We start from the raw sequence: 57671 nt of genomic DNA, 5'->3' as shown, positions 1-57671 counted from the left end.
TTCGGGGATAATGACATCTTCGGCCCCGCCGGCAACGCCAGACCACAATGCGATGTCACCTGCTTCACGTCCCATAACCTCAATGACAAAGGTCCGTTCATGGGATGCAGCCGTATCCCGCAACCGATCCACCGCTTCAACCACGGTATTAACCGCCGTATCAAATCCGATCGTGAAATCAGTGTACGGAATATCATTATCAATCGTGCCGGGTAAGCCGATTGTATTGAAACCGTGACGGGTTAGTGCCAATGCACCGTGGTATGAACCATCGCCGCCAATAACAACCAGTGCTTCAATGCCGAACTTGTTAAGCTGTTCAACCCCGCGCAATTGGCCTTCTTCTTGAGCAAACTGCGGATAACGGGCGGAGTACAGCATGGTACCGCCACGTTGGATCTTGTCACCAACCGTTGACTCGCTCATTTTAAAAATGTCACCGGCCACTAAACCGGCAAAGCCATAATTGATGCCGTATACTTCAAGGCCTTCATGCATCGCCTTGCGAGCAACGGCTCGAACCGCGGCGTTCATGCCCGGAGCATCACCGCCACTGGTCAAAATACCAATGCGTTTCATTATTTCACCTCATGCATATTCTTTTGCGATATGTCCTACCACAAATACTCATTGAGTTTACCACTTTTCTGAAACAAAGTCCCTGAAAATGAGAACATTTTACAATTTTCTCTAGGTTTCCTGCCGTTTTCTTAACACAACATTGTTCGCGCCAAACTGTGTCTTTAACGCATCGATCAGTTCCGTCTGCGCCTTGACCCAGTAACGTTTATCCAGCAAAATGCTTTCGCGGGTGGCAGTATCAACCGTAATGACGGGGGTTGTCCCGTGAGCAGCTTGCAGTTTTTTCAGTAAATCGGTTCGCATCGCCGTATCCTTGGCATCCATGCGAATGAACAATTCCGCGGTCGGCAAGTTGGCTAACAATGGCTGGGCATCCTGAATCCGATTGACCACCAATTGCAAATCATCATTGCGCTTCTCGACCCGGCCATTGACTAATACAACCATGTCTTCCGAAAGATTCTCGATCGTTGGATACAAATTGGGAAAGATTGTTAATGACACGTTACCGGTCGCATCCTGACCATCGATAAATGCCATGGGTTTACCGGTTTTGGTTCGAATCCGCTTGATATGCCGTACTAATAGCAAGATGTCAACGGCTCGTCCTTCTTCAAGATCGCTAACATTAATAAGGCGATACTGGGTCTTTAGCGGGGCATACTTATCAACCGGATGCCCGGAGAGATAAACCCCGAGCACTTCTGCTTCTGCCTCTAAGCGCTCGCTCGCCGGCATCTCGGGAACCTCAATGGTCTTTGGCGCTAACATTGAAAATAACCCGACATCATTACCGGCTAACTTAACGGAATTAATCAGCTCATCCAAATTAGCCAGCGTCTGCGCACGGTTATTGCTGAATTGGTCAAAAGCGCCGGCAAGCGTTGGTGCTTTGTAGTAGTCGGTTTTCAACCACTTAGGATCAAGCCGTTGTAATAAATCACGAAGGTCCTTGAACGGTCCATTTTTGCGGGCGGCAAAAATGGCTTCGACAAAATCCCGCCGCATGCCTTTAATTGATAGTAACCCAAAGCGGATCTTTCCTTGGCTCAATTTAAAGCCGCCATTGCTTTGATTGATATCCGGACCAAGTAACCCCACTTTGCGCGCTTTAGCTTCCTGTACATACGTCCGTAGCTTTGGCAGGTTGTTCATGCTGGCGTTCATCAATGCCGCGAAAAAGGCGGCAGGATAGTGAACTTTGAGATAAGCCAGCCAAAACGCCACTTTACTGTAAGCCACCGCGTGTGACCGATTGAACCCGTAATTAGCAAACCGATCAATGTAAGCATACACGGTTTTCGCGGTTGCTTCCGGGAAGCCTTGCTTAAGGGCACCTTCAATAAATTTATCCTGTTCCGCAGCTAGAACGGAAGATTTCTTCTTACTCATCGCCCGCCGAAGCAAATCCGCTTCACCAAGACTGAAACCACCCATGACGTTGGCAACCTGCATGACTTGTTCCTGATAAACCAAGACGCCATAAGTCGGCCTTAGGATTTTGGCCAGCGCTGGGTCCGGATAGGCAATTGGCTCCTGACCGTTTTTGCGCGCAATGAAGGTATCAATGTTCTCCATCGGCCCGGGACGATACAAGGCATTGACCGCTACAACATCTTCAAAAGCAGTTGGTCGTAGTTTGCGTAAAACGTTTTTGATGCCGGATGACTCAAATTGGAAGACCCCATTTGTGTCGCCACGCGCAAATAACGCCAGCGTGGGTTGATCATCAAGCGGGATTGCTTTGGGGTCAAACGGCTTGCCTGTATCGCGGGTGACGAAATGACTTGCTGCTGCCAAGATGTTGAGGTTTTTTAAACCTAAAAAGTCCATCTTCAACAATCCGAGTGCTTCTACATCGTCTTTGGGAACCTGAGTCTGTTCGAGTCCATCGCCACTAGGCTGGAGCGCGACGGTATCAGTCAATGGTTCTTCTGACAAAACAATGCCAGCCGCATGGGTTGAATAATGCCGCGGCAACCCTTCCAAAGCCAAAGCTGTTTGAAAAAGCATCCGATTTTTTGGCGAATCGGCAACCAGATTTTTCAATGGCTGACTTTGTTCGTACGCGGTTTTCAAATCAATATGAAATAAGTTAGGAATAGCTTTACTCCAGGTATTGCTTTCAAATTGACTCAGGCCAAAAACCCGGGCGACATCGCGAATTGCCTGCTTGGCCCCAAAAGTCCCGAATGTAATGATCTGAGCCATATGATTCTTGCCATATTTGTCGTGAACATACTGAATCAACTCACCGCGCCGATTGTCAGGAATATCCAAGTCAATATCCGGCATTTGCGCTCGGGCAGGATTGAGAAATCGTTCAAATAACAGATTATATTCAATTGGATCGACTTCAGTAATGGCCAATGCATAGCTCACCAGAGAACCTGCTGCAGAACCACGGCCGGCGCCTGGCATAATGTTGACCTTGTGCGCATAATTCATCACGTCCCAGACAACCAAAAAATAGTCCGCGAAACCCATTTCAATAATGACCCGCAGCTCATACTGCAACCGATCTTGATAAGCCGGCGGAATCGACTGCCCATGAAAGCGCTTGGCCAAACCCGATTCAGCCAACTTGGTCAAATAATCTTTTGAAGGCGTTTGATCAGGCGTCTGATAGTGCGGTAACTGGGGCTGTTTAAAGTCAATCGTCACATCGGCACGCGCAGCAATTGCTTCAGTCTGTGTCACCGCCGCTTGCAAGCCGGCTTGCACAAACGGCTTGGCCGCATCGGTTGGCGGTTTTAACCACGCTGGCCCGGCATCCGTTAGAACCGGATCGCGAAAGTTTAACTGACTTCCTGTTTCAATCGCCACCATCACCTTTTGCGTAAAGGCGTCGGTGGGGTCGCGGTACAAAACATTCCCCAAAGCAAGTAACGGTAACTTTACGGTGTCCGCAAACGCAGGCAATGTTCCTTCAAGATGTTCCTCATCCACACCAATGTACAAGGAGCTTGGTTGCTTAGCTTTTAACGTTGTCAGAAAAGTCTGTGCCTGATCTTCGTGACGCTCAGAAACTGCCACGCCAAAAGGTGAATCGGGCAATGTTACGGCTGCCAGCCCATTCAGCGGCAGCAAATCAGCAAATGCAAGCGGCTGTTGGGCAAGCATAATTTGGGTTGAGAGTTTCAACAATTGATGATAACCGGTATTATTTTCGGCAATCACAAGCAACTTGGCATCGGCAATTTCGATTTGCATCCCTAATAACGGCTTTAACCCCGCCGCTTTTGCCTGCCGATAAAACTCTACCAGGCCATAAACAACATTGGTGTCAGTTAATGCCACGGCCGAATAACCCCGATTTTTTGCGGCCTGAATCAAATCAGGCAGTGCCAAAGGGCTGTGTAATAAGGTATAATTGCTGTGAACCTGTAATTGGGTAAACGTCATCTTGCCACCTCATTTCCATTATACTGGAAAATAATTTAATTTCAGTTGAATTCCTCGATAGTCGTGGTAAGATGACGACAGAAAAGAGGGATTTCATGCGGTATTTACCTACCATCGTCTGGGGCGTGATCCTCGGCCAAGTTGTTGGCTTCCTGATTGGCGCCTTGAGCGGCAGCAGTTACGATCCAAAGACAAGTGCCATTGTCAGTGTGATCTTTGTTGTCATTTTATTTTTCTTCCCACCGATTATGCAACATTTTGCTAAGTCAGCGGAAAAACCAGAACATTAAGCAAAGTGCGCCGAACATGTGAATCAAGCGAAGCGGCGCCAAAAAAGCACTCAAGAGATGGCAGACATTTCTCGAGTGCTTTTTTAATGGTATCGTCAACCGCTTAAACTTGGCTACTTGGTTACATAAAGATACAAGTCGGTGGTTGAATAACCCACATCAAACTTAACATTGTTACTCTTAATTGTCTTGATCGTTGTCGAGTTGTTCTTCGATTTGGCATCTTTTGTCAGTTTCTTGAAGTGCGAGAAGACAGTCTTAGCATTAGCTCCGACTGCTGTACTCAACAAGCCAAAACCAGTCGCGAATTGTTGCATCTTTTTGCTGTCTTTAAGCACGGACAAAGGCACAATGACAGCAAAGCCCATCGCCTTACCATTGACAATACTGGCACGATAATTGACGCCAGCCGTTTTTAAAATCGACTGGATGCCGGTTTTAGCGGTGGTTGGCAACTGCTTGCCCCGGGTATTGGCAGTTGCTTGTGCCATCAATGTTTTTAGCGTCTGTGCCTGTTGTGCCGCCGTCAATTTTTCTGCAGGCGTCATCGTTGCCGCACTTTTCTGAAGCTCAGCCGCTGCTGCCTGTCCTTGTTTTAGTTTTGCCTGATCTGCTTTGGAGAGACTCGAAACGGCCAACATTTGATTAAATTTGGTCGCAATAGCAGTGTACTGCCCCAGTGATGTACCGGCCTTAACGTTGACTTCACGTTTAAGCGATCCCGCTGTTAGTTTGATCTGTTGGGTTGTATCCGTCACCGGTACATTGACCACAAACGTTCCGCTTTTCACCGGCACGCTGCCATTACCGGCTTGGCTTGTATATTTAACCCGATCAACCCCGCTTGCACTGCCTTTGATCGTCGCAACCAAACCATTGCGTCCGTAAGTTGCCTTTGTCGTACTTAATTGTTGGCCGCAGCCTACTAGCAGCAGTGCTAATAAACCAATCAAACCATATTTCCAAAACTTCATGCGGAACATTCCTTTCACTTAACCTAATGATGACGCTCATCAGCATAAGCGTTCACCCGCCACTTGACAAGCAGAATATGACTCAGTGTCACATTGACGATACCACGGTAAAGTTATGGTCGGCCTCGGCTTTTAAAACCGGATGAGCTTTCAAATAATCAGCAATCAGTTCAGTCATGTCCTTTTGGTTTTCGCGGATAACCTTTTCCGGGCCGAACATGGCAAAATTGCCTCCGCCTGCAGCTCGATATTGGTTCATCACCACGTCATAAGTTTGCGTGCTGACCACGGGCTTGCCATGATAAGTTAGTTTCGTGACGCGCTGTTTAACCGGTTTGGAAATATCCAAAGTATAATCAATGCCTTGGTACATATCGTAATTGTAGTGTTGCGGTTTAGGCCGTTCAAATCGCGGCGTGACCATCAATTGACCCTGAGCATTTAGGGAAAAATAAGTAGCACACTGCTCTAACGCGGCCTTCAGTTCAGCACCAGTCAGCCGCAGCACCGCCAAAGTGTTGGGATAAATATAATTAGTGACAACATCGCGCATCGTGATGGTTGAGCCAAAGCCACACCCTTCATTGTTGAACAAGGCGGTCCCGGAAATATCCGCACCGGTACTTGCCATTTGCACCCGCTGAATGAATTCAATATAAGGTACTTCTTTAACCCGCGCCGCAAATGGATCGTGAATCCGCATATCGCCTTCAACCCGTGCTAATGGTTGATCGAGCCACGTTTCAACGACTTGATTTAACGGTTCTGCTACTTGCTCAATAACTGCGCTGGGATTAACCGTGCCGGCTTTAACCAAAACTGCCTGCTGATCTGTCACTTGATAACCGGTCGTTGTCTGCGCAAGCGTCAGCGTTATCTTTCCAACTGCTTCACCACGATAACCCGGTTGCGTCACCGGCACACCATTGACGATCGCCGCCAACTGTCGATGCTGATGACCGGTGATCAGTGCATCGATTCCCGGTATTTGCGTCAATGCGTAGCCAACATTCTCTCCTGTCAAGCGTTCAGTCGGTTCGCCGGTTTTTAAATTGCGTTCAAACCCGCCATGGTAAGCAACGATCACCACATCTGCTTCTTTGCGCAACCGCGGCACGTAATCGTTCGCAGTGGCAATGACATCCTCAAATTGGAGGTCGGCAATATGTTTGGGTGCCTCCCAATGCGGAATATACGCGGTGGTTAAGCCGAGAACAGCTATTTTGATCCCTGACCGTTCAAAAATCTTATATGGCTCGCCAAATGCCGGTTGACCGGCTTTCGTGATATTGGCATTTAACGTTGGGTAATTGAGTGTCGCCAACGCTTGACGTAAATAATCGGAACCATAGTTAAATTCATGATTACCGATAATTCCCGCATCATACCCAACCGCATTGTAGATTTGTGTCAACTGTTCAGGCTTCCGATTCATCTTGGCGGCATAATAGGCTAACGGCGAGCCTTGCAACCAGTCACCGTTTTCGATGGTCAGCACAGGCCCTTCTGCCATCGCTTTTTGGGCATCCAAAACCGTTTTGGCCTTGGCCAATGAAAACGGCAGATTCTGGTCGCGTTTAACATAATTCGTTGGCAAAACAAAGCCATGGGTATCACTCGTCGATAAAATGGTCAGCTTCATGCCTTTTTTCCTTTCTCATTAGCAGGGACTTGGGTGAGCGTCAGCAGCTTTTCAACCATCAGTTTTTGCAAAACCGCATTGATGGCTAACGAAACCACGGCATGTTGCGTGGCAGCGGTGCTTGGCTGAACGGTTCGATTAATGGCAACGGTGTCGTTGAAGTCGGAGTTTGCCTGCTCAATGGCACTGATAAAAGTCAAAATGAATGTATCGTAAGCTTGAGCTACCGGGGGCGGCCTTCTTTAGCAAACTGAATCCCCTTGGCAATGGCATCCAAAGCAAAAACCGGTTTTAACATGGCAATGACCAGTATGTTGGCTAATTGTTCGGGGCGATACTTTTTCTTGACGGGTGCTTGGATGACGCCTTTTTTGACGTAATTATTGACCATAGTCGATGTAATTTCGCCAAAACCAAGTGGCGTCACAATATCATTGACATACTGAATGACCTGATCCATGTAAAGATCAAATTGCGGTAAGTCAGCCCACCGCGGAAATTGGGCTTTTTGAAGCTGGGCTAAGTAATCCGAAAATTGTTTGTTATCAGCCATTGATCGCACCTCTTTTAGTCGTATTATATCATGAGATGTGGTTTTGAAAACTAGATAACCCTCAGTTTCGTCATGAAAGAAATGTTGAACGCCACGTACTGCTGACGTCTAGTGCCGCCATCATTTGGCGCCAACAAAAAAGCCAACACCCGAGATGTTGGCTTTTTGTTATGCATTTGCGTTGTCGTCAGACTTCTTAACCACTTGTGCACCCTTGTAATAACCCTTAGGTGAAACATGGTGGGAAACACGGTATTCGCCGGTTGCTGCATCGAATTGCAAGTTAGGCACATTCAACTTAATGTGACCGCGGCGCATACGCTTCTTGGTCTTTGACGTTCTGCGTGCTGGAACTGCCATGAGCGGAAAACCCCTTTTTTAGTAAGATTTCTAAACTACTTTATACGGTCGATGATCAAAATGCAAGTCCAATCATCGTCACGCGTGGACAGAAACATGTTCTGTCACAGCAACGCTAATCATACATGAAAAGCGGCGTCAAGGCAAGGGTCTTTACAGAATAATTCAGCTATTACAGGCTTATGACTTCGCTGCTACTTGTTTTGCTTTGAATTGCAGCTGATCATCCGCAACGGTTATGACCACTTCCTGACCGGGCTGAATCGTTCCGCGAATGAGCTCTTTGGCTAACGGCGTTTCAACGGCACTGGTAATTAGACGCTGCAACGGACGCGCACCAAATGCCGGGTCATAGCCCTTATCCGCCAACCAGGTCTGAGCTTCTGGCGTGATGTCCAAACTAATTTGCTGGTCTGCCAAGCGTGTTCCCAGCTCATGCAGATCCTTAACGGCAATCTTCTTAACATCATCTAGTGAAAGTGGATGGAACATGATGATATCGTCAATGCGATTGAGAAATTCCGGTTTAAAAGCTTTACCGATCAACTGACGAACCTGATCCTTAGCTTGCTGACTGACAGTTCCGTCTTTTTGCACGCCATCCAGCAAATATTCAGAGCCGAGGTTAGAGGTCATAATGATGATCGTGTTCTTAAAGTCAACGGTGCGTCCTTGCCCGTCCGTTAACCGCCCATCGTCTAACACTTGCAAAAGAATGTTGAAGACATCCGGATTGGCTTTTTCGATTTCGTCTAATAGGACAATCGTATACGGATTGCGGCGAACTGCTTCGGTTAATTGACCGCCTTGTTCATAACCGACATAACCCGGAGCCGCACCGACCAACCGTGAAACACTCGCCTTCTCCATATATTCGGACATATCAATTCGAACCATGTGTTTTTCAGAATCAAACAGATCCTCGGCCAGCGCTTTTGCGAGTTCGGTCTTCCCCACCCCGGTCGGACCAAGGAAAAGAAAACTCCCTAATGGTCGGCTTGGGTCTTGCAGTCCGGCGCGCGAACGCAATACCGCATCTGAAACTGCCGTGACGGCTTCATCCTGACCAATGACACGCTGATGCAGATTATCGGCAAGATGCAGCAATTTTTGACGATCGCCTTCAACCAGTTTTGCCACGGGAATACCGGTTTCTCGTGAAATAACAGCAGCAATCTCATTAGCCGTGACACTTTCTTGAACGAGCCAAGACTGCGGCCGATCACTGTGCTCCATTGCCTGCAATTCTTTTTCAAGTTGTGGAATCGTTCCGTGTTGCAAGCGCGCAGCCGTTTCCAAATCATACCGACTTTGGGCATCTTCCAGTTCATGCTTAGCTTTGTCAATCGCCGACTTCTTTTCGTTAAGTTGGCGAATATCCTTCTTCTCGGCTTCCCACTGTGCTTTGAGTTTATTGGTTTTTTCTTTTAAATTGGCTAATTCGGCGTTTGCATTTTCCAGGCGCTTTTTACTTGCGGGATCACTTTCATTCTTTAACGCCTGCTGCTCGATTTCAAGCTGCATCTGCTTACGCTCCGCCACGTCCAGTTCAGTTGGGCGCGAGTTCATTTCAACATTAATCGTGGCACAGGCTTCATCGACTAAATCAATCGCCTTATCCGGTAAAAACCGATCCGTAATATAACGATTGGATAATGTCGCGGCTGCTACCAAAGCCGAATCATGAATGCGCACTTTGTGAAAAATTTCAAACCGTTCCTTCAAACCCCGTAAAATACTGATCGTATCTTCCACAGTTGGCTCTTGTACCAGCACCCGTTGGAATCGGCGCTCTAATGCTTTATCTTTTTCAATATTTTCGCGATATTCGTCCAGCGTCGTCGCACCGATTAAATGTAACTCGCCACGTGCCAGCATCGGTTTAAGCAAATTGCCGGCATCCATTGATCCCTCAGCTTTGCCAGCACCGACAATGTTATGAATTTCGTCAATGAACAGAATGATTTGACCTTCACTCTTTTTGACTTCTTTCAAAACGGCTTTCAGACGCTCTTCAAATTCACCGCGATACTTGGCACCGGCAACCAAACTGCCCATGTCGAGGGAAATAATCGTTTTATTCTTTAGATTGTCTGGCACGTCATTTTTAACGATACGCTGCGCCAAGCCCTCCACAATCGCTGTTTTACCAACACCCGGTTCTCCGATCAGAACTGGGTTATTCTTGGTTTTGCGACTTAAAATCCGAATCACATCGCGGATTTCTTCATCGCGACCGATAATGGGATCCATCTTGCCGCTGCGTGCTTCTTTAACCAGATCAGTCCCGTATTTTTCAAGACTCTTATAATTAGCCTCAGCGTTTTTACTGGTAACTTTCTCGCCGCCGCGAATCTTGGTAATGACTGCCCGCAGCTTTTTGGCGTCAACTTTGGCATCATCCAATAAATAGCGGGTAATCGTGTTGTAACGCTGCTCATAGAGTGCCAGTAACAGTGCCTCGGTAGAAACATACGTGTCACCAAACTCATCTTTGATCGTATCGGCATCACTTAACATCTGCGCCAGATTCTGCGACATGTTTTGGCCGTATGCGCTTGCGCCTTCAATTACCGGCTCTGCGTCAATCGCAGCGTCAATCGCGGCATTTAACCCGTGAATGTTGACGCCGGCTTCACGATAAATCTGCTCAGCTAATTGATTGGGCTGCACCAGACTTTTCATGACGTGGGGAATATCGATTTCTTGATGGTGGCGGACTTGGGCAATTTGTTGGGCAGCACCCAAGGCTTCAGCCACCGCTTGCGTAAAATTATCTGGATTCATCCATCATGCCTCCATAACTGTTCATTGTTTTCAAATTCACTTTACGATATTGGTCAGTTAAGGTCAAACTATTTTAAATAAAAAACGCGAACAAAATATCCGCGTCGTTTCGTTTAGTTTTTGGATGTATCAGAAGGCGTTTCTTTTGGTGCCTGAACCGGTTTCGGCGCCGGTTTTTCGTTTTTGTTTGTCTTGGTCAATTCCGTTACGCGCTGTTGAAGTTCTTTGATCTGCTTCTTAGCGCTCGCAACGGCACTGGTGGAGATTAACCAGGTTACCACCGCGCCGATCAGTACGGATACTGCGATAATCACAATCAGCGGCCACTCTAACTGAATGCCGAAGAAGTTAACGGACACCCCTTGGCCGTTCAGTAAAGCAAAAATAATCAAGATTAAGGCAAGAACCAGTCCGATAATAAAACGTTGCTGACTTTTCATGTGAGCCACCCCTTTACTTTTTATTAAGCATACCACCGGCTAGCCAATCACCGATACCTGGAAATAATGTATATAGTTTAGCCCCAAGACTCATCACGCGCGGTGCATTGATTTCCCGCACCGGATGGTCAAATGTCCCAACGATTCGGCGCGCAAGTTGATCCGGATCCAATGCCAGCCAGGAAACGGTTGCGAGATAATCCAAAGCACCGGCTGCCTTGAAAAAATCCGTCGCAATCGGACCGGGATTAACCGTCGTGACATGAACGCCAAATGGTTTAAGTTCGAGCCGCAATCCGTTGCTATAGCCGATCACTGCAAATTTTGTTGCTGAATAAATGGCTGATTTTGGGGTAGCCATTTTACCAGCCATTGAGGCAACATTAATAATCTGTCCCTGACCGCGTATTGCCATATCACGACCCAACAGTTTGGTCAGATACATAACACCTAAAACATTAACCCGAAACATCCGTTCGACTAACCGCATATCCGTGTCAAAGGCATTTTCAAAGTGACCAAAACCGGCTGCATTAACCAAAACATCAACCGGTCCAACCGTTTCGTGAATTTGATCAACCGCCGCTTCAATTGCCACCGGATCACCCACATCTACTGGAAAAGCATAAGCCGGATGTCCGGAAAGCGCCGTTGCTTCAGCCTGAGCCTGACGTAATTTATCCCGGCGCCGCGCCAAAAATACAACCGTCGCACCATTTTTCGCCGCCTCGAGTCCGATCGCCTTTCCCAAGCCAGCCGATCCGCCAGAAATGACAACGGTCAGATGTTTTTTCACCATAAAGTTCCCTCCTGAGCACGTGTGAGTGTGAACTGGTACCGATAATCGTCAAAAAGTAAGGAGTCGTGACGCGTCCCTATACTTCTGCGCCAGTTTTCGCATTTCAACTCGGTGTATTGCCTAAATTTCCCGTAATCTTCAACAACGCTTGCCTGATGTCTCATCAAACCGGAATCGTCATTTAGCGGAAACAGTCGGTTGCAGTTGCGGACTTGCAAATGGAATGTTAATTTCCTCCAAATCTCTGACAACATGCGTTTGCGGGAAAATATGCCGTGCACTTTTTTCTAACATTGCCACACTAGGGCCAAGATAGCGTGCTGAAATATGATTTAACAACAGCCGACCAACGCCAGCTCGTTTCGCCAACTCGGCTGCCTGAAGATTCGTACTGTGATAATACTGCTTGGCCAGTTGACTTTCATCCGGACCAAACGTACTTTCATGAACCAAGACATCTGCCCCGGCTGCTAATGGTAAGGCCCGACGACACATACGCGTATCGCCAAAAATGGCCACTGTCCGACCCGGTTGTGCTGATCCGATGAAGTCATGACCATCAAAAGTCCGACCATCCGGCAATGTGACGGTTTTGCCTGCTTTCAACGAAGCATAAACCGGTCCAGCCGGAATCTTGGCGGCACGGACCTTATCAATCAGTAACTCGCCCGGGTGTGGTTTTTCTTCAACCCGAAATCCAAAACTGGTAATCCGATGATCAAGTCGATCAAAACTGACTTTGAAGGTCTGATCGTCAAAAATCACGCCTGGATGTCGTAACAACACAAATTTAATTGCATAACTCAAATGACTCTGAGAAACCTTCAAACTTGTCTTAACAAAGTCCTCAATCCCCGGAGGTCCATAAATCGTTAACGGTTCAGTGCCGCCTTGATTTGCCCGACTAGCTAAAAAGCCCGGTAAGCCAAAAATATGATCACCATGCAAATGGGTAATAAATACTTTGGCAATTTTCCTCGGTTTGATCGTGGTCTGTAAGATTTGATGCTGAGTTCCTTCGCCCACATCAAACAACCAAACCTCATTGCGCTCATCAAGCAGCTTGAGCGCCAAACTGCTAACATTGCGGACTTTGGAAGGTGAACCTGCGCCTGTCCCCAAAAATTGAATTTCCATACCATACTTCCTATTCTGTCAAACTTCACTTTGTAGTCTACCACAAGTTCTCTGCGATTATCCCGGAATCATTGCTGTCATAGACTTTCACGCCGTCTATTTTTTCTAAACCGAGTCGCCAATATTATAAAAAATCGAGCTTAGAGAATGGCATGACCTCTAGGCTCGATTTAACTGAACAATGACCGTTCACTAAAGAACGTCATAAAAACGGCTATTCATCAATCTTTTCCAAAATAGTTTTGGCAACAAACGCCGCATACTCAGGATTGCCGGTTGGATTCATATGCACCATATCATTGTAGAACCAGTCAGGATGACCATCGGATTTATGGAACCAGTCAATAACCGTCAGATTTTTGTACTGCTTTTGGGCAGCATCTAATTTGCTATTGACATCATTTTGCCATGCGCGGGTCGGTACGCGAACATTAATCCAGAAAACCTGACGATCAGGTCCGATGGCTTGCATCATTTGGGCTAATTGATCGTCCGAAAACGGTCCATTGGTACCAAGACCGATCACAACAATATTCGCCAACACACCTTTTTCAGCATAACTGCGCACCAAGTCAATGCTATTAATCATTTGTCGGGAAACCGCGGCATCAATCACCGCTTTTGGGAAAAGCTGTTGAAGTCCCGGCTCACCGTCAAGCATAACTGAGTCACCGACTGCCGTGAAGGTAACATCCTGAGCTTGCTGAAGTTGAATTTGGGTTAGCCCATAACGTTCATAGTCCTGATTCACCGGCTTTGTTTTGGCCTGCGAAGCGTATCTGGATTGTTGCGCGCGCGAACTTGACGACTCATCGGCCTTATTTTTATCCGCTTTTTTCTGCTCTGACAGACTGGAGCGCATTGCTTCCAGACGTTTAGCCTTTTCTTTAGCCGACTCACTGTGTCGCTTCAACTGCTTTGCCAGAGGTGAATTATCACCCACCGCCTTGGCTGAAGGTGCCTTAGCGAGGCCAACGCTCCCAATTGCCAAAATAATAACAGCGGCATAACTGATCCAACGGGCCATACCCATTCGTTTTTTGGGGTCAACCAGTGCCTTAAGAAAGTCCCAGGTTTTATGATAATCAAAATGCGCGGCCGGCTGCTCAATCAACCGATAAGAAATCTCTGTAATCAGAACAATCAAAATCACTTCAATCACAGGATATAAAACCGGATGATCGGCAATGTTGCGGAAACGATTCTCCCAGAAGATCATGACCGGAAATTGATAGAGATAAAGGCCATAACTGCGACTGCCGATATAGCTAAACAGCGGGTTCGTCAACAAGCGATCAAAATGCGCGGCCGGATGCGCAACCACTGCAACCAAAATCGTTGTCAAAATGGAGAAAAGGACCATGCCCCCTTCATAAAGAAAACTACTCTGGGCATCGACCGTGAAAACCATCGTCAGTAACCCAACAAGGCTCACCGTTCCGATTAGATCGAGGCTGAAAACCCATTTGCGCGGTAAATGCGTCGATAACCGACTGCTCGGCCAAATAAAAGCCAGTGCCGCACCGAACAGAATGGAAAACGCACGGGTATCCGTCCCGTAGTAAAGCCGACTTGGGTCAAAGGCCGCTGGCGACGTGTGGGCAACCGTCATCATGTATAAGATCGCCATCCACGCGCCGCTAACAGCTGCCAGGATCAGAACAATATTGGCAATTTGATGCCGATTTTTAACCAACAATAGTAAGCCCAGAACCAAAAACGGCCAAATAAGATAATACTGACCTTCAATTGACAGCGTCCACAAGTGCGTAAACGGCGATTCTCCATTCGCATAGCGGGCGAAATAGGATTGCCCATTTAAAATCTGCCACCAGTTATAAACATATAACAGGTTTGTCAAAACCATCATATGCAGGTTATGCAATAGATTCTGCGAGAAAAGCGTAATATAGGCCGCCGTACCAAACAAAACGGTGATAAGCGCCGGATAAAGTCGCTTAAATCGGCGAATAAAAAAACTTTTAAAGTCAATGTGCCGATAGCGGTCAAATTCTATCAGGAGGCCATCCGTAATTAAATAACCGGAAACTACCATGAAAATTGGGACGCCCAGATATCCGCCCCTAAAAAGTTCAGGACGTAAATGATATAAAATAACACCAATAACACCAATTGTCCGTAACCCGTCGAATCCATGGATATACCGACGCTTTCGTTTGCGCGTCTGTTTCACTTGAGGCCCCACCATTCTTTATAAAATTAATTCTTTACAACATGCTGCTCGAAGATTATTCAACAAACTCAAAAGTAAAATCATCAATAGCGACTAAATCGCCGCTTTGTGCACCGGCCTCACGCAAGGCATCGTCAACGCCCATGCTCCGTAATTGGCGTGCAAACCGCATGACTCCGTCTTCATGATCAAGATTGGCCATTTTAAATGCCCGCTCCACCTTCTCGCCGGTTAGAACAAAGGTACCGTCACTATCACGCGTCACTTTCAATGCTGGTTCCGGCGTGTACTTGTACTCGGTCGATTGAACCGGTTCCTGTTTTGGCTCGAATTGCGGTGCCGTCTTCAAGACTGTTGCGGTTTTATGCATCAAAGGCATGACGCCGCGGTGGGTCAGGCTTGAAATTTCAAAAATATTAGCCGGATCAATACCGCGGTCAACTAAAGCTGCCTTAAAGCTGGCAAACCGTTCCGCTGCACCCGGCAAATCCATCTTGGTGGCAACAATCAGTTCTGGACGCTTTAAGATATTTTCGTCATAAGCGCCTAATTCTTTACGGATTTGATCATAATCTTCCAGCGGCTCACGGCCATTTTCCGGATCCATCTCAACTAGGTGCAATAAGACCCTAGTCCGTTCAACATGGCGCAAAAATTGGATGCCTAAGCCAACACCCTGTGAAGCGCCCTCAATCAAACCCGGCAAATCAGCCATTACAAAATCGGTGCCATCATCCAACTGCACCATCCCCAAATTGGGAACGAGCGTCGTAAACTGATAGGCAGCAATTTTAGGCTTAGCCTGGGTCACCACTGACAACAAGGTGGACTTACCGACAGACGGAAAGCCAACCAAACCGACGTCAGCCAACACTTTCAATTCCAGCTTAATAAACCGGTGCTGGCCGGGCTCACCGTTTTCCGCAATTTCCGGAGCGGTATTTTTAGGCGAGACAAAGTGAATGTTGCCGCGTCCACCGCGACCGCCTTTTGCCACGACCAACTCTTGTCCCGGTGCAGTAAGATCGCCGAGGACTTCACCAGTATCAGCGTCCGTGACCGTTGTCCCAGCTGGTACGGCAATTCGGCGATCTTCAGCAGCGCGACCATACATCGACTTACCTTGGCCGTTACCCCCGGCTGGCGCTTTAAAGTGCCGTTGATAGCGAAAATCCATTAAGGTTCGTAAGCCTTCATCAACATATAAAATAATGCTGCCACCGCGGCCGCCGTCACCACCGGCTGGTCCGCCAAACGGCACGAACTTCTCGCGCCGAAACGCGACCATGCCGTCACCGCCTTTGCCCGCCTGAACTTCTACTTGTACCTGATCGACAAACATTGGCGATCCCCTTTCTGAAAAAACATAATTTTTAATTATACGCGTTATCGCGCTGTTCGCATAGTAAATCAGATGCCTTTTTCATTTTAACACGTCCAAGACAAGGACTCACACTTCAAGCGCAACAATATCGTAAAAATGTAAGGCAAAATGAAAAGGTTCGAATTGTGACAGCAGTGAATGTTTTTAACGGTTTTAGGTTGATTTTGAACGTTTCATCAGTATAATGAAGGACGAGGTGAAACGAAAGTGCTTACAGAAGAACGGCGACAATACATCCTTGCTCAATTGCAACAACATACCGTCATTAAGTCTAAAGCGTTAATGGCCGCGTTGGATGCATCGGAATCAACCATTCGTCGCGATCTGGATGAACTTGAAGCAGCCGGCGAACTTAAACGGATCCATGGCGGGGCCAAGCGTGTCAACGGTCTTGGCGATGAACCGGACGTGGCAAGTAAGTCAACGCAAAATTTACGGGCAAAACAAACCATTGCTCATGCCGCTGCTCGCCAAGTTGAACAAGACGATCTGGTCTTTTTGGATGCCGGGACCACCACGGCCCAGTTGATTCCTTTTTTGGCCGATCTTGGGGTCACGGTTATTACGACCGGGGTTGATAATGCCTCATTGTTAGCCGATTATCAAATTCCGACCTTAATGCTTGGCGGTATGGTCAAGTCAGCAACCAAGGCGCTGATTGGCGCAACGACTGCGGAAGCACTTCATCATTATCGTTTCGATATCGCCTTTATCGGTACAAATGGTATTCACCCTGAATTTGGGAACACCACACCAGATCCGGAAGAAGCCGTGATCAAGCGCTTGGCCATTCACCAAGCGCGTCAACCGATCATTCTCGCAGATCCCAGTAAGTTCGAACAGGTCAGTTTCGTCAAATTCGCCGATATTGGCGATGCAACCATCCTGACCAGTTCACTACAAGGGCTTCCAGCGAGCTATCAAAGGTATCAAAATATTAAGGAGGTTCATTCTTGATCTACTCAGTTACGCTCAACCCTTCGATTGATTATGTCATTGAGTTGCCTCGGCTTAACCTTGGCGCTGTCAATCGTTTGGCCCACGACGTTAAATTGCCAGGTGGAAAAGGCATCAATGTGAGTCGTATATTACAAACACTCGGCTTGCCCACAACTGCCTGGGGATTTCTTGGCGGATTCACCGGGACGTTTATTCAAGATAAGTTAGACGAGCTTGCCATGCCTTGCGATTTTACAAAAATCAAAGGTGATACCCGGATAAACGTCAAGCTCAAAGCAGAATCGGAAACCGAACTCAACGCCAGCGGCCCTGCTATTAGCGAGACCGAAATTGCCGACTTTAAAGCTAAGCTGACCAACCTAAAATCAGGCGATGTCGTTATTATGTCCGGAAGTTTGCCTAAAGGATTACCAAGCACATTTTATCGGGACCTCATCCCCTTAATTCATGCGCATGACGCAGACTTCGTGATTGACACCACCGGCCAGGCACTACTGGATACCCTTTCCGATCATCCCCTAGTTGTGAAACCAAATCACCATGAATTAGCTGCTCTGTTCAATGACGCACCATATACCAGTCATGAGGCAATTATCAAAGCCGGTCGCCGCATACTTGATTTAGGCGCACAACATGTTTTGATCTCGATGGCAGGCGGTGGTGCCCTCATGATTGAGCAAGATCATGCCTGGTTCGGTAACGTACCAAAGCAACCTGCTGTGAACTCAGTCGGTGCAGGCGACAGTATGTTAGCGGGTTTCACCGGAACTTTTGCGCAAACACATGATGTTCTGGAAAGCTTTAAGGTTGGAATCGCATGCGGTTCTGCAACCGCTTTTTCTGAGGATCTTGCCACTGCCGACAAAATTGCTGCCGTTAAGCAGACGATTACGATTAATGAAGTTTAGGAGGACAAAATGGACATTCGTGACTTACTATTAAAAAATGTCATGATCATGGATCTCAAAGGCACCACTAAAGAGGCTGTGATCGATGAAATGGTTGCCAAATACCACGCGGAAGGCATTGTGACTGACGCTGACGAATATCGCAATGACATTTTAAAGCGTGAATCAGAATCAACTACCGGCATTGGTGAAGGTATTGCGATGCCACATGCCAAAGACAGCGCGGTTACCCGGGCTACGGTTCTATTTGCCAAAAGCACTAAAGGCGTTGACTTTAATGCATTAGACGGCCAGCCCGTGCACTTGTTCTTCATGATTGCTGCTCCCGAAGGCGCCAACAACGAACACTTAGCTGCTCTAGCTGCCTTGTCTTCACTTTTGATCAATCCAAAACTGGTCGCTGACTTAAAGCAGGCTAAAACCCCTGATGAAGTCATTGATCTTTTTGGAAAAGCACAAGCGGAAAAAGCAGCCAAGGATAAAGCTGAAGAAGAAGCGGAAAAAGCCCAAGAAGCCAAGGACAAAGCCGCTAAGCAAGCTGAATTTAAAGACGAAAAGCGCAAAGAACGGCCATTTATCGTTGCCGTTACTGCTTGCCCAACCGGGATTGCCCATACGTACATGGCCGAAGCAGCCTTGAAAGAAACTGCCGAGAAAATGGGCGTTGATATTAAGGTCGAAACCAACGGCTCTGAAGGCATCAAGCACAAGCTAACCGATGCTGACATCAACCGTGCGGCCGGTGTCATCGTTGCCGCAGACAAAAAAGTTGCGATGGACCGGTTTAATGGCAAGAAATTATTGAACCGCCCTGTCATTGACGGCATTAAGAAACCGCAAGAACTGATCGAAGAAACCCTTAAAGGTCAAGGCCAAGTCTTTCACGCTGCTGGTGAAGCCAACACCGAAGCCAGTGAAAGTGAGGAGACTTCCGGCGGCACCGTTTGGAATCGCATTTATAAAGACCTCATGAATGGTGTCTCCAACATGTTACCATTCGTTGTTGGCGGCGGGATTATCATGGCGATCTCATTCATCCTGGAACAATGGCTGGGTAAGACCTCTATGTGGTTCACGTTCACGAATAATCTGGGTTCTTTTGCTTTTAGTTTCTTGGTCCCGGTATTAGCTGCTTATATTGCCGAATCTATCGGTGACCGCCCTGCTTTGATGCCTGGGTTTGTCGGTGGTTATATGGCAACCGTTGCTTCGGCATCGGTTGTGAAAGCGCAAAACCCGGCCGGCTTCCTTGGCGGTCTGGTTGCCGGGTTTGCTGCCGGCTGGATGATCGTGGGTCTTAAGAAAGCATTGGCCAAGATGCCGCGCTCATTAGACGGTATGCGGACCATTCTCCTTTATCCAGTCATCGGTCTTGCGATTATGGGGCTGTTAATGTTCTTCATCATCAACCCGATTTTTGCAGCGATTAACGGTGCACTCATTAACTTCCTTGAAGGTTTAGGTACTGGTAATGCCATCATCATTGGGGTCATCCTAGCCGCAATGATGAGTATCGATATGGGTGGTCCTTTCAACAAAGCGGCCTATACGTTTGCAATTGGCGTTTATCAAGCATCTGGCTTTAAAGATGGTCGCTGGATGGCTGCCGTTATGATCGGCGGTATGATTCCACCATTGGCTATCGCGGTTGCTTCCACTTTCTTCCCGAAGAAATTCACCCTACAGGAACGCAATGCCGGCTTATCTAACTATGCGCTTGGTTTAACGTTCATTACAGAAGGTGCGATTCCGTTTGCAGCAACCGATCCATTGCACATCATCGGTAGCTCCGTAATAGGTTCTGCGATTGCCGGTGGTTTAACTCAGCTCTGGCACGTTAACGTTCCGGCTCCTCATGGCGGTGTCGTTGCACTCTTACTAACCGATCAGAAATTTGGCTTTATCATGTCATTGATTATCGGAACCATCATCGCCGCACTGATTCTTGGCTTCTGGCGTCCAGTTGCTAAAGAGAATCGCTAAGTCAAGATAAGCTTGTAAGCGTCACTTAATAGCGGTCATGGCTTAAATTAAAAACTCGCAGCTTTGAAATGCGCTGCGAGTTTTTTTGTCCGTTTGAATGACGCTTTTTAAATTCGGTTTGTGGCTTTCAATCATCTTGCAAAAAAGCAGGCATCAAAAGGCAACGTTTGTCTTTTGGAACCTGCTTTTTCCATTGTCTTGAAAACGGCTCTAAAAAATTACCACGTTATCCGCATCATTTATACCCGACGTGCCGGCGTGGGATCTGCCGTTAACGAAAGCTTCAGTGCCTGGGCGACGCGTTTTGAAATGCCTAGCTCCTGAATATCTTCCAATGGTGCTTCTTTGATCTTTGTGATGGTCTTGAATTTACGCAGCAACTTTAAGCGTGTCTTGGGTCCGACGCCCTTAATTCCCTCAAGGCGCGATGCCAACGAGTTTTTGGCGTGAAGCTGGCGATGGAACGTGATGGCAAACCGGTGCACTTCATCCTGAATACGTTCCAACAGGTAGAAGCCCTGCGACTTCGGATCCAAATTGATCATCTCGTCGGCGTGACCGAATAGCAAGGCAGCCGTCTTATGCTTATTGTTCTTGACCATTCCGGCAACCGGAATATCGAGATTCAATTCATTTTCCAGGACATCTTTAGCCGCGTTCATTTCAATCTCACCACCGTCCATCAGAATCAAGTCCGGCAATGCCGCATGTTCCTTTAGCAGCCGCGTATATCGTCGGCGAATGACTTCGCGCGTATTGGCAGCTTCGTCAGCACCATTATGGGTTTTGTCCGCATCCAACTTGTATTTGCGATAATTGTTTTTGGCAGGTTGGCCATCGACAAATTGAACCATGGCAGACACCGGATCGGCACCTTGGATATGACTATGGTCAAATGCTTCTACCACATGGCCCATCGGTAACTTTAAGGCTGCCATCAGCTCTTTCATCGCCCCTACCGTTGTCCGATTATCTAATTCCATTAACCGAAACTTATCTTCCAGTTTAATCTTGCTGTTCTTGGCTGCTAGCGCCATCAGCTCGCGTTTTTCGCCTCGTTGGGGTGTGCGTACCGGTACTTCAAGGATATCAGCCAGCACCTTATTATCTAGCCCTGCAGGCACCAATACTTCACGCGGTTTAACGTTATTTTTCCGGCTGTAGAATTGTAAGATAAAAGATTCAAACTCTTCTTTAGCCGTATTGACCACCGGAAACAAGCGCGACTCACGCTTCATCAATCGCGCCTGGCGAATAAAGAAGACCTGAATGCTGATCCAGCCTTTATCCATATAAAAATTAAACAAGTCGCGCGTGGTATTATCCGTCGAAATAATCTTTTGCTTCTCAACCGTTTGCTCAATGTAATAAAGTTGATCCCGAATCTCGGCTGCCCGTTCAAATTGCAGATTCTTTGCCGCGCGCTCCATTTTGGCAGTCAAACTGGCCTTGGCTTTGCTGACATTACCGTTCAAAAAGCGTTTAATCCGCGCAATCTGATCGGTATATTCCTTCTCCGGGACGGTGCGAAAACAAGCGCCGAGACACTGCCCCATATGGTAATAAAGACACGGGCGACCCTGATAGCCGTTACAGCGGCGTAGTGGATACACTTTCTGAATAAAGTGCATGGTTTCCTGGGCAGCGTAAACATTGGGATAAGGGCCAAAATAATAGCCGCCGTCTTTGCGAATCGTCCCGGTAATTTCAATCTTGGGGTCGCGTTCATTAGTGATCTTGATATAAGGGTAACCGGTGCCCTTTTTCAGCTTGATATTGTAATAAGGTTGGTACTTTTGAATTAACGTAATCTCAAGCAAGAACGCCTCTTTATTCGTAGAGGTCACAATGTAGTCAAAATCCGCCACTTGTGCCACCATTGCCGCTACTTTTCCGTCATGCGAACTCTTAAAGTAGGATCGAACCCGATTCTTGAGATTTTTGGCTTTGCCGACATAAATAATCTTCCCGTTGATGTCTTTCATTTGGTAGCTACCGGGAAGATCCGGCAGTAACGATAACTTATGTTCAATGTGTGCAGATGCCATTGTAAGCTCCTTATAAAACAAATGTTCGCCTAACATTATAAAGATTCTAAAATGCGATTGCAAGCAGATAGCCTATACACCTGCCAGCATGCTTGTCATACCAAGCTTGTACTTCTGGTTCAAACCTCATGATACCCCACCAGCTCGTTTTCACAAAAAAAGTACCTTGCCCAGTATGCGCCAGACAAAGTACTTTGATGAAAATTATTGTGCGAGGATCTTAGAAAGAAAGTCTTGTGTCCGCTCTTCTTGAGGATGTTCGAAAAGCTGTTCAGGCGTGCCTTTTTCAAGAATCTTCCCGCCATCCATAAACCAGACTTGGTCGGCCACACTGCGGGCAAATCCCATTTCGTGCGTCACCACGACCATCGTCATTCCGGTTTTGGCAAGATCCTGCATGACCTTCAAAACTTCACCAACCATTTCCGGATCCAATGCACTCGTTGGTTCGTCAAAAAGCATCACATCAGGGTGCATCGCCAGCGCGCGGGCAATCGCCACCCGCTGTTGTTGACCACCGGAGAGGCTAGCAGGATAGGCATCGGCTTTTTCCGCCAAGCCAACTTGTTCCAACAGTTCCTTGGCTGTTTTGGTTGCTTCTTCATCCGTCACCGTTTTGACTTTTAACGGCGCCAGTTTGATGTTTTCTAGAACCGTCATATTCGGAAAAAGATTGAAGCTCTGGAACACCATCCCCATTTTCTCCCGGACATTATCCAACTGCTTTTCGCTAAGATCAACCAGGTTTGTTCCTTCAAAAAGGATTTCGCCTGCAGTTGGACGGTTCAACAGATTTAAACTGCGCAGGAAGGTACTTTTCCCGCCACCTGACGCACCGATCACGACAATCACATCGCCTTGGTCAATCGTTTCGCTAATATCATTCAAGACCACATTATCGCCAAACTTCTTGGTCAAGTGGTTGATTTGGATCAAAGGTTTATGCTGCATGATTCATCTTCCTTTCAAAGTGACTCAGGAGCTTGGATAGCCCGAATGTCAAAACAAAGTATAAGACCATTGCGACCAAAATCGGCTGAACACCTTTATAAGTTGCGGTTTGAACCACCGTTAATTGATAGATCAAGTCCGTAACCCCAATGATCGAAACAATAGAACTTTCCTTAATCAGTGAGATAAACTCGTTTCCTAGCGCTGGCCAAATGTTCTTGATGGCTTGCGGTAACACAACGCTGGTCATCGTTTGGCGCTCGGATAAGCCCAGCGAACGGGCCGCTTCAGTCTGGCCAATCGGGATGCTATCAATCCCACTACGGATAATCTCGGCAACGTATGCAGCTGAATTAAGCGATACCGCGATCAACCCTGCTACTAGCGCTGGAATGTCAATGAAAATGCCAATACCGAAGTAGACAAACATGACCTGAATCATCAACGGCGTACCACGGACGAACTCGATGTAGGCAACCCCAATGAGATGTGGCAATCGATGCTTACTCAACCGCAATAAAGCAAAGATCGTACCAAGTAAGACCCCGAAGAACGCCCCAATCGCACTGATGAGTAAGGTATACTCAACCCCTTTAAGGAAATAAGTCCAATAGTGCAGCATACTGGTATCTTCGGTATTCGTCTTCATGTAACTGCCAGCGGTTTTCAGATATTGCGGGATCAAATTCTTTTGTTTAATATCTGCTAAACTCTTATTGGCCGCTGCGACTAAAGAATCAGATCCTTTGGCAAACCCGATAGCAGTCCCCATCGTGTCACTTGACAGATTAAAATGACCGGGAATTTCAACCAATTTATCATCGTTAGACGTATAGGCTTGAGCAACCGCACCTTCCGCGACAACCCCGGCGACTTTGTGGGTTTTTAGCGCCAGAATCAAATCGGTTACTTTTGTCAGTCCTAAAGTCGTACTGGACTTCATTTGGGTTTTTGCTAAGGTCTCCTGCAGACTACCGTTTTGAACGCCGACTTTCTTATTGGCAAAACTCTTGTGGTCTTTGTAAATCTTAGCATCCGTCTTATTAATCAGAATATCCTGACCCGATTTATAATACGTCTTGGAGAAATCAATTGACTTGCGGCGAGCATTAGTCGGTGACATGGCAGCCAGCACCATATCAACCTTGCCGGATTGCAGCGCCACTAGCAACGAGCTGAAATTCATCTGCTTGATGACTAACTTGACCCCAAGATCCTTGGCAATTTTGCGGGCAACTTCGACATCCATGCCGACAACCTGATTCTTGCCATTTTTATTCACCAAAAACTCGTATGGTGCATAATCAGGGCTAGTGCCCATCACAATCGTGCCTTTTTGTTGAATCTTTGCCAGGCTGTCATCTGCCTGGACAGTTTGCATATTTAAGGTCACAATTGCGGCAAAAACTGCGACCAAAGCGATTAACCAACGTTTCAAATGCGTCATAATACCCTCCTTGATTACAAGAATGTACTATACACGTAATTCAATTTTTATGCAACAAATATTCATATTTTGGTGACTCTTTTTTTAACTCGTAAAATCATCGAAAAACACGACCTAGTCCTTAAATCGTTTTCAAGATCAACCTTTGGCCAAATATCGGCATTAGAAAAACCGGTTGTCAGTCTAGACGCTAATGCTGGTTGATGCTATACTTTCTCCAAGGAAAGGGGTGGCCGTGCATGGCACTTAAGATCAACACTCAAACCAACCTAAACGACATGTTCGATAAATTCGCAAGCATTCCCAGCGATAAAGAACAAGCTACCGGGCCAGATCCAAAACATCACGAAAAGATGACGAAAAAGTCTGATAAAGATAGCGCTAAAAAGCCGAAAAAGTAAAGTAACCATTTATGCTGATTTTCATACTCAAGCAAACAGAAAAGCGACTGCCGAAAATTTTTCGGAGGTCGCTTTTTTAGACGCTAAATCATTAGCTGCGTTTAAATATGTTCTGAATGACGCTAAGTTCACTTTTTGGATTGCGGATAGCGTTTTGCCAATGCCTTAATATTACCAGCGGCAACATCATCAAAGTCAATGTCAGCCCACAATGCAATTTGAGAAAGATACCACAGCACATCCCCTAATTCGTGCTGTAATTTAACCTTATCTAAATCCTGACCCTGAAAGGTGTACTTTTTAATCAAGTCAATTGCTTCGCCGCTTTCACTTGCCAAGCCTAGCGATAAGTTGGTTAACACATGTTCGTTGCCGGCCAATGTGCGGTTAGCCTTCTGCTGATATTCATTAAAGTTCATTATTCATTTTCCCCCACTCCCGAAGTCTGACTCAACCAAGACCAAATCGCATCATAGCCTTCACCGGTGACTGCGGAAAACGGAATAACCGTGTCAGTCTGGTTTAAATCCAACCGTTGATTAATTTGCTTAACAACGTGCAGCCGTTTACTTTTAGGCGTTTTGTCGATTTTCGTGGCGACCACTAAAGTCCTGAGCTGATAATACTTTAAATATTGATACATACTGATATCGTCGGCGGTTGGCTCATGACGACTATCCACCAGCAAGACAACCCCACGTAATGGTTGCCGCGTTGTAAGATAGGTCTCGATCATCGCTGCAAACTTTGCCCGGGCTGATTTGCTGACCTTGGCATACCCATAACCGGGAACGTCGACAAAAAACAGGCGACTATCAAGATCGTAAAAATTAAGCGTCTGGGTTTTCCCCGGAACGCTGGATGTTCTAGCCATCGCCTTACGCTTAATTAACTTATTGATCAGTGAAGATTTGCCAACATTACTGCGTCCGAGAAAGGCGATCTCCGGACGGCCATCTTCTGGATATTGCGCAGCCGCAACCGCACTGATTGTCAGTTTGACATCATGGACGTCCATCTTAAACGGCCTCCTTTTTTATTCATCTCTTTTAGTGGCACTCAAGCACCACTGCCTTCAATAGTTTAGCATATTTTAAAAGCTGACTGGGCCGCTAGCGGGAATTTACAAATCTTTATTCATGGTTGAGCCCAAACAAAGAGCACCAGGTTATCCAACCTGGTGCTCTTTGAAACCCTGCTTGCTTTAGGAGGCTTCACGGCCCTTGGTAAGCACTAATTGTGGTTTAGCCTTGCCTTCAACAGCAGACTTCGTGACGACTACCTTGTCGACATCGCTGCGACTAGGTAAGTCAAACATGGTGTCTTGCATGATGGCTTCCATGATAGAGCGCAAGCCACGCGCCCCAGTGTCACGTACAATCGCTTGATGGGCAATGGCCTTCAGTGCGTTAGGTGTGAATTCAAGATCCGTATCATCCAAACTTAACAACTTCTGATACTGCTTAACCAATGCATTCTTCGGTTCGGTTAAAATCCGAACCAAGTCGCTTTCGTTGAGCTTCTCCAATGCTGCCAAAATCGGAATTCGGCCGATGAACTCAGGAATAATCCCAAATTGCATGAGGTCTTCCGGAATAATCTGCTGCATCAGTGACTTATCCGGATCCACTTGATTGGTGGAGTCGGTACCAAAGCCAATCGTCTTTTCGCCAATCCGGTTTTTGACAATATTTTCAATACCGTCAAAGGCACCGCCGACAATGAAGAGAATATTAGTGGTATCGATTTGGATAAACTCCTGCTGCGGATGCTTACGTCCACCCTGTGGCGGAACATTGGCAATCGTACCTTCCAAGATCTTCAACAAAGCTTGCTGAACGCCTTCACCGGAAACATCACGGGTAATCGAAACGTTCTCGGCTTTCTTGGCGATCTTGTCGATTTCGTCAATGTAAACGATACCCTTTTCAGCGCGCTCAACATCGTAATCAGCATTTTGCAGCAATTTAAGCAAAATGTTCTCGACGTCTTCGCCCACATAACCAGCTTCTGTTAACGTTGTCGCGTCCGCAATGGCAAATGGCACATTCAGGATCTTGGCTAATGTCTGCGCCAAGAATGTTTTCCCTGAACCGGTTGGGCCGATCAGTGCAATGTTACTCTTTTGGAGTTCAGTATCGTCTTTTGTCGCAGTCTGCATCTGGTTGACGCGCTTGTAGTGATTATAAACGGCAACCGAAAGTGCTTTTTTCGCAGCATCCTGCCCAATCACGTAATCATTGAGTGATTTCATGATTTCGATTGGCTTAGGGACTTCGAGTAGATTCTGATAGGCTTCTTCTTTAAATTCTTCGTCAATGATCTCTTTGCAGAGGTCGATACATTCATTACAAATATAAACCCCAGGGCCAGCAACGATTTTCTTCACTTGATCCTGAGACTTGCCACAAAAAGAGCAAGTCACCGGACCCGTTGTTTCAACGTTGTCAAACATCTAATTCAACCCTTTCTTGTTACCTTCATTCTACCAGAACCGTCAAGTACCGACTAGCAACTAACCGCTATGCCAATGTCAAGGGATCTGTTCGGCTTTTTGGACCTGTTAAGACGACAAAAGAGACGATCAAGGATCGTCTCTTTGACGCGATTGTGACAACTATTTAGCTGACTTCTTGTCAGAATCAGCCTTATCAGCTGTTTCATCCTTGGCCGCTTCGACCTCTTTGGCATTGTCAGTAATGATGTCGATGGCTTCTTTAACCCCAATATCGTGCTTGAGCATATCTTCACTCAATGCCTGACGAACGGCTTTTTCATCCATGTTGTATTCGGAAGCTAAATTCTTAACTTCTTCGGTCACTTGATCTTCAGTTGGCTGAATATCTTCTGCCTTAACGATGGCTTCAAGAACCAAGTTAGTACGAACCCGAGTTTCTGCATCGGCTTCAAACTGTTTATGCAGATCTTCTTCAGTCGTACCGGTCAATTGATAGTACATCTTAGGACTGATACCTTGGCGTTGCATATTGCCTAGGTATTGATCCATTTGATTATGCACTTCTTGTTCAATCATCGCATTTGGCACTTCTTCGATCGTTGCGTTCTCGGTAGCCTTCTTGATGGCCGCTTCCTGAACTGCATTCTTGGCCGCTTCTTTACGCTGATCGGTCAATTCTTTCTTGATCTTGTCTTTTAACTCAGCCAATGTATCGACATCATCATCAAGATCCTTGGCAAAGTCATCGTCTAATTCTGGCAATTCCTTGACCTTAACTTCATGAATGGTGGTTTTGAATTCAGCTGCTTTACCAGCAAGATCGGTTGCCTTGTAGTCTTCTGGGAACGTAACATTGACGGTTACTTCATCGCCAGATTTATGGCCGACCAATTGTTCTTCAAAGCCAGGGATAAATGAATTTGAGCCGAGTTCCAAACTATAGTTCTTGGAAGAACCGCCATCAAATTCTTTGCCATCAATGGTGCCGACGTAATCAATCACAACGGTATCACCATTTTCAGCTGCCTTGTCGTCTTTAACCACGAGTTCGGCTTGTTGTTCACGGCGCTTTTCCAATTCAGCGTTAACGTCGTCGTCAGATACTTCAACGTCTTGCTTAGGCACTTCAACGCCCTTGTATTGGCCAAGTTTAACTTCTGGCTTAACCGTTACGTTAGCCTTGATCACCCAAGGCTTGCCTTCGTCCATAGACTCAACGTCAATTTTTGGTTGGTCAACCGGGTCAATACCGGATTCCTTAACCGCTGCTTCATAAGCATCTGGTAATAAGATGTTCAAGGCGTCTTCATATAACGCGGCATCACCATACATCCGTTTGAAAACGGTCCGGCTAACTTTGCCCTTCCGAAATCCAGGGACGGTCAGGTTCTTACGAACACGTTGAAACGCCTGGTCTAAGCCTTCTTGAATTTTTGGTAAATCGATTTCAAAGGTGAGTTCACCATCATTGGTGCCCTTTTTTTCCCATTTTGCAGACATGCTGTACCTCCGACAATTAGTCTCGCAATTCACATTGCATACTTAATGTATGATACCCGAAACCGGTGGGAAAGTAAACGTTGTGACAAAAAAAGCCTTGTCGCAACTTGATTTTTTCTGATTTTCACAAACTGCGCATGAACCTAAGAATAACAATCGCAACAACAGCAATCACGTAAACTGTAAATCATAGAGTTCCTTGTAGCGTCCGTTTTGGGCCATTAACTGCTCGTGATTCCCCGCTTCAACAATTCGCCCATGTTCTAATACAAGAATCTTATCCGCGTGCCGCACGGTGGAAAGCCGGTGCGCGATAACGATCGATGTCCGGTCAGTCATTAGCCGATCAAAACTGGTTTGCACAAAACGCTCCGACTCATTATCCAATGCGGCGGTTGCTTCATCAAGGATGACGATCGGCGCATTTTTCAAGAAAACTCGCGCGATTGCGATGCGCTGTTTTTGCCCGCCTGATAACCGAATTCCGCGCTCACCTACCTGCGTCGCCAGTCCTTGAGGCAAACTGCGGATAAAAGCTGCAATGTTAGCGGCCTCCGCTGCTTGCCAAATGGCCGCCTCACTGACAGATGATGTGCCATATTCAAGGTTCTGCTGAATGGTGCCATCAAGCAAGATCACATCTTGCGAGACAATGGCAATTTGTTGCCGTAAACTCATCAGATCCGCCTGACGCAAATCGATGCCATCCATCAGAATGCGCCCACTGGTGGGATCGTAAAACCGCGCTAATAAATTTGTAATCGTTGTTTTTCCGGCGCCGGACGACCCAACCAGTGCCACGACTTCTTCTTTTTCGATGGTAAAGTCGACATCCTGCAGTACTGGCACAGCCTCATCGTAACTGAAATCTACGTGATCAAACTGGATTCGTTTCTGAAATCGCGGCAAGTGGACAGCATTTGGCGGCGAAACAATTTGCGGAGTCGCTGCCTGCAACGCTTCAATCCGTTCAAACGAAACCGTTGCCTGCTGTAATTGTTGAATCAACCCGGTCAGTTGGCGAATGGGCGCCTGCAAAATGCCAAGATAGGCAGTATAAGCGACGATCAAGCCAATCGTAAACTGACCATGCATCACCTGAATCGCACCAAAGCCTAAAATAATTGCCGTACCCAAATAATTGACGAAATCGGTTAGCGGTGAAAAAGTCGCGCTGAGTTTGGTTGCTTTAAGTTGATAATCGCGGTTACGTGCATTGGCTTGTTGAAAGGTCCTTGCCGTTGTGGCTTCGGTCGTAAAGCTTTTAATCAGCCCGATACTGGTCAAAGCCTGTTGAATTTGATTATTCATCATGCCAGAACTTGCCCGCACCCGCCGATAAGCAGCACGAATGTTGCGAACGAAAATATTATTCAGAATAAACAAAACCGGAAAAGTTAATAAAATCAGACCGGTCAGTTGCCAGTCCTGCACAATCATCAGCACCAGCACGACGACAAAACTGAGTAAGCTGCCAAATAGACCCAATGTATTGCTCGATATTAAGCGCTGCAACGTATTGACGTCACTCGTGAGCACCACCATCAAATCACCCGTTTGACTCGTTTCAAAATACCGCATATCTAATCCTAGCGTATGGCGAAACAAGTCATCGCGCATGCGGGCAATCGCGTGCAAACTCACCTGACCGATCCAATAAGTACTAAGACCGCTTAACCACCCAGCCATAGCCGTCAGCAAGAGCGCCATCGCAATCACGCCCATTAGTGTTCCCATCGCACGTTGCGGAATGACCTGATCGATGACATATTGCGTTAGTCGCGGCACCAGATACGAAGCCACCGCCACCCCGACCAATGCCACAATAATACGGAACAATTGACGTTTCATATCTGCCAGCTGATGCCAGAAAAATGCGATCATTCGCCAAGTTGTTGATTTCGTCAAATGAATGGCCCCCTTTTCCGAGACTTTATCATATAACAATAGTTTTAATTTAGCGATTAAAACGCTTAGGCTCTTGTATAAGTATTGACTAATTTCACAGAAAGTCTCATCATACAACCCAACATGACCTAAGAAAGAAGGCTTCGTTGATGGGCTACCCAATTGGTAAATTTTCAAAAATGGTTTCACTGTCAATTGATACGTTGCGATACTACGAAAAAGAACACTTGATTATTCCCGACCGCGATCAAAATAATCGACGGACCTACTCAGATGCTGATCAGCGCTGGATTGCATTCATCAAGCGGCTAAAAGCAACTGGCATGCCCATCAAGGAAATCAAAACTTATGCCCGTTTACGGTATCAAGGCAATAGCACCATTGACGAACGTCTGAAGTTACTCTTCACGCAAAAATCCCGGTTAGCGGCACAACGCCGGGAAATTGATGCCCATATTGCATTTTTAGAAAACAAAATCACGACCTATCATCAGCTAAAAGCCAAATTAACCACAGAAAATTCAAAAAAGTGATTGACATGGAGTTAACTCCAGCATTTAGAGTGAAGCTATCCTAAATGAAAGAGGTCATGAACATGTCAGAAAAAACACGATTAGAAAATGGTCAGGAGACGCTTGCCCAAGTTGACGGTGAGGCTGCGGCCAACGTTATGCATTCGTTAGCCGACATTGCGCCTGATGTTGGTAAATATATTTTGGAATTTGCTTTTAGCGATATTTACAACCGTCCTGGCTTGGACCTAAAACAGCGGGAAATGATCACCGTCACCGCGCTGCTTATCCAAGGCGATACCGCCGACCAACTACAGGTTCATCTCAATGGGGCACTCAATGTCGGTCTGACTAAAACCGAAGTTGTCGAAACGATGATTCACTGCATTCCTTATATTGGCTTTCCTCGGGTACTAAATGGCTTAACGGTTGCCCGGCACGTTTTCGAAACCAGATGAGCCCCTTGAAACAAGTACAACGTTTACAGCAGGCAGCAGCCCTTATTCGCCAACATCACCAAATCGTTGCCTTCACTGGTGCCGGTATCTCCACAGAATCTGGCATTCCAGATTTGAACGGGATTGATCAAATCTTAAAAAAATCACACAAATTTGCTGGTGACATATTTCGTTTTCTTGATCCAGAAGAAGCCAGCGCCGACCCGTCTGGTTTCTACCAGCTATACCGCCAGACGTTCTGTCAGCCAGAGGCGTTACCCAACAGAGCCCATCAAGCGTTAGTGCAGCTCGAACAGGCTAACAAGCTGCTTGGTGTGGTGACGATGAATGTTGACTATCTCCATCAAACAGCCGGAACCCGTCATGTTGCCGAATACTGGGGCGATGTCCGGCATAATCACTGCACGATTTGTCATCATTCTTATGACTGGCAAAAACCGTCAACCAGCACTGTGCCGACTTGCCCCAATTGTGGCGGACTGATTTTACCTGACTTCGTTTTAAGACGCCTGGCAACCTACCCAGACGAAATAAAATATGGTCAGCAAATGCTCGCACAAGCGGACCTCTTGTTAATCATTGGCACGCGCCGTCCTGCCACCAGCTTTCGATTAAACTGTCCAAAAATTGTCATCAATACCTCTCAATCTGCTAGAGACAGTTTGCATGAGTCAAATACCATTTATTTATCCGGTAAGGCTGCTGAACTTCTCCATGACATCGTAGCGTAACAGCTGCAATCAAAGTTTTGGAAGTAGCGACCATTTTTCGAGAACATATAGAAAGAAGCGAATCTTTTATGGTGAGTTACAACAATCAATTTTTTCATGGTGAACGTTCTCTGTTTGGTCAGGAAAATGCCACCATTGTCAAAACGACTTTTGGAAAAGGTGAATCTCCTCTGAAGGAAAGTCGCAATATTAAACTAGATCAGTCAATTTTTCTATATAAGTATCCGCTTTGGTACAGCCAGCACATTACGGTGGCTAACACCATCTTCGAAACCATGGCGCGGTCAGGCATCTGGTATACGAATGACATCACTATGTCCGATAGTGCAATTCAAGCACCAAAAACTTTTCGCCGTAGCCAGAATATTCGCTTAAAAAACGTTCATTTTTCCGATGCCAGTGAAAGTTTGTGGAACTGCAATCACATTAGCTTTGACCATGTGCAAGCAAGTGGTAACTATATTGGTATGAATAGCACAAACATTGTCGCCAACCACCTCGATTTGATTGGTGATTACGCCTTTGATGGTGCTAAAAATGTTGAAATTCATCATTCCACGCTTGTAACCAAAGATGCATTTTGGAACTGTGAGAACATTACTATCTATGATTCCACTATTAATGGTGCTTATCTAGGCTGGAATACAAAAAATCTGACGCTTATCAATTGTACAATCGAGAGCAATCAGGGGTTATGTTATGTTGATCATTTAACAATGAAAAACTGCGCACTGCTTCATTCCGATTTGGTCTTTGAATACAGCACCAATATCAATGCCGACATTTGTTCCGATATTATCAGCGTCAAGAATCCAAGCAGCGGCAACATCCGAGCACAATCGATCGGTAACATCATTCTGGAAGCGGACAAAATTGAACCAGCTAAAACCAAGATTACAGTGACACAGCCAAGCGAAATTAAACAGTCAGCTTAATTTTAAATCCCTTCCTTGATCACCCAGAGCGGCTAATGTTTTGCAGTTACTTGGTTTACCTAATCCCTGCTGAAAATAGCCCAAAAAATCTCAAGCCAAACACGACTTGAGATTTTTTGGTGTCATGATTCGATAAAATAATCTTTGATTTCCCAAGACTGTTCAAGCGTCAAGATCTTGAAACGCAAAATAACCGCGATTATTCATTCCTTATCCATTATTATTGTCCTGACACGGAACCCTGTAATCATCGCTGGCTAACGCTCACTTTCTATAACGCGTTCCCCAGCGCAGAAGCCTGCGGGTAAAGACCCTGAGGCGCAATGGCCAAAGACCGGCCATCACGCCTCATATGTTTCAGCTTACTCCCATAACGCGCTCCCCGGCGCAGAAGTCTGCGTGTAAGGACCTTAGCCGCAATGGCCAAAGACCGGCCATCACGGCTAAGGCCGCTTACACTCCGACTTCTAACCGCGCCGGCTCGCGCTCACAAAAAAAGCCTGCAAGCAAGCTTGCAGGCTTTTAAACGTTTATTCAGAAATTAGTCAAGAATTTCGGAAACAACGCCGGCACCAACAGTACGGCCACCTTCACGAACGGTGAACTTGGTACCTTTTTCGATAGCAACCGGAGCGATCAGGTCAACTTCGAAAGTAACGTTATCGCCAGGCATAACCATTTCAACGCCATCTGGCAATTCAATCACACCGGTAACATCGGTGGTGTGGAAGTAGAACTGCGGACGATAGTTGGAGAAGAATGGCGTATGACGGCCACCTTCTTCTTTTGTCAAGATATAAACTTCACCCTTGAACTTGTTGTGCAACTGGATTGAACCTGGCTTTGCCAAAACTTGGCCACGTTCAACTTGGTCACGGTTAATCCCACGAAGCAGGACACCAACGTTATCGCCGGCTTCACCAAGATCCAAGGTCTTACGGAACATTTCAAGACCGGTAACGGTGGATTTGAGAACATCTGGCTTCAAACCGATGATTTCAACTTCATCGCCGACCTTAACCGTACCACGATCGATACGACCAGAAGCAACGGTACCACGACCAGTAATGGTGAAGACATCTTCAACAGGCATCAAGAAAGGCTTGTCGGTTTCACGAACTGGGGTTGGGATATATTCATCGATGGTATCCATCAATTCCATGATAACCTTTTCCTGTTCAGGATCGCCTTCAAGTGCTTTCAAGGCAGAACCGCGGAGAACAGGAATATCATCACCAGGATAATCGTATTCGCTGAGCAATTCCCGAACTTCCATTTCAACCAAGTCGATCAATTCTGGATCATCAACCAAGTCAGTCTTGTTCAAGAAAACAACGATGTAATCAACACCAACCTGACGCGCCAACAGAATATGTTCACGTGTTTGTGGCATTGGGCCATCAGTTGCAGCAACGACCAGAATCGCACCGTCCATTTGGGCAGCACCGGTGATCATGTTCTTAACGTAGTCAGCATGCCCTGGCGCATCAATATGTGCGTAGTGGCGCTTTTCCGTTTCATATTCAACGTGGGCGGTGTTGATGGTGATACCACGTTCTTTTTCTTCTGGAGCAGCATCAATCGAAGCATAGTCCTGCGCTTGGGCAAGGCCTTTCTCCGACAATACCTTGGTGATAGCCGCGGTCAAAGTAGTTTTACCGTGGTCAACGTGCCCGATCGTACCAATGTTTACGTGGGGCTTTGTGCGTTCATAGTGTTCTTTTTCAGCCATGAAAAAACGAACCTCCTGTATTTTTCGTAAGAATACAGGATACCTTGTTTGTGTACCCTGATAATCCTTTACGTTTAAGTGTACTACATTTGAGCGTAAATACCAAAACAAATATCTACGCTGGAAATGAATTCCAGCAATGAGTATACATGGTCATTTTCACTTTGTAAACAGCTACCGTCAAGTTTCTTTCATTTACAGTGAAAACGTGTCATCACGCCTATTCGGACAATTTCGCTGTTTCAGCCGCTTGCCAAGCAAAAAGATCGTCAAACGGGGTGGTTTTCCCCTGATGATGATCAAGATAGGCTTGAACAAATGCCGCTTGGTCAGGAATTAGCCGACTGATATCCGGATATAAAAAGGCAATCTGTACCCGCGCCATTTGGACCAATGCTTGCCCCAGCTCCTGATCGTCATCGCCTAATGCTTTTTGCAGTCGATCCAGAATCTGTGGCCCGGTTGGCTCATCCGCCATGCCGGGTAACTCACTCGGAATAATGGTTTCGACTCGATCATAAGCCTGATATTGCACCGGTTGATCATAGCCAACATTCGTTAAAAGGTCTAACAATGACACGCGCATCGCCACTGGAATCGATTCATCGGTCAAGTCGGGAACCGCCGCTTTGATAAGTTGTGCTTTTGGCAATAACCCCACCTGATTAAACAGATCCTGCTGCTCCTGCCGGGAAAAGCCCCCCAGATGGCTGACTTTGCGAACCAGTTCCGCAATTTGTTCGCCCCGTTCATTCAAGGCTAAAGCTTCTGCCGCCTCAATTTGCTGGCGAAAACGCTGGCGCCGAATCGGATCAAGTTGCCGCAGCATCGTTCGCGCCATGACAAAGTTAAGCGTACCAAGCCAAGCGTCCAAAACCAGTTGGACATCACCGTCTGTTTGCATAAACGACTGGTAATGCGCCAACATCACATTAAGACTTTCATGAAACTGTTTAAGCCCATTTAAACTAGCCGCTAATGGCTGGGCGATTGCAAAAGTTTGCGTGGCTTCATACGCCTTTTCTAAATGCGCCGCCGCCGAAGCATAGTTACCCTTTTGCAGCGCCTGTTTGCCGATTGTCAGGTGACGTTGCTCATTGTCGGGTAATGATACCATATTGGTCATGCCTTCCTCCTGTCGTTGTTTTATTCGGATATTGCAGTGAAAATAAAAAAATTCGGAAAATGATCCGAATTTTTTGTTGTTTATTGCCGTTTTGCACTGTTTTGATTAACTTCCATGATGACCGGCAAAATGACAGGACGCCGCTTTGTCTGTTCGAATAAGAAGCGGCTGAGTTTATCTCGAACATCTTGTTTCAAATGGGTCCAGTCAAATTCTTTGTTATCCAGATTCTTTTGTACCGTCTCCGTTACCAAGGTGCCGCTTTCGGCCAATAAGTCACGACTGGTTTTAAGATAAACAAACCCGCGACTTGTGACTTTGGGCTTGGAAACAACGCGCTTTTTCTTACGGTCAATGGTGACAACCGCAATGAAAATGCCATCTTCGGCCAGCATTTTGCGATCACGTAAAACAATATTGCCGATATCGCCAACGCCAATGCCATCGATCATGGTATTGCCGGCGTTAACATGACCAGAGGCGTTCATCTGGCCTTTTTCGTACCGCAAAATATCGCCCATCCCGACAATGAAGATGTTAGCTAACGGAATGCCAGCTTCATGCGCAATTTCCGCGTGGGCTGCAAGTAAGCGATATTCGCCTTGTACCGGCACCAAGTATTCTGGCTTGAGTAAATCGATCATCAGTTGCAAATCATTCTTATAAGCGTGGCCGGAAGAGTGAATATCGTCGCCTAAGACTTTGACATCCCCGCCTGCACGATAAATCATGTCTTTCGTTCGAGCCGCCATGGTTTCCATCGCATGGGCAATCGTGGTGGTAATGAAAACAAGATCCCCTTCATGGATGTGAATCAGCCGATGACGGGATGTTGCCATTCGTTGCAATGACTTCATCGGCTCACCCATCCGGCCGGTTTCAAGAATAACGGTCTTTTCCGGTGCCAAGCCTTTTAGCTCTTTGGTTTTAGCTAAAATGTCATCATCTGGCAATTTAATGTAGCCCATACGAATGGCGGTTTTAACGACCTTTTCGACATCACGGCCGGTCAAGACAACCCGCCGCCCAAGCGATGCAGCGGCATTAATCACCTGTTGAATGCGCTGAATGTTGCTGGCAACACCTGCCACGATAATTCGGCCATCTTGGTATTCAAAAGTTTCTTTGATATGGTCATAAATTTCATGTTCGTTGGCATTCGGATAAGGCGACTCTGCATTGGCCGAATCAGATAACAACGCCAACACTTTCTTATTACCGATTTGTGCCAATCGCGCCCAATCCGTTTGATACATCGGGGTAGCGCTAGGATCGAACTTAAAGTCGCCGGTATACACGATCTGGCCTTCGCTGGTTTCAATATCGATACCTAACGAGCCTGGAATGCTATGCGTTGTTTTAAAGAACGACACTGACACATCACCAAAGTCAATGACCGACTTTTCATCAATAACATGAAAGTCTTTAAACTTCTTGGCTTTGCTGTCATGCTGCATGAAGACCTTGGCCATTGCAATCGTCAATTCCGAGCCAAAAACCGGAACTGGATGATCCACAAGAAAATAAGGCAAGGCTCCTACTGCATCCGCATGGCCGTGACTTAGAAAGATTCCGGCAATTCGGTCGGCATTTTCAGTCAAATAGCTAAAGTCCGGGATCACAACATCAATCCCAAGTAATTCATTATCAGGGTATTTCAACCCAAAATCGCATACAAAAATTTGGTCGTCAACTTCGACGGCGTACATGTTTTTTCCATTCTCACGTACCCCACCAAGAGCGACCAGATTGATCTTCGTCATGGTTTCACCTCGTGGTTAATTTATGGAAGTATGGTTGCCGACAATCGATTGCCGCATACCTCCGCCGAATAAATTCTGATACAAGTGTACCACACGATAAGGCGAAAACCTATAGAGCCGAATTTCAGGCGGCAAATGGTTGGCGTTGAATGCTATAAAAAAATCCATCCAATGCCCCTGAAAATGGTCACTGGACGGAGAACGTGGACTTAATATCCAAACGACAACGTTAGCTCAACATGCTCTATCAGACAATTAAAATTCCAACTACCATATCACCTTAAAACGCGGAGGCGCAGTTACACCTCGTTTGCAAAAAAGCGATGCACGGTTTTCAGGTTTTGTTTAGCCGCCTGAAGTGCACTTTGATACCCGGTATCGCTTGTTTGAGCGGCATCCAGATGATACGCAGCAACTTCTTTTCCGTTATCCAGCACCACCGCTACTTCAGGTGAACTGCCAGCAGCAAGGTGGTGACTGGTATCCAGCGCTAAAACAGCTAAGGCAGCCAGATCTGTCACCGGCCCGTATCCTAACCCATGGACATTCGGCAAAATATTCCGAAGCCACTCATGCAAATCAGCTGGTCGAACTTTTTGCTGGGGAACCGTCAAGAAAACCGCCTTGCGCAATGACCAGAAGTTCAGCGGTGCCCCTGCCGGCTTTGGAATCAACTTTAACGCAGATTCCGAATCCGGCTTCAGCCAGTGATGCTCGGTCAGTGCCGTCACCATTGGCAGCAATGATTCCGGCAATGAGGTCGTCGCTAAATTTTTGTCGACTAAGCGACCTGCGATAACGCGGACCAATTCGACGAGTACCGGATCAACTTGTTCCGAAGCGGCCTGCTTTTCATCACGAGGGCTCACACCGGCAACTGCCCACTGTGAGCCAATCGTGCCGATCGCCCACGCAATCGTTGTCGTTACGCTTAAAATGGTGACGCGTACTAGCTGATCCTGATAACGCTGCCGATATTCCGGATACATTAGCTGATCCCTCCTGTAAGTTGGAACTGTCTTTTTGGCCTTTTACCACTAGCTGATGCCCGCTATTAATATAAAAACACGCAAAAAGGCCGCCGCGGCGACCTTTGTTAAACGTGATTAACGACGCAGACCTAATGACTTGATTAAGTCACGGTAGCGAATGATGTCTTTATTGCGCAGATAGGCAAGCAGATTACGACGGTGGCCGATCTTCTTCATCAGACCGACATAACTGTGATGATCCTTCTTGTGAACGGATAAATGGTCGTTCAAAGCTAGGATTTCAGCAGTTAAAACTGCGATCTGAACTTCCGGTGAACCAGTGTCACCATCGTGTCGTGCGTATTGCTTGATAATTTCGTTCTTTTGCGTTTGGTCAATTGCCATTGTGTTGTACCACCTTTCAGAATATTGCCTGAAACTGAGTAAAGCGTCGGTGGTTCGCTAAACTAAGTATCAGGTTCAAAAGTACCTTCATACTTTACCGAAGTCTGCCACTGATTGCAAGTAATTTTAGCTATCAAGCAATTTTCCTTTACAACTTTTTATTGCATTGCCGCTCTGGCTTCTGTATAATAGCGTCTGTTGAAACTTATGCAGTTTTATCATAATCCACTGTTGGAGGTGAACATCTCATGCCACAAATCAAATCTGCAATCAAACGCGTTAAGACGCAGGAAAATGCCCGTGAACGTAACATTGCCCAGCTGAACGCAATGCGTACCGCTGTTAAGAAGTTCAAGAGTGCAAGCGAACAAAATGCTGACAACAGTCAGGATCTTTATAAAGCGGCAACTCGTGCCATCGACATGGCTAACAGCAAAGGCCTGATCAAGAAGAACAAGGCCGGTCGCGACAAGAGCCGTCTTGCAGCCCTACTTAACAAGTAATCAAGGCGTTATGCCAACTTTAATAACCCTTGTGTGACGATATTTCGTCCACAAGGGTTATTTTTTGTTGTCATCGGTTAGGCACACCCGCGCATCATTGACCATCTCAGTTTTAGGAGCGTGAAGCCGTATACTTCCCCTTCCGATGCGCTGACGCTTGACCTGTGTACTTCAGCATGAACAGTTCAAAGGCCAGTGCCTTATCAATCGTTCCCGTCTTCATCGCGGTTTCAGTATCCACCAGCCCACTATAAGCCTGGGCCAGTTGGTGATAAGGCAAACGACCAACCTGCCGTAATGCTAATTTGACTCGGTACGGATGGGCCTTGAGCGTAGCGGCAATATCACCTTGGCCGTAACCTTTTTGCGCTAATAACTTAACCTGAATTAAAAGTCGAAATTGGCCTAGCATTAACGCATTGAGCCGAATCGGTTCTTCGCGTTGTGCAAGCAGATCACGATAAAGTGCCAAAGCATCCGCAGCATTTTGACGCAACACATCCGTTACCAGATCAAAAACCCGGTCATTAAGCTGCTTGGGGACCAATGCCGATACCGCAGCAACAGTTAATGGACTACCATCACTTGCATACGTCAGAAGTTTCCGGACTTCGCCCATCATGACCGAATACTGTCCGTTCGTTCGCTGAACAAGCGCATCGAGTGCTGGTGGCTGAATATCGACTTGATGTTGCTTGAAGATTTGTGCCAATGCCATTCGCGCTGACCGTTCATCCAGTGGCGCAGCATCAACAATCAAAGCTGCCTTCTTCAAAGCTTTCGTCAGCCGTTTACGTTCATCAAGTTTTTTATATGGTGCGATTAACACCATCATCGTTGACGGAACCGGATTGTCAAAATAAGCCTGCAGTCCGGTGAGATCATGTTCAATCTTATCGGTACTTTTTTCGCCGGTTAAAAAGTAAGGATCGTCAATCACAACTTCGCGGTATTCGCCGAAAAAAGGAATTGAAGTCGCATCATCCAAGGCAACGCCCACTGGAGTTTGATGCATGTCATAACGGCCAAAATTCATGGCTTTTTGGTCTTCAGGAATCAAATTAGCCAGCGCTTGTTGAGCCTGTTGCCGTAAAGCCTGCTCCTCGCCAAGAATTAATGTCAGCGGCGGTCGTTCGCCATTTTTCAGATGTTTGATAAAATCACGGACCTGCATGCGATTGTCTGCTCCTTTTCTGCAACCAGCCAAATAGCTGATCCTGTTGACGTTGCGGGTTTGGTTCCACCCAAAGCATCCCTTGTTCACTGGTACTTGACCACGGAACATGGGCATTAGCAAACGTTGCCAATGTTTCTGGATGCGGATGACCATACCGATTATCGACACCAGCGGAAATTAAAGCGGCTTTTAACTGTAAACTCGAAATTAACGCCGGTGCACTGGCGGTTTTTGAACCATGGTGTCCTGCCTTTAAATAGTCGACTTGCAAATGCCGCGGCAGAATTTGCGTTTTTTCAACGGTTTGGTCAGCATCCCCAGTAAATAACCAGCGACTGTTACCTATTTTACCATAGAGAACAATGGAATCCGCGTTTGTATCCTGGGGGTCGTGATGGCCCGTGGCACTTGGCGCAAGTACCTGTAATCGAAGTGGCCCGACCTGCAGCCATTGATCCGCTGTGACTGTTTGCGTTGCGGCAACCCGCTGGCTAACTTTTTTAATCATAGGATGATGCTGCGCGGTTGGGGTGGTTACTAGCCGCTCAATCGGTATCAACTCAGCAAGTTTAGGTGCATCGCCAACGTGATCCATATCAGGATGGGTTAAAACCAGCGTATTCAAGCGGGCATAACCGCGTGCATGCAAATACGGGACAATCGCGCGGCTAACAGGAGGATGGCTGGTTTTGCCGAATATGCGGCCACCCGTGTCAATCAACATAACCCCTTGATGAAACGGGGATTCGATCAAAATCGCATCGCCTTGCCCCACATCAAACATCACCACCCGATAATTCGGCTGATACCAACTCCACAAGGCAAGTACAACAAACCAGCCAACTGCTACGGGCCAACATTGCCACGTCAAAACCAGCATCATAGCAAAAACCCCAAGCACAGCCAACCAGCTGGGAAACGCACCAATAATAATCTGCCCAGGCAAGTGACTCAACCGAATGAGGATGGTCTCTAATAATTGCAATGCATCGTTAAACAAATACGTTAACCCTGCATGCGGCATCAATAAGGCAAATACCAACCCCGGTATGATGATCAGTTCAAAAATCGGCATGAGAAGCCAATTGAAGAATACCGTCAAAAGATTAAAGCTGAACGTATGCCAGGCAATGACAGGCATGCCGCCTAATACTAACCGCCAATTCACCTGCCACTTATGCAGCGCCGGTAAACCAATGAGCAACCCAGTCATCAAGTACGTCAATTGCCCGCCCATGGTCATCAAGACACGCGGTTGCCAGAGCAAGTTGACCATCAACACCATGCTAAACAGATCCAGCCCGGTTAAGCCAAACCGAAGATACCGATTAATAATATCAGCTAACCGCATCCATACCGCCCGCCACAAGCCCGCACCTAATGGCAGCAATAATAAAAATAGTGGCAACAATCCCAATAGCAGGCCATCGACTAATCCTTGCGGTATCCGTAACCTTGCTGCCAACCAATAAAGCGAGGCAACCAAGGCGAACAGATGCAATCCGGAAATCGAAAACAGATGAAAGACGCCTAAATCAACAAATGCTTGGCGTTGCGTTAAAAAATCATCATCCAATTGCCCTAAAAGCAACCCTTTGGCATATTGGCGTACCTTGTTCGGTAATTGTTCGAAATAAGCAAACAGATGGACGCGCCAACTATCAACGACATCAAAAAATTGTCTTCGTGGTTGAAAAGAAAAGTTCAAAGTCGGTTTGACTAATTCATAGGCAAGCTGCCGGCTTTGCCACGCATAAGTTGCATAATCAAATTCAAACTGATTACGTGCAGGTGCCAAACGTGCTACTTCATAACCACCGGCCAATTGTACCGGCTGATCATTACTAGCCAACCGTTCCGCAAGTTCCTTTGAGACCGAACCACGACCACTGACGGCAATCCCGTTGGCAGCCCGACCGATAAAGCTGACATACCCGTCTTTGAGCTTAATGGCTGACGCCGGGATGGTCACACTACCACGGGGTTGCGGCGGATTCTGCCATTGATTGGCATCTGCCCTTCCGCACCCCCAGCCGATGACTAAAAAAAGGCCAACATAAACGAAACTGGTTCGATTGGTTTTCATGACAAGCCAAATAAGCAAGATAGCCAGCACCCACCACAAACCGATACCGCCCATGATGCCGGCAAGTAAAGCAGCCGCAAGTAAGATTAACCGCCCGCTCATGGGCCCACGGTTAGCTGCGGCGCCAGGGTTTCAAAAGTCTTATCCCCGATACCATGAACTTCTTTGAGTTCGTTAATATCCTTGAACCCACCATGACTGTCGCGATAGCTAATAATATCCGCAGCCTTTTTGGGGCCAATCCCACTGATGGTCGTCAGTTGCGCCACATCCGCTTTATTAAGATCAACAACGGCACCACTGGCAGTCTGGGTGGGCTTCCCAGTAGCAGAAGTGCCACCTGCCGTGGTAGTTGGTGCCGTTGCAGTTGACGTTTCGCCTTTTTCCGGGACATACAGGCTTTCCTGATCACTGGCGATCTTGGCTAGATTGACTTGTTGCATATCAGCCGCTGCCGTCAACCCGCCGGCAGCTTTAACCACTTCATCCCAGCGCGTGTTTTCTTTGACCGGATAAATGCCAGGATGTTGTATTGCGCCTTTTAAATGCACGAAACCGTGGCTCGGACGATGACTGCCACTCATGCTTGTTGCCTTACTAGATCGTGACGCCGCCATGTGCGAACTACTATGGGAATTCACACTCACCGACAAAGGCTGATTTGCCGATCCTGCCTTCGCCTGCTGCCAAAAAAAGAAACCGCCGATTAAAATAATCAAGGGTGCATACCAATATGTTTTCAGCCAATAAATCAGTGTCGCCATTTTTCTCACCTCAACAACACATTACGCATGGCAAACAAAAAGAACTGTTTTTTCAACAGTTCTTCTTTAAATTGAACTTATTACAACCACTAACCACTTACTGGTCAGCTTTGGCATAAGCTTTCATATAACGAATGACGTCACCGAGCGTTTTGACTGGCACGATTTTCATTTTGGTCTTGATTTGCTTTGCGGTCTGGACCGCCTCGGCGTAGTTATTGACATAATTAGGATCGTAATGCTTCAACTTTTTTGTGGCCGGTTGATTCGGGGCAAAGAAAATCTTGGCACCTTTTGCATCTGCGGCAACAACTTTCTTATCAATCCCGCCAATCTGACCGACATGACCATCTGGATCAATCGTACCGGTCCCCGCGATGATTCGACCCCGACGTAAATCCTGGTGGGTGATTTGCGTATAAATCTGCAAAGCAAACATGGTGCCGGCACTAGGACCACCGATGTTTCCCGCATCAATCGTCACTTTAGGATCACTGGTCACCGCCGTATTCTCAGTTAAAGTAATGCCAATACCCGCTCGTTTGGTCTGCGGTAGACGAATTAGTTTAGCGGTTGCCTGCTTCGTTTGGCCCTTATGTTGGTAGGTTAACGTGATATTCGTACCAACTTTTTTTGACTTGATGGCATTGACATACGCATCCGCCGTTTGATAAGACTTACCATTCAATTTTGTGATCGTGTCTCCGAGGGCTAGTTTGCCTTTAAATGGTGATTGTGGCAACACGGACATCACATAGATACCGCGATGCTCGGTTTTGACCGGTTGTTTTGCGGCTTTAAACGCAGCTGCTACCGCGTTATTGGCCGCACTTTTCATATAGTAAGTCTGCAACTGATCGTATTCGGCACTGCTGTCACTACCCATTAAATCCTGCTTGGACACAATCTCGGTATGCGCCTGGGTTTTGCTGAAAAGTAATAACGCAGGGGAAGCCGGACCCACAACACCGACCGTCGTCAGCATGTAGCTTCCCTTGGCTTTATCTTTGGTGCCGGCGACTTTGACAAACGGTTTTAAGGATTCGGCTGAACCGGGTACTTCCAAATAATAATTGGTGGGAAAGAATAAAAACGCGGCGATCAAGACGATGGCAATAATCGCGCCAACTAGCCACCGCCAACGTTTTTTGGACTTCAAATGATTACTTTGCTTGATGAGACTCACCTAGTTTCGCATATAAGGCCTTTTCAACCGGTGCCGGTACGAATCGATGGATGTCGCCCCCAAACGCCGCGACCTCCTTAATAATCGTACTAGACAAGGCATCGTACTGTTTGTCTGCTAGCAAAAAGACGGTTTCGATTTCCTGATCCAAGTCATGATTAACCGTGGCAATATCAGCTTCGTAACCAAAATCGGCAACATTGCGGATGCCGCGGATGATAAACCGTGCGCCAATTGAACGGGCAAATTCAACTGTCAACCGTCTAGGGGCCGCAACTGCCTTAACATTCGCTATATCAGCAGTACTGGCCTCGATCAGCGCGAGTTTTTCATCACTGGAAAACAGCGCGCGTTTACTGGTGTTCGTCATCGCCGCAACAACCACCTCATCAAATAAGCGACTGGCACGTAATACCGTGTCTAAATGGCCATTTGTAAACGGGTCAAAGCTGCCGGGAAATACTGCAATTTTCTTAGTCATGGTCTTCCTCGTTTCGCTCTAAAATAAGCACCTGCGCAACGCCATAGGTCTGACGCCGTATTTTGGTATATCCGGGGATGACCTCAGGATAATCAACATCCAAGCCGGTTTCAACTAACACCCGCCCGCCTGGCACCACTAATTGTTGGCTGACAAACGCAGCTAATTGTGCTAAAACATGCTGCTGGGCATACGGCGGATCCATCAAAATAAGCTCAAACTGCTGGTGATTGGCCGCAAAATGGCTAATCGCTTTCGTCACGGACATTTTCAAAACCGTAAAGCGCTCTGCCTGTTTAGTCAGGGCAACATTGGTGTGAATGGTTTTGATCGCTGCATATTGCCGATCCACCAAAACTGCATCCGTCAACCCCCGTGATACGGCCTCGATGCCAAGCGCTCCGGTGCCAGCATACAAATCCAGTGCATGCCCACCATCAAAATAAGGGCCAAGCATGTTAAACATTGATTCCTTTACCTTATCGGCGGTTGGCCGCGTTTGATTACCCGGTACCGCATTTAAACGTAACCCCCGAAATGTACCGCTAATGACGCGCATGTTGATCACCTTTTGCCTCGCCGGTTAAAAGTCGGGCGTGTCGTTGGGGTTTCGCCTTGGTTTCCAAATCTTCCTCAGTCGGCTTGAATTTGCCAATTTCATCACCGAACTCTGTTTTCAACTCAGGCCGATGTGACGGTTCAACGCGTTTAACGAACCGCAATTTTATAAGCTTGTGACTCGTTGCTGCAATTTCATCCCGATCCAGATATAAATAAACGTATTTTAACCGCCGCGAAACGTACATAATGGTGCCATAACGGCGCAAGGTCTTTAATTGCTTAAGTGAATAGACCCAAACGACTAAACCTTGCCGCTGTTTCATTGCAAACATGTTCTCACCTTCTAAACTCACTGCTTGGCGGCCCCGGGTTGCAGTTTAGCCAACAGTTCCTGACTCTTGATTAATGCACCTGCTTCAACATACAGATGGGTCACTGTTCCGGAAAATGGTGCGTGTACCGTTGTTTCCATTTTCATCGCTTCAATAACAAACAAAGCCTCACCTTTGGCCACATGCTGTCCTTGCTTAATGGCAACCGAAACAATTTTTCCAGCCATCGGCGCACCAATTTGATTCTTATCGGTTGGTTCGGCCAACTGATGCTGCAAGCCAGCACTCTTTTGATGAGCGTCGCGGATCTGAATTTCCTGTTTCTGCCCATCAACGGTAAAGTACAACGTCTTCATTCCGCTGGCGTCCGCTTTGCCAATGGCATTCAGTTGAATAATCAACGTCTTGCCGGCCCGAATTGGGACCGCCACCGTTTCACCTAGGCGCATACCTTGAAAATAGGAAGGTGAATCCAATTTGGTCACCGGCCCGATTTGCTTTTGCTTGCGCGCATAGGCCTTGAAAACATCGGGGTACAAAACGGCACTTAAAATATCTTCGGTACTTGGATCCGGCACACCTGCCGCGATTAAATCCTGTCGTACCGCCTCAAAGTCAACCGGCTTGGCTAATTGTCCGGGACGCACGGTTAACGGCTTTTGTCCTTTTAGAATCTTTTTCTGTAAGGTCTTAGGAAAACCACCGACCGGCTGCCCTAAGTCACCCTTGAAAAAGGCCACGACTGAAGCAGGAAAGTCGTATTGTTCTCCGTGTTCCTTAACGTCTTGCGGGGTCAAATGATTTTGTAACATAAACAATGCCATATCCCCAACGACTTTTGACGAAGGCGTCACCTTGATAATGTCACCAAACAGCGTATTGACTTGCGCATACATGGCTTTAACTGCCTCAAAATCCGTAATGCCCATGCTGTGTGCTTGTTGTTGTAAATTGCTATATTGACCGCCTGGCATCTGGACAGTGTAAATATCGGTTAACGGACCGGTCACCCCATTACTGAAGTCCGCATAATACGGACGAATCGCCTGAAAATATCGATTCAACGATTGCGCCTTTTCGATCGCGACTTCCGGCTGACGTTGATTGCCACTCAACGCGTAATACAGGCTTTCCAGACTCGGCTGACTGGTGGTCCCGGAAAAGCTGCTTTGCGCCACATCCACAATATCCACGCCGGCATTGGTAGCAGCCAGATAAGTTGCAATCCCATTACCGGTTGTATCGTGCGTATGCAAATGGATCGGAACCGTCACCGCATCCTTAAGTGCCGCGATCAATTCAGTCGCAGCTTGTGGCTTGAGCAGTCCCGCCATGTCTTTAATGGCAATCATGTCCGCCCCGGCATCAACTAACTGCTTAGCTAAGTCGACATAGTATGCCAACTGATATTTCGGATGGGCGTCACTTAAAATATCCCCGGTATAACACATGGTCGCTTCGGCAATCTTGCCAGCCTGCTTAACCGTATCAATACTCAAGGTCATCTGCGGCAACCAATTCAAACTATCAAAGATCCGAAAAACATCCACACCGTCATTTGCTGCCTGGTTAATGAAGGCCTTAATAACATTGTCAGGATAATTTTGATAACCGACCGCGTTGCTACCCCGAAAAAGCATTTGTAACAAGGTATGCGGTAAAGCAGCTCGCAACTTCTTCAAGCGCACCCACGGATCCTCATTTAAAAAGCGGTAAGCTACATCAAAAGTCGCACCGCCCCAAACTTCCATTGAGAAAAGATTAGGCAAGCCGTTTCCCATATCCTCGGCGACCGTTAACATATCCCGGGTCCGCATTCGCGTTGCAAACAGACTTTGATGGGCATCGCGGAAAGTCGTATCGGTTAAAAGCAGCGCTGGATGAGCCTTTACCCAATCCGTAACCGCCTGGGCACCTTCATTTTTAAGTAGAGCCACCAAATCCGTCTGCGGTTTAGCAGCAGAAAAATGGCGTGCATATTGCAACTCCGGATAGTACTTTTGACTTTGCCGTTCAACCCCTTTAAAGCCGTTGACGGTTACATCGCTGATATACCAAAGCAACCGGGAAGCAACATCTGGTTTCGCCTGCACTTGCAACAATTCCGGATGCGCATCAATAAAGGCCGTTTCTGCCTCACCGGTCCGGAATGTCTGAGTTGCCAGTAAGTGTTCCAAAAAGGCGACGTTGGTCTTGACGCCGGTAATTTGAAACTCATGTAACGCGCGCTGCATCTTAGCCACGGCAGCAGGAAAACTAGGTGCGTGGACACTTGCCTTAACCAATAACGAATCAAAATATGGACTGACAACGGCACCCGCATAGGCATTACCAACATCAAGCCGGATGCCAAAGCCGCCTGGTGACCGATAAGTATTAATCGTGCCGGTGTCAGGCATGAAGTTATTTTCTGGATCTTCAGTCGTAATGCGACATTGAATAGCCGCCCCATTTTCCCGTAACGCATCTTGCTGCGGTAAGTGCAAGTCCGCAAATAAATCGGCTCCGGCAGCAATGCGCAATTGGGACTGAACAATATCGACCCCGGTAATCAGTTCCGTGATGGTATGTTCCACCTGAACACGTGGGTTGACTTCAATAAAGTAATACTGATCGCCATCGACCAAAAATTCGACGGTGCCAGCATTTTCATAATGCAGACTAGCCATCAAATCAACGGCGCTTTGACAGATACGGTTTCTTAATGCTAACGGCAAAGCCACAGCAGGAGCAATTTCAACAACTTTTTGCTGCCGGCGCTGAACCGAACAATCACGTTCAAAAAGATGCAGCAAATGCCCATGTTCGTCGCCCAGGACTTGTACCTCAACGTGTTTGGCGGACGCAATATATTTTTCAACATACATCCGATCATCGCCAAAACTCGCTTTAGCTTCATTGACCGCATTTTGGTAAACGGCTTCTAATTCGGCTTCGGAATGCACGATCCGCATGCCTTTACCACCGCCGCCGCTTGCCGCTTTTAACATAACCGGGAAGCCGTGCTTAGCCGTAAAATCCTGAATTTCGGTAAAATCACGCGTTGGCTCCGGTGTTCCCGGAATGGTCGTTAAACCAGCCTTGTGGGCAGCTTCCTTAGCCGCTACCTTATCGCCAAACACATCCAATAGTTCCAAGCGCGGTCCAACAAACGTCAGCCCGGCCGCACGTACTTTACGCGCAAAGGTAGCATTTTCCGAAAGCAAACCATAACCGGGATGGATCGTATCCGCCCCGCTTTGCTTAGCGATCCGGATAATGTCATCCATATCCAAATACGCAGCGATCGGCGCCTTACCTACTCCCACCTGATAACTTTCCTGTGCCTTAAAACGATGAATCGACAAAGCATCTTCTTTGGCATAAATGCCCACGGTTTTTAGGCCCAGTTCTTCACAGGCACGGAAAATCCGAATAGCAATTTCGCCCCGATTTGCGACTAAAACTTTATGCATGCGTCTTCTCTACCTTTCGTTGCGTACGTTCGCTGTGATAACTAATATTAAGCATAATCCCCACTGCCATGGATAAGACGATCATACTCGATCCGCCGTAACTAATAAATGGCAATGTCACACCGGTCACGGGGATAACGCCTGCCACTGCACCCACGTTGAAAATGGTTTGCACCAGCATCATCGTCGCAATGCCATAAGCAATCAGCGTGTGATACGTATTTTTAGACCGAACCCCGATTAAGAAAAACCGCATCACTAAGAAAAATAATAAGCTTAAGATGACCACGGTTCCAACCAATCCGAGCTCTTCGGCAATCACTGCCAAAATGAAGTCAGTATATGGCTCCGGCAGATAGCCCAGCTTTTGGCTGCTCATTCCCAAGCCGACTCCGAACCAGCCGCCATGATTGATCGCGTAAAGAGAATTGACCACCTGATTACCCGCAGCATTGGCTTTCTCAAACGGGTGAATTGCCGCTACCAATCGCTGGTAGGCATAGTTATTTTCAAGACCGGCAAAATGGTAATGCGACACAATGTAGTACCCTAAGACGCCGGTTGCAATCAACCCCAACACCCAGAGCAGTCCATAGCGCATGGGAATCCCGCTGGACATCACAACGACCAAGGTAATCAAGAAGAGAATCGCAAATCCGCCAGTGTCCGGCTCAATGAAAACCAAAAACATGATGACGCCGGCCATAAACAGCGGCTGCCACATTTGGTGTAACCGGAAATTTTCTTGCTGGAAACTGTTTTCACGCGATGACAACATATGCGCTAAATAAAAAATCAAAATCATTTTGGCAAACTCGGATGGCTGTAATCGAAAACCGCCAATCGTAATCCAGGCCGATGCCCCATTGACCGCACGACCATGCAGGATCAAATAAACCAACAACACCAGCAAGGTACTCATCAAAATAAAAAGCACCCAGCGATTACGTAAAATCTTGAGTGACATCTTATAAAAGAAGAATACCGTTCCGATGCCAAGAATCACAAAAAGAATCTGCTGAACTAAGTATTTAGTTTCGGCGGCGCCATATTGACGTTGTACCCAATAGGCGCTGGCAGAATAAACCATGACGATTCCAATCGCACACAAAATCAGATACGGCACCAAGATGAAATAATCCATATGGCGTATTTTTTTCATTAGGAAAACGCGGCCTTTCAAGCAATGATTGGATTAATTATAGCATACCGGCTCGTACCGCCAAGCCGCACAGGCAATCGTTATCAGGAAGTTTAGTTTGTCTTAGTCAGAAATACGCACCGTGATTGGTCCTGCCCTTTGCCTGCCATGAAAGCCGCTACCCACGATGGTCAAAAGATGCCGATGCTGAAATATTGGTTTTGGAGATCAAAAAAAACGCCAGAATTTGACGGTTTTCTGAAAAATTATTTAGAAGCAGCAATCTTCTTACGCTTTGCAGCCTTTTGACGTTCGCCGGTGTTTAGAATCTTTTTACGTAGGCGAATGTTTTCAGGGGTTACTTCGCAATATTCATCATCGTTTAAGAACTCGATCGATTCTTCAAGCGTCATCTTCTTTGGCGTCTTGATGGCAGCTGCATGGTCCTTCCCGGCAGCACGGGTGTTCGTCAGGTTCTTACCCTTAGTAACGTTAACAGCAATGTCGTTTTCACGAGAGTTTTGACCGACAATCATGCCTTCGTAAACTTCCGTGCCAGCATTGATGAAGAGTTGGCCGCGATCTTCAACGGATTGCAGACTGTAGGTAGTCGCAGTGCCGGCATTGATAGATACCAACGCGCCTTGAGTACGACCCGGTTCCCAGTTCTTGATCACTGGCGCATACTTTTCAAACGTATGGTTCATGATGCCATAACCGCCTGTAGAAGAAAGGAATTCGGTGGAATAACCGATTAAACCACGGGATGGGGCAAGGAAAGTGAGCCGCGTTTGACCGTTGCCTTCATTTTCCATATTCTGCATTTCGCCTTTGCGTTGGCTCATAGCGTCAATAACCGTACCGGTGTATTGCTCAGGAGTATCGATCTGCACCGTTTCAAACGGTTCCATCGTCACGCCATCAATATCGCGATAGATAACTTCTGGCCGGCCAAGCTGTAATTCAAAGCCTTCACGCCGCATCTCTTCAACCAAGATGGAAAGATGGAGTTCACCACGACCGGATACCATCCAGGCACCGGCTTGATCCGTATCGTCAACACGCAACGAGACATCGGTTTGCAGCTGTGCCTTCAACCGTTCCTCTAGTTTCCGCGCCGTTACGTTCTTACCTTCACGACCGGCAAAAGGGCTGTCATTAGCCACAAACATCATCTGCAAAGTCGGTTCGTCAATCCGTAAAATCGGCAAAGCCTCTGGCGTATCGGCAGCGGTCACGGTTTCGCCGACAAAGATATCATCCATCCCTGAAACGGCAATCAAGTCACCGGCTTTAGCAGAATTGATTTCGGTCCGCGTTAATCCGAAGAAACCAAAGAGCTTGGTAACCCGGAAGTTCTTTTGTGACCCGTCAAGTTTCATAACCGTTACATTGTCACCGATCTTGATCTTGCCCCGGAAAATCCGGCCAATCCCGATCCGGCCAACATAATCGTTGTAATCCAACATGGCCACCTGAAACTGCAATGGTTCGTCACTGTTATCGATTGGCGCTGGAATCGTCTTGATGATGGTCTCAAAAAGCGGATTCATCGTGTGCTTTTGGGTTGATAAGTCGGAATCCATACTGGAAGTCCCGTTAACCGCTGAAGCATAGACTACTGGAAATTCCAATTGCGCATCATCGGCACCCAATTCAATGAACAATTCGAGCACTTCATCGACCACTTCTTCAGGACGCGCACCGGGACGGTCAACTTTATTGATAACCACAATTGGTGTTAAATGTTGTTCAAGCGCCTTCTTCAAAACAAAGCGAGTTTGTGGCATTGGGCCTTCGAATGCATCGACAACGAGCAAAACGCCGTCAACCATCTTCATAACCCGTTCTACTTCACCACCAAAGTCAGCATGCCCCGGGGTATCGAGGATGTTGATGGTGGTGTCGCCGTATTTCACCGCCGTATTTTTACTAAGGATGGTAATACCGCGTTCCTTTTCAATGGCGTTGGTATCCATCGCCCGGTCTTGTAATTGAATGTGTTGATCAAGTGTATCCGATTGTTTAAGCATCTCGTTAACCAAAGTTGTCTTACCATGGTCAACGTGGGCAATGATCGCAATGTTGCGAATATCGTCACGTGTTTTCACGTTTATACTTCCTTTCTGCTGGCACTACTGGCCGCTTACCGCATTAAAAAAGTGCCAGCAACTGACACAGTTATACGATTTTGAATTATAACACATTCTACCCAATCTGTGTGAGTTTTCTGAAAAGTGAAGTGATTCACGCGAATGATTTGATGGAATTTTCTTTGAAATCCGTGCATCTAGGCCATACATTCAAAAAACTGACGGGAATCGTCTCCGCCAGTTTTTGAGGTTGCTCGTTAATGAGCGGCGTTAATGCGCCTGTTCACTTTTACCGGCCATCATGGCTAGAATCGTTTGATGTGCTTGCGGGGTCGCTGCCACGACAACGCCTGGCTGACTTAAGTTGATTGCCGAACCGTCTTCCCGACTAAACTCGACGCCCAAGCCTTGCGTAATCGCCATGCCTGCTGCAACATCCCAAGGCTGCAGATAGGAAACATAGCCGACTTGCCTTCCTAAGGCGACTTCAATAAATTCCATCCCGGCACTACCACTCATCCGCGCACCGGAACTAGCTAAGGCCACATCACCTAAATGCAAGCGATTCTTGATAGCCATGGGCCCTGCCACTCCCAACAAACCGTCCTTCAGTGGCAGATCCGGTAATGGCTTCAACTGACGTCCGGCAAACGTGACTGGTAGATTCGGACCGCCACTCAACACTTCATTGCGCATCACATCCATAATAGCCCCGACAATCGGTTGCCCGTCACGATAGACACCGATCATCACCGCAAAATGTGCCTGCTGTTTAACAAAATTCATGGTGCCATCAATTGGATCGACAAAAAAGACCAACCCATTAAGATCCGTATCATCATGGCCGTGACCTTCCTCGCCAATGATTCGCGCCGTTGGAAAATCGGTCTTGATATGTTCAATCAAAAATTGCTGATTGGCTTTATCGACATTGGTGACTAGGTCATTGCGATTGCTTTTTTGGGCAACATCAAGTGGCTGTGCCATTGCTGTCAAAATGCGTTTCCGGCTGGCAGCAAACCAACCGATCAATGTCTCACGTATCTTTTCTGGATCTTGTGTCATGTTTAACTCACCCTCACCCTAATCTTTTGACTCACACCTTGGCGTGCCATTTGTACGACCGTGTACATCGAGTAACCAGAGAGTGTTTCAAATTCACGCCCCAGTTGACGCTCGGTTCCTTTATCCGGTACGACCTGCTTGAAACCCTTATAGGCAGCAAGTAGGTTATCCCGATCAACCCCATGCTCATAAGCATCCTCGACCAACGCATAAAAGGTGGTCACTTTAATCTTTTCTGCCGTGGTCCAATCGAGATCTAAGGGATAATGATAGTTAGCTTTCATTCTTATTTGCTCCTTGTTCGATCGCTTCAATCTGGGTCTGGGCTGCTTGAATCGCTTGGCTTAAGGCAGCTTCTTCATCATCGGAACCTGCCACCATCGCCAACGTCACCACCCCGCGTTCATCCAATAAAACCGGCGAACTGCTAATCTGTCCTGTACCATCATCGGCATCGCGTAAGTGGGTAAAAGTGCCTATCACCCCATCACCGGCAAAAGCAGCTAGGATCGGTTCAACCAACTTGCCAAGCATCACGGTCAACGTACTGGCTAAGAAAGTCTGAACCGCCTTCACAGCCTCGGAAAAAATTGTCTGGTCATCCAGTAGGCGCAACACCGGCGTGGCGCCTACATAGGCTCGGCTCCAAACCAGAACCGGCGTCTGACTGGTTCCGACCACATAGGCAGTCACTTGAGCGGCGGGAACCGCCAACCGCTCTGCTAGAAATTGTTCAAATTGCCAGGTTGCACCAAAAGTACCTAAACCGACAACCTGACGCTTATTCAAGCCGGAAAATCGTTGAGCGAAATAGGTGAAAAGCTCGTCATGGGTCATGGCAACGATAATCCGCCCCTTAAACCCTGCTGCCATTGCCGAATTTAGCACTTTCCGAATGGCCGTAATATTAGTGGCTACAAACCCCTCATCTGCTGGCGTCCCTGTGTCAGTCAGAATCAAAACATCGGCTGCCTTTAGAACTTTGGGCGTCACCTTCACAAATGTATTGTGACAAATTTGACTCAAGGCCGTCAACCCGGCTACGTCAACCAATGTTTCATCAGGTTCATAACAGCCGACTTGCAAATCAAGCAATGACATAATCAGCATTTGTAAAAGCCCTTGTGTCCCCGTGCTGGCACCATGTACCACGACTCTTTGCATGAAAACCCTTCCTCTCAGCTGCGTTATCTACATTTTAGCGGAAGCGCAATCTTAAGACAAAATTAAACAGGGTTATTTTTGCAATTGTTAACTAACTGAAATATTAGTCCTTTTTCATGAAGTCCTTACACTCGCACTTTCGGCTTTTGACTTTGTGCTTTCCCATCAAAAAAGTGGGCACAGACAATCAGTTGTCGATACCCACCTTAACAGTGCATCATGTTGGCAATATGAATCTACTTGCTAGATATTAATTGGCAACCCTAATGCAACTTCAGCATCATCCATAATGGTTTCACTTAAGGTCGGATGTGGATGGATGGTCAACGCCAAATCTTCAGCGTTGAGTCCACCTTCAACGGCGACCGTCAATTCTGAGATCAAATCACTGGCACCGGCGCCAGCAACTTGACCACCGATGACGGTTCCGTTTTCATCCGTAACCAGACGAACGAAGCCCTCGGTTTGCGCCAAACTTAAAGCACGGCCATTCGCCGCAAATGGAAACTTGCTTGCTTTAGCTTTGATGCCTTTATCCTTTGCCTCAGCAAGCGTCATGCCGGTTGTGGCCAGTTCCGGATCCGTGAAACAAACCGCCGGCATTGCTTTATAGTCAACCGCGCTTGCCTTGCCACTGATCGCCTCTGCCGCTATCTTACCTTCATAACTTGCTTTATGCGCTAATGCAGCACCAGGAACAATGTCACCGATTGCATAAATATTAGGCTTATTGGTTCGTCCTTGCGCATCGACTTTGATCAAGCCGCGATCCGTTGTTTCAATGCCAACAATGTCTAAGCCCAAATCATCGGTATTTGGCCGCCGCCCGACTGTGACCATCACATAATCTGCGGCAATGGTTTGTTCTTTACCGTCCGCTGTATAGGTTACCTTGACGCCATTGCCGGTATCTTCGGCTTCCTTCGCCATCGCGTTGGTAATCACTGTAACGCCGCGCTTTTTAAAGGAGTTCAAGACGAGTTGAACCATATCCTTTTCAAAGTTTGGCAAAATTGAGCTGGTGCCTTCAAGAATTGTGACATGTGCGCCTAGGTTAGCATAGGCGCTCGCCAGTTCGGATCCGATGTAGCCACCGCCAATCACCACGAATTCTTTTGGTACTTCCGGTAAGTTTAGGCCACCGGTTGAATCCAAAATCCGTTTGCCAAATTTGAAGCCTTTGATTTCAATTGGCCGGCTTCCGGTTGCAATGATCAAATTCTTGAAGGTGTATGTCTGAGCCGAGTCTTTTTGCATAACCCGCAGACTATGATCATCTTTCAAGAAAGCCGTCCCCATAATGGTTTCGATTTTGTGCTTTTTTAAAAGCATCGCAACACCGCTGGTTAACGTGTGTACAACCTTGTTTTGCTTCCAATCCTGGGTTTTTTTGAAATCAAGATCCGCACCCTTGGCATTAATACCAAACGTGCTTGCTTCCAAGGCATCTTGATAACGGTGACCGGCATTGATCAAAGCTTTTGATGGAATACAGCCAACATTCAAACAAACCCCGCCAATGAAGGTATTCTCGATAACAGTTACCTTTTGACCCATTTCGGCTGCTCGGATCGCAGCTACGTAACCACCTGGGCCAGAGCCAATCACAACGGTGTCCAAATCGATTGCAAAATCGCCTACAACCATGCTTATCCCTCCATCAACAGCAGATCAGGGTCTGCTAACAATTTATCCATGAGATTCAATGCGGTTTGCGCCAAAGCACCATCAATCAAGCGATGATCATAACTCAAGCTCAACTTCAACAGGTTACCGACAACAATTTCATTATCAGCGTTGACATATGGCTCTTTAGCAATTTTACCGACACCAAGGATGGCAACTTCCGGCTGATTGATCACCGGTGTGAACCAGCCACCACCAATTGAACCAACGTTACTAATGGTCATGGAACCGCC

At 47.0% G+C, this 57671-nt stretch carries 49 protein-coding genes and 1 pseudogene (2 of these 50 running past the window's edge); 10 read left to right on the top strand and 40 right to left on the bottom strand.

What is annotated here, in order from left to right:
• Nucleotides 1–579, bottom strand: partial view of a 6-phosphofructokinase gene (gene pfkA / locus EL173_RS07155; RefSeq protein ID WP_005686462.1) — the 5' portion only. 381 nt of this gene lie to the left of the window's left edge; only the first 579 of its 960 coding nucleotides appear in the window; the start codon lies at nucleotides 577–579; its stop codon lies off the left edge, out of view.
• A 111-nt stretch (nucleotides 580–690) separates the two neighbouring features.
• Nucleotides 691–3987: a DNA polymerase III subunit alpha gene (dnaE, locus tag EL173_RS07150; protein WP_014571320.1), complete on the bottom strand. Its 3297-nt coding sequence runs from the start codon at nucleotides 3985–3987 to the stop codon at nucleotides 691–693.
• Nucleotides 3988–4082: 95 nt separating this feature from the next.
• On the opposite strand from dnaE, the gene EL173_RS07145 reads away from it, so the two are divergent.
• Nucleotides 4083–4277: a YjzD family protein gene (locus tag EL173_RS07145; RefSeq protein ID WP_005715663.1), complete on the top strand. Its 195-nt coding sequence runs from the start codon at nucleotides 4083–4085 to the stop codon at nucleotides 4275–4277.
• 113 nt (nucleotides 4278–4390) lie between these two features.
• Here EL173_RS07145 and EL173_RS07140 read toward each other — a convergent pair whose 3' ends face one another.
• The 10 genes and pseudogenes from EL173_RS07140 to obgE all read right to left on the bottom strand — a co-directional run bounded on the left by EL173_RS07140 (nucleotide 4391) and on the right by obgE (nucleotide 16505).
• Nucleotides 4391–5251, bottom strand: coding sequence for a hypothetical protein (locus EL173_RS07140; RefSeq protein ID WP_014571319.1), 861 nt, complete (start codon nucleotides 5249–5251; stop codon nucleotides 4391–4393).
• 88 nt (nucleotides 5252–5339) lie between these two features.
• Nucleotides 5340–6893: a bifunctional metallophosphatase/5'-nucleotidase gene (locus EL173_RS07135; RefSeq protein WP_005689259.1), complete on the bottom strand. Its 1554-nt coding sequence runs from the start codon at nucleotides 6891–6893 to the stop codon at nucleotides 5340–5342.
• Nucleotides 6890–7446 (bottom strand): annotated as a pseudogene (locus EL173_RS07130) (DUF1836 domain-containing protein). The gene EL173_RS07135 and the pseudogene EL173_RS07130 overlap by 4 nt, the downstream one beginning before the upstream one ends.
• A gap of 168 nt (nucleotides 7447–7614) precedes the next feature.
• Nucleotides 7615–7806: a 50S ribosomal protein L32 gene (rpmF, locus tag EL173_RS07125; RefSeq protein ID WP_005686472.1), complete on the bottom strand. Its 192-nt coding sequence runs from the start codon at nucleotides 7804–7806 to the stop codon at nucleotides 7615–7617.
• Between the two features lie 180 nt (nucleotides 7807–7986).
• Nucleotides 7987–10593 (bottom strand): ATP-dependent chaperone ClpB, encoded by a 2607-nt coding sequence (clpB, locus tag EL173_RS07120; protein ID WP_005689251.1) that lies wholly within the window; start codon nucleotides 10591–10593, stop codon nucleotides 7987–7989.
• 113 nt (nucleotides 10594–10706) lie between these two features.
• Nucleotides 10707–11033 carry a LapA family protein gene (locus EL173_RS07115; RefSeq protein ID WP_005686475.1) on the bottom strand — a complete coding sequence of 109 codons (327 nt, stop codon included), beginning with the start codon at nucleotides 11031–11033 and terminating at the stop codon, nucleotides 10707–10709.
• Nucleotides 11034–11046: 13 nt separating this feature from the next.
• On the bottom strand, nucleotides 11047–11832 hold the full coding sequence (locus EL173_RS07110) for an SDR family NAD(P)-dependent oxidoreductase (RefSeq protein WP_005689249.1): 786 nt from the start codon (nucleotides 11830–11832) through the stop codon (nucleotides 11047–11049).
• A 177-nt stretch (nucleotides 11833–12009) separates the two neighbouring features.
• On the bottom strand, nucleotides 12010–12969 hold the full coding sequence (gene rnz, locus EL173_RS07105) for a ribonuclease Z (protein ID WP_005689247.1): 960 nt from the start codon (nucleotides 12967–12969) through the stop codon (nucleotides 12010–12012).
• A 214-nt stretch (nucleotides 12970–13183) separates the two neighbouring features.
• Entirely contained in the window at nucleotides 13184–15178 is a 1995-nt protein-coding gene (locus EL173_RS07100; RefSeq protein ID WP_005689245.1) for an acyltransferase family protein, read from the bottom strand.
• A gap of 40 nt (nucleotides 15179–15218) precedes the next feature.
• Nucleotides 15219–16505 carry a GTPase ObgE gene (obgE, locus tag EL173_RS07095; RefSeq protein ID WP_005689243.1) on the bottom strand — a complete coding sequence of 429 codons (1287 nt, stop codon included), beginning with the start codon at nucleotides 16503–16505 and terminating at the stop codon, nucleotides 15219–15221.
• 249 nt (nucleotides 16506–16754) lie between these two features.
• On the opposite strand from obgE, the gene EL173_RS07090 reads away from it, so the two are divergent.
• Genes EL173_RS07090 through EL173_RS07080 form a run of 3 tightly spaced genes read left to right on the top strand, consistent with a single transcriptional unit; the run spans nucleotide 16755 to nucleotide 20398 of the window.
• On the top strand, nucleotides 16755–17504 hold the full coding sequence (locus EL173_RS07090) for a DeoR/GlpR family DNA-binding transcription regulator (RefSeq protein WP_005686487.1): 750 nt from the start codon (nucleotides 16755–16757) through the stop codon (nucleotides 17502–17504).
• Nucleotides 17501–18415: a 1-phosphofructokinase gene (gene pfkB / locus EL173_RS07085; protein WP_005689241.1), complete on the top strand. Its 915-nt coding sequence runs from the start codon at nucleotides 17501–17503 to the stop codon at nucleotides 18413–18415. Before EL173_RS07090 ends, pfkB begins: the two co-directional genes overlap by 4 nt.
• A 9-nt stretch (nucleotides 18416–18424) precedes the next feature.
• Nucleotides 18425–20398 (top strand): PTS fructose transporter subunit IIABC, encoded by a 1974-nt coding sequence (locus EL173_RS07080; protein ID WP_005689239.1) that lies wholly within the window; start codon nucleotides 18425–18427, stop codon nucleotides 20396–20398.
• A gap of 239 nt (nucleotides 20399–20637) precedes the next feature.
• Here EL173_RS07080 and uvrC read toward each other — a convergent pair whose 3' ends face one another.
• The 3 genes from uvrC to EL173_RS07065 form a co-directional block, all read right to left on the bottom strand.
• Complete coding sequence (gene uvrC, locus EL173_RS07075; protein WP_005685661.1) at nucleotides 20638–22446, bottom strand: excinuclease ABC subunit UvrC; 1809 nt, start codon at nucleotides 22444–22446, stop codon at nucleotides 20638–20640.
• Nucleotides 22447–22650: 204 nt separating this feature from the next.
• Nucleotides 22651–23397 (bottom strand): amino acid ABC transporter ATP-binding protein, encoded by a 747-nt coding sequence (locus EL173_RS07070; RefSeq protein WP_005685660.1) that lies wholly within the window; start codon nucleotides 23395–23397, stop codon nucleotides 22651–22653.
• Nucleotides 23387–24844: an ABC transporter substrate-binding protein/permease gene (locus EL173_RS07065; RefSeq protein WP_005689234.1), complete on the bottom strand. Its 1458-nt coding sequence runs from the start codon at nucleotides 24842–24844 to the stop codon at nucleotides 23387–23389. Before EL173_RS07065 ends, EL173_RS07070 begins: the two co-directional genes overlap by 11 nt.
• A 239-nt stretch (nucleotides 24845–25083) precedes the next feature.
• Here EL173_RS07065 and EL173_RS07060 point away from each other — a divergent pair, with 239 nt between their 5' ends.
• Nucleotides 25084–25245: an SPJ_0845 family protein gene (locus EL173_RS07060; RefSeq protein ID WP_005685658.1), complete on the top strand. Its 162-nt coding sequence runs from the start codon at nucleotides 25084–25086 to the stop codon at nucleotides 25243–25245.
• A gap of 128 nt (nucleotides 25246–25373) precedes the next feature.
• Here the strand turns inward: EL173_RS07060 and EL173_RS07055 are convergent, their stop codons facing one another.
• The 5 genes from EL173_RS07055 to EL173_RS07035 form a co-directional block, all read right to left on the bottom strand.
• Complete coding sequence (locus EL173_RS07055; protein WP_005685657.1) at nucleotides 25374–25664, bottom strand: nucleoside triphosphate pyrophosphohydrolase family protein; 291 nt, start codon at nucleotides 25662–25664, stop codon at nucleotides 25374–25376.
• Nucleotides 25664–26263 carry a ribosome biogenesis GTP-binding protein YihA/YsxC gene (gene yihA / locus EL173_RS07050; protein ID WP_005685656.1) on the bottom strand — a complete coding sequence of 200 codons (600 nt, stop codon included), beginning with the start codon at nucleotides 26261–26263 and terminating at the stop codon, nucleotides 25664–25666. Before yihA ends, EL173_RS07055 begins: the two co-directional genes overlap by 1 nt.
• A 186-nt stretch (nucleotides 26264–26449) precedes the next feature.
• The gene (clpX, locus tag EL173_RS07045; protein WP_005685655.1) at nucleotides 26450–27700 is read right to left on the bottom strand and encodes an ATP-dependent Clp protease ATP-binding subunit ClpX; all 1251 of its coding nucleotides are present in this window, start codon (nucleotides 27698–27700) and stop codon (nucleotides 26450–26452) included.
• A gap of 162 nt (nucleotides 27701–27862) precedes the next feature.
• Nucleotides 27863–29203, bottom strand: coding sequence for a trigger factor (gene tig / locus EL173_RS07040; protein WP_005689230.1), 1341 nt, complete (start codon nucleotides 29201–29203; stop codon nucleotides 27863–27865).
• 171 nt (nucleotides 29204–29374) lie between these two features.
• Nucleotides 29375–31111: an ABC transporter ATP-binding protein gene (locus EL173_RS07035; protein ID WP_014571316.1), complete on the bottom strand. Its 1737-nt coding sequence runs from the start codon at nucleotides 31109–31111 to the stop codon at nucleotides 29375–29377.
• 149 nt (nucleotides 31112–31260) lie between these two features.
• On the opposite strand from EL173_RS07035, the gene EL173_RS07030 reads away from it, so the two are divergent.
• The 4 genes from EL173_RS07030 to EL173_RS07015 all read left to right on the top strand — a co-directional run bounded on the left by EL173_RS07030 (nucleotide 31261) and on the right by EL173_RS07015 (nucleotide 33747).
• The gene (locus EL173_RS07030) at nucleotides 31261–31644 is read left to right on the top strand and encodes a MerR family transcriptional regulator (RefSeq protein ID WP_005689226.1); all 384 of its coding nucleotides are present in this window, start codon (nucleotides 31261–31263) and stop codon (nucleotides 31642–31644) included.
• Nucleotides 31645–31706: 62 nt separating this feature from the next.
• Nucleotides 31707–32081 (top strand): carboxymuconolactone decarboxylase family protein, encoded by a 375-nt coding sequence (locus tag EL173_RS07025; RefSeq protein ID WP_005715694.1) that lies wholly within the window; start codon nucleotides 31707–31709, stop codon nucleotides 32079–32081.
• A gap of 5 nt (nucleotides 32082–32086) precedes the next feature.
• Nucleotides 32087–32812, top strand: coding sequence for an SIR2 family NAD-dependent protein deacylase (locus EL173_RS07020; RefSeq protein WP_019728298.1), 726 nt, complete (start codon nucleotides 32087–32089; stop codon nucleotides 32810–32812).
• A 68-nt stretch (nucleotides 32813–32880) separates the two neighbouring features.
• Entirely contained in the window at nucleotides 32881–33747 is an 867-nt protein-coding gene (locus EL173_RS07015; protein WP_005689221.1) for a DUF3737 family protein, read from the top strand.
• 541 nt (nucleotides 33748–34288) lie between these two features.
• Here EL173_RS07015 and tuf read toward each other — a convergent pair.
• The 5 genes from tuf to rpsO form a co-directional block, all read right to left on the bottom strand.
• The gene (gene tuf, locus EL173_RS07000; RefSeq protein ID WP_005685646.1) at nucleotides 34289–35479 is read right to left on the bottom strand and encodes an elongation factor Tu; all 1191 of its coding nucleotides are present in this window, start codon (nucleotides 35477–35479) and stop codon (nucleotides 34289–34291) included.
• Between the two features lie 220 nt (nucleotides 35480–35699).
• A complete protein-coding gene (locus tag EL173_RS06995; protein WP_005689219.1) occupies nucleotides 35700–36605 on the bottom strand; it encodes a hypothetical protein in 906 nt (301 codons plus the stop codon).
• A gap of 80 nt (nucleotides 36606–36685) precedes the next feature.
• Nucleotides 36686–38368, bottom strand: coding sequence for a ribonuclease J (locus tag EL173_RS06990; protein WP_005689215.1), 1683 nt, complete (start codon nucleotides 38366–38368; stop codon nucleotides 36686–36688).
• A 299-nt stretch (nucleotides 38369–38667) separates the two neighbouring features.
• Nucleotides 38668–39357, bottom strand: coding sequence for a hypothetical protein (locus tag EL173_RS06985; RefSeq protein WP_005689213.1), 690 nt, complete (start codon nucleotides 39355–39357; stop codon nucleotides 38668–38670).
• A 117-nt stretch (nucleotides 39358–39474) separates the two neighbouring features.
• The gene (gene rpsO / locus EL173_RS06980) at nucleotides 39475–39744 is read right to left on the bottom strand and encodes a 30S ribosomal protein S15 (protein ID WP_005685642.1); all 270 of its coding nucleotides are present in this window, start codon (nucleotides 39742–39744) and stop codon (nucleotides 39475–39477) included.
• 248 nt (nucleotides 39745–39992) lie between these two features.
• Here rpsO and rpsT point away from each other — a divergent pair, with 248 nt between their 5' ends.
• Nucleotides 39993–40247: a 30S ribosomal protein S20 gene (rpsT, locus tag EL173_RS06975; RefSeq protein WP_005685641.1), complete on the top strand. Its 255-nt coding sequence runs from the start codon at nucleotides 39993–39995 to the stop codon at nucleotides 40245–40247.
• A gap of 112 nt (nucleotides 40248–40359) precedes the next feature.
• Here rpsT and holA read toward each other — a convergent pair whose 3' ends face one another.
• From holA to EL173_RS06900, 15 genes are all read right to left on the bottom strand, one after another.
• A complete protein-coding gene (holA, locus tag EL173_RS06970; RefSeq protein ID WP_005685639.1) occupies nucleotides 40360–41421 on the bottom strand; it encodes a DNA polymerase III subunit delta in 1062 nt (353 codons plus the stop codon).
• Entirely contained in the window at nucleotides 41408–43612 is a 2205-nt protein-coding gene (locus tag EL173_RS06965) for a ComEC/Rec2 family competence protein (protein ID WP_005689211.1), read from the bottom strand. The genes holA and EL173_RS06965 overlap by 14 nt, the downstream gene beginning before the upstream one ends.
• Nucleotides 43609–44274: a helix-hairpin-helix domain-containing protein gene (locus tag EL173_RS06960; RefSeq protein WP_005689209.1), complete on the bottom strand. Its 666-nt coding sequence runs from the start codon at nucleotides 44272–44274 to the stop codon at nucleotides 43609–43611. The genes EL173_RS06965 and EL173_RS06960 overlap by 4 nt, the downstream gene beginning before the upstream one ends.
• Before the next feature lie 97 nt (nucleotides 44275–44371).
• Complete coding sequence (locus tag EL173_RS06955; protein WP_005689206.1) at nucleotides 44372–45460, bottom strand: SepM family pheromone-processing serine protease; 1089 nt, start codon at nucleotides 45458–45460, stop codon at nucleotides 44372–44374.
• Complete coding sequence (gene coaD / locus EL173_RS06950; protein ID WP_005685634.1) at nucleotides 45438–45941, bottom strand: pantetheine-phosphate adenylyltransferase; 504 nt, start codon at nucleotides 45939–45941, stop codon at nucleotides 45438–45440. The genes EL173_RS06955 and coaD overlap by 23 nt, the downstream gene beginning before the upstream one ends.
• Entirely contained in the window at nucleotides 45934–46500 is a 567-nt protein-coding gene (gene rsmD, locus EL173_RS06945; RefSeq protein ID WP_005689205.1) for a 16S rRNA (guanine(966)-N(2))-methyltransferase RsmD, read from the bottom strand. The genes coaD and rsmD overlap by 8 nt, the downstream gene beginning before the upstream one ends.
• The gene (locus EL173_RS06940) at nucleotides 46487–46834 is read right to left on the bottom strand and encodes a YlbG family protein (protein ID WP_005685632.1); all 348 of its coding nucleotides are present in this window, start codon (nucleotides 46832–46834) and stop codon (nucleotides 46487–46489) included. The genes rsmD and EL173_RS06940 overlap by 14 nt, the downstream gene beginning before the upstream one ends.
• 17 nt (nucleotides 46835–46851) lie before the next feature.
• Nucleotides 46852–50289 carry a pyruvate carboxylase gene (locus tag EL173_RS06935; RefSeq protein ID WP_014571313.1) on the bottom strand — a complete coding sequence of 1146 codons (3438 nt, stop codon included), beginning with the start codon at nucleotides 50287–50289 and terminating at the stop codon, nucleotides 46852–46854.
• Complete coding sequence (locus tag EL173_RS06930) at nucleotides 50282–51451, bottom strand: FtsW/RodA/SpoVE family cell cycle protein (RefSeq protein WP_014571312.1); 1170 nt, start codon at nucleotides 51449–51451, stop codon at nucleotides 50282–50284. The genes EL173_RS06935 and EL173_RS06930 overlap by 8 nt, the downstream gene beginning before the upstream one ends.
• Before the next feature lie 245 nt (nucleotides 51452–51696).
• Nucleotides 51697–53541, bottom strand: a complete 1845-nt coding sequence (typA, locus tag EL173_RS06925) for a translational GTPase TypA (RefSeq protein WP_005685629.1) — start codon at nucleotides 53539–53541, stop codon at nucleotides 51697–51699.
• A gap of 252 nt (nucleotides 53542–53793) precedes the next feature.
• Nucleotides 53794–54588: an inositol monophosphatase family protein gene (locus EL173_RS06920; protein WP_005685628.1), complete on the bottom strand. Its 795-nt coding sequence runs from the start codon at nucleotides 54586–54588 to the stop codon at nucleotides 53794–53796.
• A 2-nt stretch (nucleotides 54589–54590) separates the two neighbouring features.
• Nucleotides 54591–54872: a UPF0223 family protein gene (locus EL173_RS06915; protein WP_005685627.1), complete on the bottom strand. Its 282-nt coding sequence runs from the start codon at nucleotides 54870–54872 to the stop codon at nucleotides 54591–54593.
• On the bottom strand, nucleotides 54862–55752 hold the full coding sequence (locus tag EL173_RS06910) for a Rossmann-fold NAD(P)-binding domain-containing protein (protein WP_005689193.1): 891 nt from the start codon (nucleotides 55750–55752) through the stop codon (nucleotides 54862–54864). Before EL173_RS06910 ends, EL173_RS06915 begins: the two co-directional genes overlap by 11 nt.
• 243 nt (nucleotides 55753–55995) lie before the next feature.
• Nucleotides 55996–57399, bottom strand: coding sequence for a dihydrolipoyl dehydrogenase (gene lpdA, locus EL173_RS06905; RefSeq protein ID WP_005689192.1), 1404 nt, complete (start codon nucleotides 57397–57399; stop codon nucleotides 55996–55998).
• Between the two features lie 2 nt (nucleotides 57400–57401).
• A protein-coding gene (locus EL173_RS06900; RefSeq protein ID WP_015764445.1) for a dihydrolipoyllysine-residue acetyltransferase crosses the window boundary here: on the bottom strand, nucleotides 57402–57671 show its end. Its footprint extends 1371 nt past the window's final position; the window shows 270 of its 1641 coding nt (coding positions 1372–1641); its start codon lies beyond the right edge, outside the window; its stop codon occupies nucleotides 57402–57404.

Origin of the sequence: Lacticaseibacillus rhamnosus (genome assembly GCF_900636965.1) — a bacterium.
GTDB lineage: Bacteria > Bacillota > Bacilli > Lactobacillales > Lactobacillaceae > Lacticaseibacillus > Lacticaseibacillus rhamnosus.
Note: the sequence above shows the minus strand (reverse complement) of the source record. Positions and strands in the feature narration are given on the sequence as shown.

Coding starts and splice junctions, on each gene's coding strand:
- dnaE (WP_014571320.1), bottom strand. CDS start 3,987: ATGACGTTTACCCAATTACAGGTTCACAGCAATTATACCTTATTACAC.
- EL173_RS07145 (WP_005715663.1), top strand. CDS start 4,083: ATGCGGTATTTACCTACCATCGTCTGGGGCGTGATCCTCGGCCAAGTT.
- EL173_RS07140 (WP_014571319.1), bottom strand. CDS start 5,251: ATGAAGTTTTGGAAATATGGTTTGATTGGTTTATTAGCACTGCTGCTA.
- EL173_RS07135 (WP_005689259.1), bottom strand. CDS start 6,893: ATGAAGCTGACCATTTTATCGACGAGTGATACCCATGGCTTTGTTTTG.
- rpmF (WP_005686472.1), bottom strand. CDS start 7,806: ATGGCAGTTCCAGCACGCAGAACGTCAAAGACCAAGAAGCGTATGCGC.
- clpB (WP_005689251.1), bottom strand. CDS start 10,593: ATGAATCCAGATAATTTTACGCAAGCGGTGGCTGAAGCCTTGGGTGCT.
- EL173_RS07115 (WP_005686475.1), bottom strand. CDS start 11,033: ATGAAAAGTCAGCAACGTTTTATTATCGGACTGGTTCTTGCCTTAATC.
- EL173_RS07110 (WP_005689249.1), bottom strand. CDS start 11,832: ATGGTGAAAAAACATCTGACCGTTGTCATTTCTGGCGGATCGGCTGGC.
- rnz (WP_005689247.1), bottom strand. CDS start 12,969: ATGGAAATTCAATTTTTGGGGACAGGCGCAGGTTCACCTTCCAAAGTC.
- EL173_RS07100 (WP_005689245.1), bottom strand. CDS start 15,178: ATGGTGGGGCCTCAAGTGAAACAGACGCGCAAACGAAAGCGTCGGTAT.
- obgE (WP_005689243.1), bottom strand. CDS start 16,505: ATGTTTGTCGATCAGGTACAAGTAGAAGTTCAGGCGGGCAAAGGCGGT.
- EL173_RS07080 (WP_005689239.1), top strand. CDS start 18,425: ATGGACATTCGTGACTTACTATTAAAAAATGTCATGATCATGGATCTC.
- uvrC (WP_005685661.1), bottom strand. CDS start 22,446: ATGGCATCTGCACACATTGAACATAAGTTATCGTTACTGCCGGATCTT.
- EL173_RS07070 (WP_005685660.1), bottom strand. CDS start 23,397: ATGCAGCATAAACCTTTGATCCAAATCAACCACTTGACCAAGAAGTTT.
- EL173_RS07065 (WP_005689234.1), bottom strand. CDS start 24,844: ATGACGCATTTGAAACGTTGGTTAATCGCTTTGGTCGCAGTTTTTGCC.
- EL173_RS07060 (WP_005685658.1), top strand. CDS start 25,084: ATGGCACTTAAGATCAACACTCAAACCAACCTAAACGACATGTTCGAT.
- EL173_RS07055 (WP_005685657.1), bottom strand. CDS start 25,664: ATGAACTTTAATGAATATCAGCAGAAGGCTAACCGCACATTGGCCGGC.
- yihA (WP_005685656.1), bottom strand. CDS start 26,263: ATGGACGTCCATGATGTCAAACTGACAATCAGTGCGGTTGCGGCTGCG.
- clpX (WP_005685655.1), bottom strand. CDS start 27,700: ATGTTTGACAACGTTGAAACAACGGGTCCGGTGACTTGCTCTTTTTGT.
- tig (WP_005689230.1), bottom strand. CDS start 29,203: ATGTCTGCAAAATGGGAAAAAAAGGGCACCAATGATGGTGAACTCACC.
- EL173_RS07030 (WP_005689226.1), top strand. CDS start 31,261: ATGGGCTACCCAATTGGTAAATTTTCAAAAATGGTTTCACTGTCAATT.
- EL173_RS07025 (WP_005715694.1), top strand. CDS start 31,707: ATGTCAGAAAAAACACGATTAGAAAATGGTCAGGAGACGCTTGCCCAA.
- EL173_RS07015 (WP_005689221.1), top strand. CDS start 32,881: ATGGTGAGTTACAACAATCAATTTTTTCATGGTGAACGTTCTCTGTTT.
- tuf (WP_005685646.1), bottom strand. CDS start 35,479: ATGGCTGAAAAAGAACACTATGAACGCACAAAGCCCCACGTAAACATT.
- EL173_RS06995 (WP_005689219.1), bottom strand. CDS start 36,605: ATGACCAATATGGTATCATTACCCGACAATGAGCAACGTCACCTGACA.
- EL173_RS06990 (WP_005689215.1), bottom strand. CDS start 38,368: ATGACGAAGATCAATCTGGTCGCTCTTGGTGGGGTACGTGAGAATGGA.
- EL173_RS06985 (WP_005689213.1), bottom strand. CDS start 39,357: ATGTATCCGGAATATCGGCAGCGTTATCAGGATCAGCTAGTACGCGTC.
- rpsO (WP_005685642.1), bottom strand. CDS start 39,744: ATGGCAATTGACCAAACGCAAAAGAACGAAATTATCAAGCAATACGCA.
- rpsT (WP_005685641.1), top strand. CDS start 39,993: ATGCCACAAATCAAATCTGCAATCAAACGCGTTAAGACGCAGGAAAAT.
- holA (WP_005685639.1), bottom strand. CDS start 41,421: ATGCAGGTCCGTGATTTTATCAAACATCTGAAAAATGGCGAACGACCG.
- EL173_RS06965 (WP_005689211.1), bottom strand. CDS start 43,612: ATGAGCGGGCGGTTAATCTTACTTGCGGCTGCTTTACTTGCCGGCATC.
- EL173_RS06960 (WP_005689209.1), bottom strand. CDS start 44,274: ATGGCGACACTGATTTATTGGCTGAAAACATATTGGTATGCACCCTTG.
- coaD (WP_005685634.1), bottom strand. CDS start 45,941: ATGACTAAGAAAATTGCAGTATTTCCCGGCAGCTTTGACCCGTTTACA.
- rsmD (WP_005689205.1), bottom strand. CDS start 46,500: ATGCGCGTCATTAGCGGTACATTTCGGGGGTTACGTTTAAATGCGGTA.
- EL173_RS06940 (WP_005685632.1), bottom strand. CDS start 46,834: ATGTTTGCAATGAAACAGCGGCAAGGTTTAGTCGTTTGGGTCTATTCA.
- EL173_RS06935 (WP_014571313.1), bottom strand. CDS start 50,289: ATGCATAAAGTTTTAGTCGCAAATCGGGGCGAAATTGCTATTCGGATT.
- EL173_RS06930 (WP_014571312.1), bottom strand. CDS start 51,451: ATGAAAAAAATACGCCATATGGATTATTTCATCTTGGTGCCGTATCTG.
- EL173_RS06920 (WP_005685628.1), bottom strand. CDS start 54,588: ATGACACAAGATCCAGAAAAGATACGTGAGACATTGATCGGTTGGTTT.
- EL173_RS06915 (WP_005685627.1), bottom strand. CDS start 54,872: ATGAAAGCTAACTATCATTATCCCTTAGATCTCGATTGGACCACGGCA.
- EL173_RS06910 (WP_005689193.1), bottom strand. CDS start 55,752: ATGCAAAGAGTCGTGGTACATGGTGCCAGCACGGGGACACAAGGGCTT.
- lpdA (WP_005689192.1), bottom strand. CDS start 57,399: ATGGTTGTAGGCGATTTTGCAATCGATTTGGACACCGTTGTGATTGGC.